The sequence below is a fragment of the endosymbiont GvMRE of Glomus versiforme genome (assembly GCF_003546845.1).
Genome location: NZ_NWVA01000007.1, coordinates 2,141 through 52,176, shown reverse-complemented (window position 1 = coordinate 52,176; position 50,036 = coordinate 2,141). Strand labels below are relative to the sequence as shown.

Sequence of the window (50,036 nt, the reverse complement as noted above, 5' to 3'; positions counted from 1 at the left end):
TTTTCTAAGTTCTTTAATCCTTGGTTGAGTTGGGTAATTCTGATTTCCTTTTGTTCTGAGATTTGGTTTAAGTTAGTTTCTCTTTCTTGACTTTGAGTGAGTTGTTGGTTGAGGTTGGTTATTTCTTTATTACGGCTTTCTTTCTCTTTCTCTAACTGTTGCTGTAATTCTCCTTTATCTTTTCAGTGTTGGTTGTTGGCTTGCTGTTCTTTTTCAAAAAGTTTTTGGTAGTGGGTAATTTGCTCAGTCAAGTTCTGAACTTTTTTCATTTCTTCTTTGATACGGGAGAATTGATGTTTATTTTCAGCTTGGGTTTGGGTGAGTTGCTCTTGGAGTTCTTTTTCTTGGTTGGTTCATTCTTGTTTTTCATTAGTTCACTTTTCTTGGAGTTCTTTTAGGAGTTCTTGGGCTTGCTTTTGGTTGGTGATTTTCTTTTGGGCTAGGGTGATTAGGGCTTGTTTTTCTTGTTCTAACTGTTCTTTTCTGTTTTGGGCTAAGAGGGTGAGAGCTTGGATGGTTTTTTTGAGTTCCTTATTCTCTTTATCCAAATTCTCCACAATGATTACATCAGTGCTATTTTGGAGAGTGGTGATATCGTTTTGTAAGATATTCCGTTCCTGTTGTCATTTTTGGTTTAGACTAGCCAAGTGATTTTTGTGTTGCTGTCGTAATAATTGTTCTCGGTAATTCATATTATTCTCCTTCTCCTTTCAATTCTATTCCTTTAATTTGGTTGAGGTTTTCTAGGTCAAAAAGTTTTAAAAAGTCGTTTAGTTCTTTGTCTTTATCAATTTGTTTATCTACTCAGCCACCCATTTTGGTGAGAAAGTCCTCGGTGTTTTTAAAAGGTTGACCTCCGAACTTTCATTTTTTAAGAATTTTATTTAAGTCGGTTTGGGTTTGTTGGTTTTTGGTTTGTTCCCGACTTTTGCTGATTTCTCCTCTCAATATTAACATACATATACCTCCTATGCTCTGGCTAGGGCTCAACTGTTGGTGAAAGGTATCATGCCTCCAATCACGGTCATATGATAGCCAAATTTACTGTTGCCTGAACCAAAGACTTGTTCGTGAGTAATTCCATCTTCATTAATTATCCGGTAAACTACACTTTTTTCGTCATGGAGCGTAGCCAAGGCATTATTGGTGAGTTTCTTTACAATTACTTCTTTGAAAAGTTTGTAGGGGTTAAGGTTAGAGTCACGAGCCACATCAGCNTTTTCTTGTTCTAACTGTTCTTTTCTTTGGATGGCGAGGAGAGTGAGGGCTTTAATTTGTCGGTCTTTTTCTTTGTTTTCTTTAGATAAGTTTTCCACTATGACCACATCTACGGAGTTTTGGAGAGTGGTGAGGTCATTTTCAAGAATGTTCCTTTCTTGGGTTCATTGATTAGTTTTTTTGGCAATGTCATTGCTTCACATTTGTCGTAATAATCGGGCTTGGTAATTCATCTTATTCTCCTTCTCCTTTCAATTCTATTCCTTTAATTTGGTTGAGGTTTTCTAGGTCAAAAAGTTTTAAAAAGTCGTTTAGTTCTTTGTCTTTATCAATTTGTTTATCTACTCAGCCACCCATTTTGGTGAGAAAGTCCTCGGTGTTTTTAAAAGGTTGACCTCCGAACTTTCATTTTTTAAGAATTTTATTTAAGTCGGTTTGGGTTTGTTGGTTTTTGGTTTGTTCCCGACTTTTGCTGATTTCTCCTCTCAATATTAACATACATATACCTCCTATGCTCTGGCTAGGGCTCAACTGTTGGTGAAAGGTATCATGCCTCCAATCACGGTCATATGATAGCCAAATTTACTGTTGCCTGAACCAAAGACTTGTTCGTGAGTAATTCCATCTTCATTAATTATCCGGTAAACTACACTTTTTTCGTCATGGAGCGTAGCCAAGGCATTATTGGTGAGTTTCTTTACAATTACTTCTTTGAAAAGTTTGTAGGGGTTAAGGTTAGAGTCACGAGCCACATCAGCTAGAAAGTAGATTTCTAAGTCATCAAGGAAATCCGGGTCAATAGTTAAAACTAAATTCTTTCGGCTTTCACTATTAGTAACTACTTTGTTTCAGTCGTGGCTATTTGGTTTTTGATATCCTCTATTATACTTGTCCGAAGGTTCCACCATCCCGTTGGCTGCTGCTTTGATTTTCCTTAAAATGGCTATGGCTTTATCTAGGCTGTCAATTTTGGCTTCCTCGGCAGTGACGGTTTCCCAAGCAGCATTATTGTAATTGTCTTTGGTGCAGATTACTTTAGTTAAAACTCGATTCAAGTCTAACTTGGGCTTAGTAGTCATGCTGTCCGTTAATTGGTCGACCAGAGCTGCCATTTCAGTCGGAGATTGTAAGGCTCGTTTCATGACCTTTTTGTTATAAATGGTGTAGTAAAAGTGGTCGTGAATGATTTTTAATCGACAAGAGAAGACTTCTGGCAAGTTTTCAGCATCACTACTTTTAAGAGTTTTCTTTCATTTTACTCCTTCTAAGGGCTGGTCTCCAATAAATTCCTCTTCGGCTCCGTGGAATTCCGTAGTTCCTTTGTTAAATACGGAGTAGGTGTTATCAGCATAGATTAACTTCAAAGGTTTTTCTTGGACTACTCGTTCTTGAAGGTTTTCCAAGAGGGGATTGAAGTCCACCATTATTTAAGACCTCCTTGGATTTTGGCTGTTTGGAGCCTTTGGAAATGTTCTAAAAACTCATTTTTGTTTTTAGTTTCTTTTTGGTTGAGTTCAATTTTTCTTTGCCGTAAGTTTTCTCTTTTTAAGGCTTCTTTTTCTTCTTCTAGGGTTCTATTTTTCCTTTCCGTTTCGGCTAGGGATTGTTCTATTTTTATATAAGAACCTTGTCATTTTTTGGCTTCGGCTAAGGCATCTTGGATATCTTGTTTTAAACCTAGCACTAATTTTTCGTGTTCTTCACTATTGGCTAGTGGATTTTGTTGATTATTTTCGTTCATATTTCCTTTTTAGAGGAGTAGGGTTTTTTCTCGTGAGATACGGGAAAACACCGTCGAGAGAGGGACGAGAGAGGGAGGTGTGGGTGACGGGGGGATATATGTCTCAGGGGAGGTTTTTTGATAGGTCAGTAAATTTTTTGTGTAAGTTTTTTAGATTTTTTGACTGGATTTTTTATGGAGAGTTTTTGCTGATAGGTTAGTAAAATAATTATATAGATTTAGTGAACAAAAATCATTGGGGTGCTACAATGATTTAGAAAAAAAACTTCTGTTAATTTTTAATTGTATAGGCTAAAAAGTATTGATAATGAAAGAGAAAATAGAATGCGATATATTTGTAAAAATTAAGGATGTTGATGGAAAGATAATTAATTTAGAAAAAAAAAAATGTTCCCTTTGAAGTTTATTTCAAGAAAGGACAAACTGGTGATGCCAAATCTGAACCAAAATTAGTAGAATTTGAAAAGGACGGCAAAAAATATAAAATTATCGTAGAATTAAAGAATGTCGGAAAGCGTTGGTTTGATTATTATGTAGTATATGATGAACATAGACCAGCGGATGGTGAAAATTTTATTCTGTGAAGGGCTGATAAAGGCGACATAACTGGTAAAAGTGCATGGAATATTGTAAGCACAACAAAAAGAAGTTTTGGTTGAATAGTAGTTTCGGTTATTATTACCTTACTTTTCATTGGCGGAATTATTGGCTTTGTTCTTTGAAAAAGGAAAAAAAATAATATTAATAATCAAAAATCTTCTTCGCAAATTATCTAAATTTACTTTCAAAATCATCTTTTTTCAAACGCTTATTGAAGTTTTAATTAACAACACTTTCTCATGATGCTTAATTGAAGGATATCACGGAGCAAAGGCATTTACCTGTGGATTATCTTCTAAAACTTTGGTTAAAATGTTAGGATTATCATCAATCACTACATTACAGTCAGGTACATTCTCTTTAATTCATTCGCTTTTAGTTTTACCAGTTTTTTCACTATCAAAACCAATCAAATTTAAGGAACAGTTAGCAAATTTGCCAAAAGTTTCAGAAAATATTTTTTTCTTTCGTGGATCACCATTTTTAAAAATTTTTTCGTCATAGGCCGAGAGAAAAATAATTTCTATTTTGGCTTCTTTCACTAGCATCAATAATTCTTTTGCAATAGTGAGAAAAGGGCTGTGTTCATAAAAATCAGGTTCATTTTTTATTTTATCAATTTTATCTTTAATATTTCTTGCACCAAGAGCAAAACTATTTTCTTCCATTACACAACTCTTTATCATACTTTTTTCTGAATAAACAGAATGACTGCCATAATCAGAATAATAAATAGGAGGATTAAGTCAAAAGTTTTTAAATCACTCTTCAAATTTGGTTCCATTTGGCATTCATCAGGGAGCAGAATAATAGGCTCCTTCTCATTCAGATAATTCGTAATATGCTTTTGGTTCCAAAGGCTGAATAACTTCGTCCCAATCGCAAACAATTTTTATTTTTTTGGGAGTATTTTTGAAATGGAAATATAAGCAATTAATATTAACACTTTTTATTACTTCTTCTCTTCGTTCTTTTAAGCATTCCGTACAAACAAACCTTCCTTGCTCGTAATTAGCCAAGAAAGGATATTGAAGGATACCCTGACACATAATACATTTTCTCATAATTTTTTTGTTATTTTGGTTCACAAGTCTGTAAGTTTTCAACAAACAAATATGTTGCGTCTGCTTTCGTGTTTTTTCAGAAAAGTTTCTCATTAAAAAGTCCAACAGTTTTTTCTACTAATTTGCAGAAACTTATTGAATTTAAACCTGTTTTTCTTATTTATATTTTTTAGCATGTTTTTTTAAAGATTAATAATATCCTTTTAATCTTAATTTTTTTGTTTCTTGCCAAAACTGACATTATTGTTTCATAGAGTAATATAGTCAACTTATTCAGCGGTCGCTAAAAAATAAACATAGGCAAAATAGAAATTTAGCCATGGTAATTAAATACTTCTATGGTTATGAAAGAAAAAAATGCCATTATCCATTTATGATGAATTTAAGTTATTTTTGACACATATTATTAGTGCGTGGCGGTAAAGAAAAAGAAGTAATTGCTAAAATTAAAAATGAATTAGAAAAAACTAATTGCCAAGAAAAGGTTGCCGATTTGCGATTTATTCCCCAATCTACAAAAGAAAAAAGCCTGCTTCCTGGATATATTTTTTGCCATTGTGTTTTGGATGAAGAATTAATTCAATTAATTTATAGCATTCCTGGTGTGCAAATCTTACCTGACCCTTTATCCCCTCAAAAAGCCGCTGAGTTTTTAACTTTACTCCAAAAAGCCGAAAAAGGAGAAATAGGTCAAGGAGAAGAAAAAGAAGCCGGCAATTTTAAATACGGAGATTTAATAAAAGTTGTCCGAGGAGTTTATGAAGGCTGTCGGGGAGAAATTATCGATATTGAAACAAAAAAAAATTTAATTACAATTAACGTTAATTTTCTTGGTCGTTTGAGTCCAGTTAAAGTTTTGATAACTGATTGCCTAAAAGTAAAAAATAAATAATTAAAAAATGAAAGAAAAAGATTTGGATAAACAAGAAAGTCTTTATCGCTATGCAGAAATTGAAAAAATTAACTCAATTTGTGCAACTATTCAACAAAAAATCTTCGCCGCCCAAACCAAAGAAGAATTACAAAAAATTAAAAAAGAATACTTAGGTAAAGGGGGCATAATTTCCCAAATTTTTAGCCAAACAATTAATTTAAGTGACCAAAAAGAGAAAAAAGAAAAGATTAAACTTATTAATGAATGGAGAAGCAAATTATTAACTATTACGGAAAAAAAAGAGCAAGGATTAAACGAAAAAGAGTTAAATCATCAACTACTAAATGAAAAAATTGATATTACCTTAGAAGGAAAAAAATTGCCTTTTGCTTGTCTTCATCCTCTAACTCAACTTATTCAAAGAATTTATGACATTTTTTTACGCCTTGGCTACCAAATTGTAGAAAGTCCAGAAGTTGAGACCGAGGAAAATAATTTTACTAAACTAAATATGCCCTTTGGTCATCCTGCTCGTGATATGCAAGATACTTTTTATTTGTCTGATGGTTTACTTTTACGCACTCATACTACTAATGTCCAAAGCCGAATACTCTCTGAAAATCCTAACACAGAATTAAGAATTATTAGTGCCGGTAAAGTTTACCGACGAGACGATGACGATGCTACTCATACACACCAATTTACTCAAGTAGATTGCTTTGTTACTGGAAAAGATATTTCTTTTAGTAATTTAAAAGGAACTTTGGAATTGTTAATGAAAGAATTATTTGGTGAACAGCAAGTTATTCGCTTCCGCCCTTCTTATTTTCCTTTTACTGAACCGAGTGTAGAAGTTGATGCTGCCTGTCTCCAATGTCAACAAAAAGGTTGTGAAATATGTAAAAGGAGCGGCTGAGTAGAAATTGCCGGGGCTGGTTTAATTCACCCCCAAGTCTTAAAAAACTGTGGATTTGACACTAAAATCTATTCCGGTTTTGCTTTTGCTTTTGGTTTAGAGCGTTTACTAATGATTAAATACGGAATTGAAAATATTCGTAATTTTTATTTAAATGATATTCGATTTTTACAGCAGTTTGCTTGAAACTAATCATTATAAAATTTTAGTGTAAGTTAATTTATTTCTTTTACCGAAAGGGGTCTTCTTCTTTTTTTTTGCGATATCAACGAAAAAGAAAAATCAATAAAAAACCAACCACAGCAAAAATTATTAAGGCTTTTTGGGAAATTAAGTCTTGATTATCATTAGCGTTTTCACTTATGGAGATGTTTTCTTCTGGTTCCAAAGTAAGCAATTCAAGTTCAAGTTGTTTTTCATTAATTATGATAAATTTTTCTGTCTCTTTTCCTTGTTGAATTAAGCGAAAATTTTGTTCAGCCTTTTTTTGGATTTGGGCTTCTTGTTCAGTTAATTTTCTTATTTTAGTTATTTCTTGTAGTTCATTTTGTAATTGTTGAAGTCAATATTGTTTATCTTCTACATAAGTGGCTTTATTAAACATCTTTTGAAAACCTCTTACTTGAAACAAATTCATCATCGGTTCTAACATTTTTTGAAGAGTTTTCTCGAGTTCAATCTGTTCACTATTCAAGAAAGATTTACCTCTTTTTAATAAATATAAAACTTCTCTTAATTGTTGATTTTGAGCAAAATAATTTTGCGTTTTTTCTTCTTGTAGTTTTTGGTAACAACGAAGATACTTATTAATTTGGCGAGTAATTAATCAGTTTCTTTTCTTTTCTTTTCAAGACTTAATTTGTTTTTCTAATGCTTCTTTGTCCTTTACACGTTTGATTTGGTCTTTTTCCCTTTGGCCAAAATTGGGAAATCATTGCTGGTGGGAAAGACAATTAATTTCTTCAACCAAGAGAGTTAAGTCTTGTCCAAATTGAAAAATTTCACTAATACTTTCTGTTTTTTCTAGTTTTGTCTCTCAATTTTGGTATTGTTGATGAAGTTCTTGGGCTTTGATTTTAGTTTTTTTAAGAGTTTCATTGAGGTTTTTTTTAGTTTTTTCTCGGGCTTCGGTCAAGGAAGAAATTTTGTTTTTTCGTACTTGATTAATTTTATCAGTTATTTTTTCTAGATAGTTTTTTAATGTTGAAAATCTTTTTCAGTTTCTTTCGCTAATTTCTTGAACGTAATCTGAATAACCACCTAATTCATTAATATTTACTGCGGGAGATTTTTTTAGTTCTTGATCAATGAAGTCTTTAAAATAGTCTTGGGCTTGGACCAGAAATCTCTCTTCTTGAATTTTTAAAATATTTTCTACTAAATAGTCAGAATCTAGTGAACTTTTAATCTCTTTTTTGTGTTTTTCTGACAAAGGAGGATCTCAGGTTCTTTGAAAAACTTCAATTATTCCATCGGCTAAAATACGATTTTTTTTTTTATATTCTTGATATTGGGGATCTTTTCATTGTTCCAGGGAATAGTTCAAATCAATTGCTTCTCTGGCTTCGCTTTTTTTGATGAAGGCTTCATTTCACGGTTGGTATTCACTACCCTCTTTTAAATCCTCTGAAGAATAACCTAGATTATTTGGTAATCCGTCTTGTGAACTCTGTTCTTGAAGATATTTTTCCAAGTTAAAATAATTAATTGAGCCATCTTCTTGTAATCAAGAGTAATAACTTTCATCTCAATTATCAAAAAGGGCTTGTTGACCAACATTATATTTAGTGAGTAATTGTTGAAACTGGGAATCGTTTTCGTAAACGGAAACTAACTTTTCTTTTAGATACTCCCCAAGCGAACTTTGGTATTTTTCTACTTTTTCGGTTAATTCCCTAAATTCTTGGTCGATGTTGGTTAACTCTTCTTTGAACTGATCAATTTTGCCTTGATTTTGGTAATCTGGAATAACGGAAAAAATTCGTTTTTCCAGCAAAGAAACCCTGTTCTCCATTTGGTTCTGATTAGCAAATTCAGTTAGTTTACGAGAGAGAACATTTTTTTGGTCAATTAATTCTTGGCTTATTTGGTCATTAAGTTTGTTATAAAGTTGTTGAAGAAGAGAGAAATGTTTTTCTAAACTTTTTTGGCATCAATTTATCCTTTCTGCTTGTTCTTTTTGGTATTTTTTTAGGAATTTTTGGCTTTGCTTTTGAAGGGCAATTTGGGCTTGTTCGTGGGGAAAAGCATCAAAACCAGTTTGAATTTTGGTAAAACCAAGATAATTATCATCTATTCTTAGTATGCCATCTTCCTCATCACGTTGCAAAATATCTTTCAAGTTGGTTAAGTTAAATTTAATTGTGTCTCCGTAATTTATTTTTTCTCGAGTAATAATTCTAATTTTTTTGTAATCTGTCAAGCCAATTTTGGCTAAATCTCCTTGACATTTAATTAAATAATAATTACCTTTCTTTGTGGGATTTTTAGCAGAAATTTCTACTGAGCCAGGCTGAAAAGGGACACTTTTTTCTAAATATTGAAAATTATTTACAGAAAGAAAAAGAATTTTGGTTCCATCGGTTGCGGGAAGAAGGTCATATTTTTTAATTCCACTAATGGTAAAAAAATATTCATTTTTGTTTTCTTCAATTATTCTTTTATATTGGTTATCAGGATCAGAAAACCGAATTTTCGCAATTTTTTCTCCATTTCAAGCATGAGGAAAAGTTAATCCTATTTCTCAACTATTATTGACTTCTTCAATTTTGCTAACTGCAAAAAGAAAATCAACTTTGGCAGGGAAAATAATGAAATGAGAATAATTAATCACCAGTTCGTTATTATTTGGCTTAAATTCGACTTCATTATCTTGAATATTTTTGATAATAAATGATTTATTGTCTTTCTCATTTAAAAGTTTGTAATAGCCTTTAAGAATGATTTTATGAATTGTTTGAGAGTTATAAGAACACTCAGAAACTGCTAATTCTAATCCATGGTTAGTTAAGTCTCAAGTTAATAATTTAAATTTTATGGTCGTCATTTTGTTTTATTCTTTGAATTTGAGAGAAATCTCTCTCTCTCTCTCTCTCTCTCTTGTTATATGGCGGAGTGAGAGGGATTCGAACCCTCGTGCATATTAACATGCAGTTCGTTAGCAGTGAACTTCCTTTGGCCGCTCGGTCATCACTCCATAAATTAATTTTTGCTTGGTTTTTAAATAAATTATCCAAATATTTTAGCCTCTTGGGTGTATATTTCATCAATTCTTTCTCAATTAAGACAATAATGAATCAGAGCATTTAAATATTCTTTTTTGTAATTAACTCCATACTGTTCAGGATTATATTTTCTTAAATAAGCATGTTCTCACATATCAATAGCAATCAAAGGTCGCAAATTAGCCATTCAAGGACTATCTTGATTAGGAGTTTTAATAATTTTCATTTTGTTATTCTTATCCAAGACCAATCAAGTTCAATAACTTCCATAAACAATGCCATTGATGGTAGGGTCAAGGGCTTGTTTGATTAATTGTTCTTTTAAATCACTTTGCGGGTCTAAACTATCAAAACCACTATCGCGAAGTGCTTCTAAAAAATCCCTGCTAGTATTTGTTTTATCTTTTGCTAGATGCCAAAAAAAATAGTTATGATTAATTAAACCACCAGCCTGAAAACGAATGGCTTCCTTAATTTGCGGAATAAGAGATAATTTGTCAAGATTTTGCAAAAGACTTCTTAAATCAGGATAATTATTTTTTATGTATTCCTTTTTGTCTTTTTCCAGTTTAGCAAGAATTAAATTTAAATTAGTTTCGTATCCTTTATGATTTCCGTTGTAATGGTCGTTCATAATTACTTCCGGAATATGAGGCTCTAAATCTTTGAGTTCATAATCCAAATTTACTCTTTGGTAAATAGTTTCAGTTTTTAGTGCTTTTTTTTCCATAGTTATTATATTTTTACATTATATTTAGGATTTAAATACAAACTTAATAATGAAAGGAATTTGCTCTCTCACCTTTTTATTTTTTGCTTGGTGAAGAATTTTCTCTCATTCTTGGAAGATTTCTTCAAGCTGCCAGGCAGATTATTGAGATTGCTCCAACGCTTCCAATCACGATAGCCCAAGGTAATCATTTTTTCTCATCTTCTGGACTAGGATGAACCATTTGCTGATTGTTTTTTAGCATTTGCAAGTGTTCAATAGCACGGTCAACTTGTTGATTAAATTTATTAGCAGACTCATAAGAAAAGGAATTAGCAGATTTATGTTCTCGGAGGTAAATACTTAATTGCTCTTTTTCTTTGTCTCATTTTTGGGCATTGAAAGCTTGCTCTACTTTGGTAAGAATTTCTTGAACTTTGCTAACTGAATCAATTTGGGAACTTTCAAAAACAGGCTTTACTTGCTTATCTGGAAGTGTTCATTTATCACCATTACTATTTTTTTCCTGAGCTTCCTTAATTGCTTCAATTATCTCTTTAGGTCTTTCATTTTCCGGAGGGATTTTTCCTCCAGGCTTTTCAGACTCAGAACCATTGCTTTCATTTTCACCAGAACCAACATCTCCACCTCCTGAGTCTTCATTATTACCATCAGGGTAAATAGGACCAGGACCAGGAGGAGCAGAACCTTCTTTGGATTTTTCAGTGTCAATTAAGCCTTTTAAGTAATCGCGCTTGGCATTAATAGCAGTTTCACTATCTTGACTACGAATATTTCCTTCTCAATCACTTCCTAATACTGTATTTTGGTCTTTATCATTAACTTTGCTGTTAGAATTGGCTTTACTGTTTCAATGGCTTTTTACGGCTTCAATGGCTTCTCGACGAAGTCGATCCAGTTCATTTTCCCGTGGTGGTTGACGATCATCTTTCTTGCGACGGGCTTCTTTAACAGCATTTATTGCTTGGCTTTCAAGAGTATTTAATTCAGTTTGGGTCTGAGCTGTTTGGAGCCAACTTTCTCAATTATTTTGGTTTAGTTCAGTATTTAATTCACTATCACTAACCGGGGGTGATTTTTGCATTTCATCTTTTATTCTTTGGATAGCATTGGTATAGTCTGGTGTTGAATTATCCTTGTCGTTTCTATCAGTAAGATTATTTTCTCTTGTTTGGCGAGCATTTTCTAATTCGTTACTTTGTCTGCCAGGTGTTAATCCTGTTGGTAATTCTCCATCGTGTAAAGACAAATCACGAATTCTTTGCCAAATTGAGCCTGCTCCACGATTTGCTATTGTGGCACGGTCATAAGTATTAGCAATATCGGTAAGGATCTGATTAGCTTCATCGAGATGAGTTTTGTTAATCACTGTTGGGTCAAGATTATTAATTACTGATTGACTGTTGCTTTTATAGTCAACTGTTCCTCCGCTAAAACGTACTATTCCAGTATCATCACCAGCTTTCCATCCATTATTTCAAGCGTCTTGTGGTTCAGAAGTTTGAGGAAGTGGAAGTAAACCATTAGGAGTAGGATCCAAACCACTATCTAACCAGGCTTGTTTTTTAGCAACATTGTCAATTTCACCAGGTTCATTATTATCATTAAAGAATAAATTCCAATTTTGAGCAGTTTCCTTTGACATATTTATTACATTAAAGATATAATCACCTCCTCCAAATCGTGCTCGTCCACTGCGAGCAGCATCAGCATAGTCTTTGTTTTGAATATCATCATGGGTTAATGCCCCTCCAGGTGAATTGGCATCATCAGCAGCCGTTCAACCAATTTCGTAAGCTGCTCGGGCGTCTGTTGGATTAAAACCAAGCCTTCTTCACGCCTCAATTTCATTATCTCTATTTGTATTATCAGTTGGGTAGTTTCCTGGGCGATTGTCAGCAGTAGCACTTAATCGTCCAGCATTGTTACCTGGTCCTGCAGCCAAGAAAGCATCTCGGTAAGTAATACCTCTTTCGTCTTGCACTCGTTTCCGTTCAATTTGTAAAGCCGCTTTGTTGCGGGTAGCAGGAACCAGAGCATCGGTTAAAGCCTTGATCGCATCGTCAATTTCTTTTCCATCGGCTAACTGTGCGCTGGTAGTAGTCGGCTTGTTAATCCGAGCCTAAAGTTGGTGAGCGGCGTCTAACTGGTCTTGGTCGTGGTTCAACGGGTTTATGTTGTTAGTAGCGATGGCGTAAGAGGTGTAAGTGAAAGTTGGCGCACCAGCAGTGCGATTGTTAATTCGTCCGCCTTTATTGTCCGCATCGCCGTTGGCACCGTTATTGTTTCTTAAATCTCGTCAGTGGCGACTGTGAGCGGTATCGGCTTGGCTGTCGGGTCCGGTGCTGCGGGTAGGAGTTAGTTGACTGTCTTTTCAACCGGTTTTAAGGTTCGCATCCGTAATCGCTTTAGTGTCGTCGCCTTCCGGGTCAGCAAAGAAAGTGGTTCAACCTTCGGTATCTTCTCGTAGTTTACGAATTTCTTCTTGGCTTGTCGTGGATAGATAATCCCAAATAAACGTAATTTTATCGTCTATACTACTAAAATTTGGATTTTTTTTCTCGCCCTCTACTTTAATTTCTGCTAAAATATTGTCTTTTTCTGTTTCAGATAAATCTTTTAGTTTTGATTCTAATTTTAGTTTTATACTTTTGTCCCCATCAGTCATTATTGTTGCTAAAGCTTTCTGACGGTCTTCATTATCTTTGCTTCATTTTGATTCATACCACGTATCTAGTTCTTTTATTCGGTTAAAAAAATTTTTGCTTGCTACTGCTTCTTCCATTTTTGTCCGAATTGGCTCAATAATTTCAGCAATATTTTTTTTTATTCTTCAAACTTCATAAACATTAGCACCCTTGTCGCCTATTTTCCCCAGTCCATTATCTCCAATAGAACCTGCTGGTTTTCAATCATTAAGATAAGCCGAACCGGCTCTGTTTCCAGTTCAATCTGTTGCCTTTTCTCGCCGATAACTGTCAATTGTCTCATTTGTAATGTCAAAAGGAACTTCACTTTCGGCAATTTTGGCTTCTTTAAAATCTTCCCGAAAATCAAATCATTTTTGCACTTTTGCTAAATTTTCATTCAAATTATCCTTGGTGGAATTAGTGATTAAGTTTCTATTTGTCTCGTTTAATTCTTCTCCTCATTCTTTACCTTTAAAGTTCACATAAAGCATAAGACCTTTAAATAATTCTAATTGTTTATCCTCTAATTTGTCTTTTAGGGCTCTAAGACTAGGTTCATTATCGTCATTATAAAGACCATTAATTTTTAACTTTTCGGTCAATTCCTCCTCAGTAATATCATGCCGACGGGGAGGAGTAGTGGTTAAGTCTTCTTTTAAGAGGGTTTGAAGTCGGGTGATTTCAGCATCTTTTTCTTCGTTTTTGGCTAAACGGCTAACTATTTTTTTGTTACGGAGTTCAGAGATTAATTTCTCAACTTCTTCTCCTCTGGTGGCTAATTCATTAGTATAATTAACATAACTTAAATAATGTTCTCAGTCTTCTCTTTTTACTACTTTTCCAAGATTCGCAGGGATTTTTTTTCAATCAGTAGGAATTTCGGTCAAAATTGCTTCTTGGTAATCAAATAAAGCATTTAAGGTGGCTCTTCTTTTTCTTTCAATTTCAAGTACAGATGCGGTATATTCAGCCTCAAAAATATCAGTTTTATCTTTTCAATCAGGAGAGTCAAGAGTGCTTTCTATTGTCTTCTTTAATTCTTCTTTTTTAAGCAGGTAATGTTTAATTAAACTATTTTCGGAAAATTCATAGTCTTTTTTTTCTTCATAGTCAGTAAACTTTTCTTCTAATTCATTTTTAGCCCAGAGTAAAAGTTGGTATTTTAAAGTGCCAATTTCTCGACCCAATGGTTCTAATTCTTCTAGACTTTTAGCATTTTTAATTTTCTGAAAAAGTTCATTATATTTTTTTGCTTCTTCTTTTGTCAAGTTAAGATCTTCCTCTTTTTCGGCTGCTCCTAAGTCAGACAAGGCTATTCGGAGTACACTTTCTCCTTCATTATCTTTTCCTTTGTCAAATCGCTGAAAAGCCCTTTTTCGGTTAGAATTAGTTTCATTTTTTCAAGTTAAAATCCCTTCGATTTCTCTTCGTAAATTATTTTTTTCGTTCGAACTGAGTTCATTAACTCGGTTAGTTATTAAATCAACTTTTTCTTGAATTGAACGGGCTAAATTACGCTCAGCAATCAATTTTACTTCTTCAACAAAAGTCTCAGCGTCAATAATATATATGCCTTTGTCTTTGTCAATGGTGTTAAGGTCGCGAATAATGGCATTGCGTAAGAGACTTTTTTCATTTCGGCTTAATTCAGTTAATTCGTTTCCTTCATTATCTTTTCCGTTTACTCGGGGAGTATCATCGGTTCCTTCGGTTCCTATTACTTGGTTAATAAGTTGGGTGGTTAGTTCTGAGTTTATTTGCTGATAAGGAATCGCATCGCCTTTTATTAAGTCTCAATGATTTTGTAAATACTCTTTTCACTCTATTTTTCCGGAATCCGTGGTAAATTGAGAAAGTTCAATTTTTCAAGGAGTATCTTCTATTTTGACTAAGTTTTCTTCTGTATCTCTAATAAATAACTCTCGAATAACGTCGTTAATTTCTGCGTCAGTAATTTTAATTTCAATATCATCAATTAGGTCTGAACGAATGCGAGTAGCAGTTGCCACATCGGCTCCGACTAATTGTTGGGAATAATTTTGATTTTCTTCTTCTAGATTTGCCTCGACTATTTTCGTTATTTTCACTGAATTTTCTCGAACATTAGCAAGAGCATATTGAATTTGTTCGAGAGCAATTTTGCTCGTCCATTCGGCTTCTAACTCAATCACTTTTTCAACAGTGTCAGCACTGTCAATTTCTTTTTCACTATTGAGAGAAAACTCTTCATCTTTTCCTTCTGGTAAGTCAAATTCAATTACAAACTCATCTATTTTGTTTTTTGCTTCATTTTTAGCGTTTTCTAGGGCATTAGCAGCGGCTTTTTCAATTTCTTCTTTGCGGGCCTGGATTTTAGTTTTTTCGAGAGGATTAATGGTAAAAGCCTCATTAGGTTGGTCTAAGGGATTGGAGACCAAAGTGGCTTTTCGTGCCCGAATTTCTTTTGGTTCTCAACCGTTTTTGTAAACTATTTTTACCTCTTCATCAGTTAGACCAGTAGGAGCATTATCGGGATTTTTATCAGTGGGGCGAAGTTCAGCAAGCGAAGCCTCTAACCAATTAATTATTTCCGGAAAAGTAATTTTTTTTTTGTTTTCATTCTTCTCTGACATTTTGGTATTTATTCCTTAACTTTTCCTGTTCTTGGGTTCAAGATTGTTCTTGATTAGTATTTAAAATGTCTCTTTTCCAAATAAAATAACTTTCTATTTCACCATTAGGTTTTTTGAGTTCTTTAACTTTGTTGCGTCTTTTTAGTTCATTTAATAATTCTTGGTCGGGAATTGTTTTTAAAATATTTAGATTATTCATGTTTAACCTCCTTAATTCTCTTTACTTTATTTCATTACTTCTCTAATAAACTAGTCATGATTTTATAATTCCTTTCATAATTATGACAGTCAAAACATTTAAGAGATTTATTTGGTAAGTAATCGGCTTTAATTTGTTCTGTGGCTTGTTGTCAGAGTTCAGTTAGAGAGTAATGGTTAAGTTGACATTCTTTATTTGTCATCATTATTAAACTCCTTTCAAGGTTGTTTATTGGTGTTCTTTACTCTTTCACTTACCATTTTCAAGTATTCATTCATCAAATTCACTAAAAGAAAAAATAATAGTTCCGTCGCCTCTTTCAACTCCTTTAAACATTTTGCGATAGTAGGTTATTTCCTGCGGTTCTCAAAAATCGGTTAAGTCTCGGTCATAATTTACGCATTTATAAAATACTTCGACATTTTGATTATTAAACTTATCAGGATTAAAAGATATTCAGTGGCGTCTTTCCTCGTCCACTTGGTATCACTTTCCACCTTTATTAGTTGTTCCTTTAACAGTTAATTCTCTTTCGGGTTGGTTTCTTTCTTGAATATGTAAAGTTTCATTTTCTTTATCATAAATTCAAGTAATATCGCTAATATTAGTTCTTTTCATCATACTTCACTTTCAATTGTCCTTCCTTTTTTAGTGCGTTAATCGTTTCCTTATCTACCAACATTAACTTATAAGGGTATTTCGCAGAGTTTTCGTTAGGTTCGAACTTAATTCCTTTGCGTTTCATTACTTCTTCCAACATTTCTTTATCAGTGGCATTTTTTAGTAAAATATCATTCATATTATCCTTTCTCCTCCTGTTTTCGTTTAATTTTCTCGCTAATGTTTTCTACCACTTTTAATAAGGTGGTGGAGGTCTGATTATCATTTATCGCTTTGCCTAATATACTTTCTTCAATAAAACCAAAATATTTCTGTCCTTGATGTTTCACAATTAACCAAAATCCTCTTTTATCACTAGAATATCGCATTTTATAATTACGCATTAGATAATCAATAATGTTTTGTTGGGGTCTTTTTTCTCTTATTTCCATTATTTCGCCTCCTCCCAATTGATTAAATTAAAATATTGCCTGTATTTCTTGTAATAAAAAATATATTTCTTTCCATAAAAACGACCTGCCGCAATATCATTTCACACTTTTTCACTTTCTAATTTACTCTTAAAAACACTGATTATTTTAATTCCTTCGGGTCTTTCATTAATCAAATGTAAAATATAACAAACATCATCTTTTCTAACTCAATTTTCATAAGTTTTGCCTTTGTCATATAATCTCTTTTCAACCGCTCTTTCAATTTCTCCTCAAACATTATATAATTTGGGTTCGTATTTTTTGCGTTCTTTTACTTCTTGATTATTTATTGTTTCGCTTCTTATATCTTTTACAAATTCGTTCATATCTTTTCCTCACATTTCTTACACTTTTCTTTAAAAATTCTTTTAATTTTCTTGTCTTTTTTACATTTTCAACAGTCTTTATTAACCAAATAATAAATCACACAAAAATTAAGGATAAAGTTAAAGATAGACAAAATTAAAACTGTTAAAATTATTCCGTTCATAATGTCTCCTTTCTTTTTCTCTCATTTCTTTTGGTTTCTTTCCGTGATTGGTTAAATAATAGTCGGTATTTTTTATAGTTAATTCCTTTGAATTTGGTTGGTTTGGCAACTAGTCTTAATTTCTCTTCTTCAATTATTCTCTTTTCGCCTTTTATGTTGTAAAAAGTGATAACTTTCTTTGGCTTAGGTTTAAATCAGTTGGTTAGTTTAGTTCAAAGATTATTCATGTTTTACCTCCTTAGTTTCGGGCATTTCTGGTTCTTTGGGTTCCATTATGTCTTCCTCTTCCATTAATTCGGGACATTCCTTATGTTCGACAATCTTTAACCATAAACTAACACCGTAAATTGGCTTATTTCTCAATCAGTTTTTTTCTTCATCTTTGGTTATTTCATTGGCATAATCACTAACTCCAAGAATAAAGTTATTATCCTCTATATCTTTGTCAGTTATTCCTGTGCGACAATCAACACAATCAAAATCTTTTAGTATTTCCTTTTTTTGAAAAGTTAAATACTTTATATCTAGGTTAATTGTTCCCATGCTTTACCTCCTTTCGTGGGTTTTGCTTTTTTATTTTTGCCGTCTGATTTAAAGAAGTAATTACGTTATTTAATGAAAACATAACTCTCTAATCATAATTTAGCATTTGGTCTATAATCCAAAGAAGCTATGAAAACCGTAGAAATGGCAAGACCTGCCCAAAAACAAAATAAAATTGAAAACAGCTCAGTTGATGGCTTTAAAGACCAACAAACAATTCAAGGAATTCTAACCTCTCGTATAGAATCAAGAGTATTTAGAAAAAGAATTAACTAAACTTGAACCATGACAAATAAATGCTAAAAAGAAAATTGAGGAATTACTTGCTCTCGATAAGTGCCCCTATAAGACTATGGATGAGAAAAATGAACGAAGCAGAAATAAAACTTATTATTGTAGTTCAACCCCTGTTGTGCCCGGAGAAGTCATAAATCATGTTCCTATTAAAGACTTTTTGGGTTCTTCTAAAGGATATGTAGAATGTGAAAAGTGTGGTAAAAGTTTTCTTTGTAGTAAACAATGAATAGATAAATCCCTTACTTATATAATTGATGATTATTTTCCTATGGATGAACATGTTAGCCAATGTAAAGAAGAACCACGAAAAGGCTCATATACTCATTATCTTAAAACAGAGAGAGAGAGAGAGAGAGAGAGAGAGAGCATTAGTTATTTCCTCCTTTTGGTGGTTGAATAACCTGTGCTTGCATATCTATCTTGATTTCTTGGCTCTCTTGCTCATAGGCTTGCCTTAGCTCATTTAAGTCTAAGTCTTTTGTGGCAATTTTTTCTTTTATTCACTGAGGGTTAGCAAAGTTTACTAAGTCTTTACTTTTTATATCCCGTAATCAAGTAGCAAAGTTGGCTTCATTAGCAGTTAAACCTACTTCTATTCACTGTTTGGTTTGCTCTTGGGTGAAGTTTTGGTTTTGTCATTCTTTATTTTCTAAACTTTGCATTTCAATTGCTAATTCTTCAGAAGCAGAGTTTTCTAATTGATACTTATTTAAAAGGCTGACTTGGGAAGAAAGTTTTATTCCCTCATCAATTGATTCTTGTTGATTTTCAGATTGACTGCTTAATAGTTGTTCGGTTTCATTGACGTTTATCAGTGGTTTTCTTTCTTTTCACTGTTCTCAATATCAGACAGGAGTAGTTAAGCTATCTTTTAAATAGTCTATGGCGTTAGAAGTTCCTTGTTTAGTATATTCTCAACCTTGGCTAATCTTATTGCCTCAGTAACTTGCACTTACTAAGTTTCTAATTTGATTTTCTAAGTGAAAAAATTTATCTTGCATTAACTTCTTTTCAGCGTCATTTTTAATGTTGTTTATTTTTTCTTCAATAATAGGCATCAACTCAGTAATTTCTTTTAATAACTCTGATTCTGCATCAGTCAGCTGTTCTTTTTGAGAAAGTAAGTTTCTCTGCTCTTCAACTTGATTCTTGACTTGATGATAATTATTTAATTGAGTTTCTGGTTCTTCATTTTTTATCTTCTCTAACTTTTCTTTTATTTTGGCTAGTTTAGTTTCTAGAGATTCTTGTTTTTCTTTTTCTTCTTCAATTAAAGAGCCATTTTTTTGGTAAGCAACTACTATGTCTTCTAAATGTTTTATGGCTTCTACCATTAATTGTAGTTTGCTTTCTTTATTGTTTTTAGTTAAGTCTTGGGTTAATACTTGACGTTTGGTAATTAATTCACTGATGTCAATCTCTTCATTACCATCAGTATCGTATATCTTTAAAAATTCTTTGGCTTTTGTGTCTAAATCTTTCAAAGCTTTATTTACTTTTCCTAGTTCAGAACCAGTGCCAAGTTTTTTAATTATACCTAGTAATTCATGGTAGTTATCTAGAAGCATATCGGCATCGGTTAGGAATTCTTTTCATCTAATTTCTCTTGCCGTATAATAGTTGTCCTCAATATGAGCAGCAATAGCATCGACAAAAGGAGAAGTGGCAGCTAAGATTCCTCCTTCAGTTGGTCGCTCATTTAAGGCTAAAATACCACCGGTTACTGCGGTGGCTCGGGCAATTCATTTTACTCCACCAAGATAACGATATTTACTGTATTGAGTTGGTTCTTGAAGTTTGCTTAGTTCTGGTATATCATTTTCAACTTTTTTACCTCATTTGTTTAAGAATTGTTTGATATTTCCTCTGATTACAAATAGTCTTTCGAGAGGAATAATTGAAGCAGTAGTGTTGTTAGCTTTGTCTATTCTTCATTTATTAAGATTATATTTAGTGTGTTCTGATTCTTCATTTTCCTCAGAAAACTTGCTTAATTCCTTAGCAATTTCTACTGAACCATAATTATAATCAAGTTCACAATAGATTTCTTTACAACTTTCCGGTAAATATTCTAATCCTTCTTTAATGTTGGTTTTGCTGATATCTAGTCATTTTAGTTTAGTTAAGTCTTTCAAGAATTTTTAAACTTCCCTTTAGAGGACAATCACTAATATCTAATTTTTCTAAGTTAGTAAGAAGAAAAAGATAAATTAAGCTGTTGTTAGAAAGATTTTGATTATTTTGAACCGAGAGCCTTTTCAGTTTCAGTTTATCAAGAAGTGATAGAAAACTTAAATCTTTAAATTCATTGTTACCACATTTAAGTTCAATTAGATTGGGACAATTGCTTGAATCTAAATCAATGAGTTTATTATTGGAGCAATCTAATTTTCTTAGATTAATGAATCCTTCTAGTCTTAATTTTCCTTCTAGATTTTGATTGCTAATATTTAAGTATTCTATTTTTCCTCTTTCATCTTCAGGATAATTTTTATCTAATCATTCTCAAGCAGGACTATTAAACTCTTTACACTTTTTTAGATCTCCTTTAAAACGTTTTCAAAATTCTTCAATAACTTTTACTTTAGCATCTTCTCTATATACTGAACAATAAAATTTCTCAATACTATCAGGTAAATATCCTAAACCACTATCTATGTCAGTATCAGTAATATCTAATGTTTTTAATTTGCTCACATTTTTCAAAGGTTTCAAAGAACCAGTAAATTTATTTTCACTTAAACCTAATCCTTTTAAATTAGTAAATTTACTAAAAGGAGTTAAATCGATAATAATGTTATTATTGTCAATATAAAGCTCAGTTAATTTTTCTGCATTTAAATTATTTAAAAAGTTGAGATTAGTTAGTTTATTATTATCACAATTCAATTTCTCTAAATTACCAAATCCTTCTAAATTTAAAGAACCATGGATGTTTTTATGACTAATACCTAATACAGTTATTTGTTCTCGGGTTTTGCCGAAATTATTAAACTTATTTTTTTCACTTTGGATTTTGTCAAAATAATTAAGATTATATTCTCTACTTTTTCTAAGACAAGTTCCATTTTTAGGATACCAAAAATCTAAATAAACTTGAGCTTGATAATATTCTTTTTTTGCTGTCTCTAAATCAGCAACAGGTGGTTGATAATTATTTTTTTTTAGATAAAAGGCAAATTCATAATCATAAGGAGTTAAACCAATATTTATTCACTGTTTAGTTTCTTGGTAGGTGAAATTTTTTACTTCTCATTTGTTTTGATGATATTCAAAACCCTTATGAACGTCTTTCCAATCTAAATTATTCTGATGTTCTTTTCTTAATTTAACTAAGTCTAATTCTTGCTTGGAATTATATTTATTTCTTTTTAGGTAATTAGCCAAGTCATAATCAACGAGAGTTAAGCCTTTATTATATTCATTGTTGAGTTTGTTCAGGAACGAATTTATGCTGTTCTCATAATTCTTGCAAGTGAGGAGTAAAATCAGGATGAATATTTCTTCAAAATGGATTACTGTATTCTTCTCTTAATTTATCCATGCTATTATAGTTTACTTCTTGAACTTTTAGTTTTTTAGTATCTCTTGATCAGGCATAGAAGTCATAATCAGTAGTCTTAAAAAGATGATCCAAATATTTTTTTCATTCTTTGGCTTGTTCGTAAGTAAATCCTACTTCAATTCATTTTTGCTGTAATTCTAGGGTAAAATCCTCATTAATATCTTTCCAATTCTTATTAGTTTCCATTATACTTATTTTTATATAGATTTTTTTGGTATACCATAAAATATACTTATAGACTGAAAAGTATGAAAAAGTTTAAGAGTTCTCACACGCGTGCAAATATCTTGTTTAATTTAAATTTGGATAGTATAAACTAGTTCCAAATTAGATAATAAGGAGCATATGTGTGCGCGAGTGGCGCGGGCGAGGGTGAAATATTTTGTTTTTGGAAGAAATAGCGATTAGTTTCGTGACTTTAAAGTTTTAGCCTTCAATATTTCTCTCAAAGGGTAAAATTTTCCGTAGTTTCTCCACTACCTTATTCATTTCCTCAACTGTTAGATTTCTTATTTTATTATTACTTTACCATTAACATCTTTAATCAATTGCGGAACAAATAACTCAAAAGAGTAAAGAGGGTCCAGAACGCGAGAACACGGCAAGACAATAAGTCTTTTGCTAATTTGATTATAAGAATTATCCGAAATTATTAGCCCGAGTCGTGGTCTCTAACTTCCGTGCCAACTGTTTCTTCGTCAAATTTCACTCCTTTGAGGAAAAACTAATTTTTTACTCATTCTCGGCTAATTTTTTTGATACATCTTTTACTGATGTCTCTTCTAAAATTGTTAACTCTTTTTGGAGATTCTTATTTTTGGTCATCCTTTTATAAGCCGCAATTAATCGCTTTTTTAATTGCTCTTTTTTGTTGCTTTTCGGCTTGGTCTAGTTCTTTTAGTTCCTTTTCTACGGCTTGATTAACAAAAGAACTAATTTTCCCAGGTCCAATTCTTTTTTTTAGGTGTTGATAAGTATTTTCTTTAATAGCAATGCTTAATGTTCGGGTCATAATAATTGTTATATGTTAGTTTTTAAGAAACATTTACTACTAAATTTTTTAATTTTAAGAAATTTAAAATAATGGTAAAGTAAATTTGGACGAATTATTTAAATTGTCAACACCCAATTTACCATTATTTAGCATACCAGCAACAGAACCTTTAACCAAAATCAACCAACTAAAAAACCAATTAAACCAAATCCAAAGAAAAAGTAACGACTTAAAAGTAGAGAACAACAATTCACAGCAAGATTTATCAGAATTTAGCAATCAAACTCAAACTATTAACGATTTACGTCAACATTACTAACCGAGCAAGAAATCAACACTAATTTAACAGTCAAATTAAACCCCATAGTGAAAAACCTCACCGCCCTCCAAAATGCTTATCAACAAGCCCTAAAAGTTAAAGAACTAGACGAAAAGCAATTAAATCATCTTATCCAAGACATAAAAAAGGCCGTCCGGCAATTCCAGCAATGGCAAAAGACTAATTATTATCAACAGTTAGAGCAACAATTAACTACTGCCCGACAAGAACTAAATGAACAAAACCAAAAAATCCAATCCCTCCAAGCCGAAAACCAAAAATTACGCGAGGAAAATGAATGATTAAACGAATCCCCGACTTTTGAAGAAGAACCGCAAATAGAAGCTAAAGTGCTGCAACAAACTAATTTGCCTTCTGGGAATAAATAATTATGGATGTTTCCTCCTTCATCTTTTGTATTCACATGTAAATTGGCTTTTCCAACAAACTAGTTAATTTTTGCTGAAATTCTATTTTTTGGCTTTTATCCAAACGGTTATAAAGTTTAATTAGTTCTGCGTAATCATGCTTATTTTGGGCTTGGTTTTCCCAGTTTTTTCTGATTTCTAGTTTGGCCATTTTAATTTTTGCTCTTTATTAATTCATGAACCAAAAAGGAGGAGAAACTTAAGATGGGAATTAAAGATACTGTAAAAGAGTGAGTCCAGGAGCAGTGAGATAGTAAAGTCAAACAACCTATTGCCCGCAAAACTGAAGAGTTAGAAAATCAAGCCTCCCAAAAGTGAAATGAATACAGTGGCAAAGCTCAAGAACAAGCCAACAAGCCTTTTGATTATTATAAGAAGCAAGAACCATTTTATAGAGGGTTGTTCTGAATTGCTGTAGCTCTGCTACTAATACTTTGGATTATTAGTGGGAGTTAAAAATAACTATTATGCCAGCAATTAAAAAAGTTAGCCCTAGCCCTAAAAGATTTGTTTTCCCCCCTAAGGAAGAATTAGAAAGAGTTCGTAAAAGAATTGCTCGTCCTGGTTACCGGAGAGTAAATATTGGTTTACTGCCTAATGCAACTGAATCTGATAGAGTAAAATATCATCTTTGCTTAAATATTTCCCGTTATCAAGACGACAACAACCTCACTGAAAAAGAATTAGCCCAAAAACTAGGTATTAATAAAGCAAAAACAGAGTATATTTTGTTTCGCCATTTAGATAAATTAACTCTGGAAGAACTAATTGATTACCTTGAAGCATTACATGTCCCTTGTGAATTCCATGAAAAAAATAAATAATGAGCAAAAAAGAGATAATTGATATCCAACCACTTTTAACAACTAAACGATTATTAGAAAAGGCTTTACAAGAAGGAACTAGCAGTGAACTAGAAGAAATGGGTGGTGTTCAAGCTTTCGAGATGGCTTATGAATTAAGTTGAAAAACTTGTAAAAGAATACTCAAAACCAAAGGAGTAGAAGTACACAGTCCCAAAGAAACTTTTCGAAAAGCCGCCGCAGAAGGTCTAATTAGGGAATTTGAAGCCTGAGGAGAAAAATATTTAGAAACTAGAAACCTAACTGTTCACAGTTACGAAGCAGATATATTAACTGACATTTGAAAAACCTTACCTAACTTTTTGGAAGATTTAAATTACCTAATTGCCAAAGTGCAAGCCGAAATTAACCAAAAATAGTTTTATATGAACCTACAACTAGAAGAAAAACACTGAAAAATAGTTCACCAAATACTTAGCAAATACCCTTATAAGTTTTATGCTTATGGTTCACGAGTGAAAGGCAATGCTAGCAAGTTTTCTGACTTAGACCTTTGCTATCGAGAAGAAGTGCCTCTCTCTACCATTAGCCAAATAAGGGAAGAGTTTATTGAATCTAATTTACCTTTTGAAGTAGAATTAGTTAATTGAAAACACATGAGACCCCGTTTTCGTGAATTAATTAAAGAAGACTTGACTAGATTGGACTAAAAAACGAATAGCATTAATTTTTCCCAATATCCAATTTTCTGAATAACATCAGGAACAATTGTAGTTACATATCTAGTTTGATGCCTTATCTACAAGAAAGATAAAGAAAAAAAACTTATAATACAATCAATTTGAGGATTAATTATCGACTGGTTAGCCGACAAACTAGCCAATGGTGTTTTATTACTGAAAATAATAGCAACAGCATCGATCTGAATATTGACTCTTATTTTCATTTGAATCTTTAAAACTTCTCAATATTTTTGAGCCAAAGGTTTTTCTCGATACCAAAATGAAGAGTGATTAAGAGAAATACTAAAACTAGGAGCCAAAATAAAGTTTCACGGAGATTTTATAAAAGTTGAAAACACTAGGATTGAAGGTTTTAAAAGCAACTGAGAAATATGGCAAAAAAGGATTGCTTAGTTTTTTCTTACCTTTATTGATAAAAAACTCCTATTGTTATTAATTTGTCTTAAAAAATACAAATATATTGCTAAAAAATAATCCAGTCACGTCGTTCCACTCGCTCCTTGTTGGCTATTTCCGTTCACCAAATCACTTATCAGTTGCCATGCCACTTTCACCACTCAATTCAAAGAAAAAAATTATCACCTTATCATTCGTAAGTTCGTTCATTCGTTAAAAATAATCATATGCGTAATGTGAATATTTGCTTCCAAGATGGAACCTACAAAAAAATAGCAAGTTTGGTTGAACGGAGAAAAATTAGTCGCTTCGTGAATGAAGCAGTCGAAGAAAAATTACAAAAACAAAAAGAAGAATTGAGAAAAGAAATGATTGCTGGGTATCAAGAAAATGTAAAAAATAAAAAGTTACAAAAAGAATTAGAAATTTGAGACAGGATATCTGGAGATGGTCTAAGCGATGAATAAAAAACAAGCGGTCACAAATGACAAAGTCTCTTTAGTTACTAAACGAGGAGATATTTGACTAATAGAATTTCCCGAAGTTGAGGAAAACCGCAAACCTATCCGTCCTTGCCTAGTAGTTAGTAATGACATTCAAAATGAATTTGATAAATGAATAATGGTTGCTCCGTTAACTACTGAAAATATCGAAAATGTCAATCGATGAGAAGTTTACCTTGAAAAAACCCCTGATCTAAAAATAGATCATCCTAGTAAAATTCTTTTTAATTATCTTCGCACTGTTAACAAAGGAAGGTTAAAGAAATGCTTAGGAACTATCAGTTCCGAAGTTATGGCTAAAGCAAAGAAAGCCTGAGAATTGGCTTTTGATTGAGATATATAGATGTTTATGTTAGATAAAAGCAAAGAGGGAGTTAAAAATCATTATTATGATTCAATTTAAGACAAAAAACAATTTGACTTATCCAAGCCTTTAAATAAAACCTTGCCTGATAGTTGAAATAAGATTCAAGTCATAAACAATTGGGATGAAGTAATAGGGGCTTTTTCTAGAGTTGATAAAACATTCAATAGCAATTGAAGTTTTGCTAATTTCTTAAACAAACTATCCATAACTAAATTTTTCAATCTGGAAAGGTTTTGGCAATCCTGGCTCTGATTATTGTTAAAATATCGTAATAATTTTCTTGTACAAATTCTTTTAGTTTAGCATGGTAGTGTTCAGGAAAGTATCCTCACTTTTTCTCGATTTCTAGGTATTTTTTATTTAGCAAGTATACTTTTACTTCTCAATGAGGGCTGATGAAATGAATATGGAGTAATTTTCGGAATTTAGTTCCAATTGGCTGATATTCACGAGCGTAAAAATAAGAACGACAACCTTCTCACTTTCTCCGCTGGTCTTTGCTGGCAAAAATTTGGTTCATAGAAATTGCCTAGCAGGAACTCAATCCTTGGGAAATTATTCAGGTCGGTAATACTTCGTCAATTTCGGGAAAGAAAATAGCTTGTCCATCTCCTCATAACTCATATTTTTTCAGTTGTTCAGGTTTAATTTCCGGGCTTAATATTTCAAGTTTGGTAAGCAGAGATATCGGGAAAATTACTTCTCGACCGTCGTCTAATTGAGCAATTAATTTCTCCTTTTGGATTTCCAGACCGGTTATTTTACTTGTTTCCTTTGGAGTTTGATAGTTTTTAATTCGGTTCTTTAATTCTTGAATTAGTTCTTGGTCGCTAACTTGGCTTAAACTAGTCATAATAAGCATTTTTACTACCATTCAAGAATTTTTGTGATTTGCTTTTTACTTACTGTTATTTTACCTTTTGGATAATGCTCTCTTTATAAACCATGGCAAAAATGCTTGACTTTTAGGAATTTACCATTTCCTAAGTACGCAATAGGAAACTAAGGAACTTTTTTTTAATTCTTTATTTCTGAGAGGGATAATTAGGTTGTTGAATTATTTTGGCTTCAAAGGTTTCAAAACTAGGAATTTCTTTGTCTCAATCTTTTAAATCTTGATTGTCTTTTCTTAAATCCTCATTTTCTTTTTTTAGGTTATTGATAGTAGTTTGACAATTAGCATGTTCTTTTTTTAGGTTGTCTCTTTCTTTTTCAGCATTGGTTTTGTCTCTTTTAGCCTGATCTAATTGAGTGTTTATTACAAAGTGCAAAATTAATTTCCGTTTTTAATAAAATATCTCCTATGAAAGAAAAAAACAGAGTAGTAAAACTAAAATCCAAACCAATAGACAAAGATGGTTATCCTATAAAAAGAAGCGAGATCTGTTTCAAGTGTGGAAAAAAATTCTGCCTTACTTTCTCCTTTTCCCAACAAAATTATTCCCAAAAACATTTCTTATTTTATTGAAGTGAAAAAGAGGAAGACAAAGAAAAACACATTTGCTCACTATGTTTGCGGTTACTTTATACCAAGAAAAGACAAGAATTTTTAAAAATTGTTAACACAAAAAAACAAAGTCACTTTCGGTCTTACATTGCTCGAAATATTATATAGATAAAGCGTTTTGTTCATCCCAGGAGAGAAGTTTCTTATCTGTTTTTTGTATAAAAGATACATTAAAGCATCTAAAATATTATTATATGAACATTACTAAAAAATTAAAACTGGCTTGACAGCTAAAGAACCTAGATAAATTGAGTGAGGCTGACCTTATGATTTACAATTCTGAATGAAAAAAATGTTCTCCTGAGGAACAATATGATATTAAGCAAGCTGAGTTCTTTTTGAATATATATTTAGAACATGAGAGGGGAATGTAAAAGTGAATAAAGAGCAAATATGACTAAAGCAAGAGAGAGAGTAGTTTGATTTCGAGGACGAGACGATGACCCCAATAACCAACCTAACCCACAAGATAATCCAAATAATCAAAATTCTAATAGAGGAGACAATGTTTCTGATGAAAGACCTAAATGTAGTAGGTGCCGAGTAAACGATATTGAACACAGAGGATTAGTGATAACCATCGGAGAAGAAAAAAGAACCATTTATGAAGGTTATCTCTGTGATCCTTGTGCCAAAGAATTACTAAAATGCCAAGAATGTAAAACTAATGAAATGGCTAGTGAAGCAACCAAAGTAGATAGCACTTAAACTTTTAGTTTGCCAAGAATGTGCTAGAAAAATTAAAGAGGAAAAAGAAAAAGAAAGGAAACCCAATTACTGTAAAATATGTGATAAGAAATATGAAAGGCAACAAGCCAACGAAGCATTTTATTATGTAATGAACAATAATAATCATGAGGATATGCTTGATGGAATACTTTGTTCAGGATGTTGAGATAAGAACGAAGAACAATATCGTAAAATAACAGGTGAGTTTCCAATAGAAAAAGACCCTAACAAGCCCAAAGCAGTTCGAAAAGAACATAAAAGGCAAGGAGTTTTAGCTTTTATTGTCTATAACTGAAATAAGGAAGAATGAGTATTTGCTCATGCTAATGAAGATTTAGGTTCACCTGATAATCAACGACCTGGTCAAGAACAACCAAGACAAGAAAAAACTTCTAGCCAAGAACACAACGAATACACTTGCAAAAGATGTGGCACTTCTTGTTGAAATAGTAAAATAGGAAAATACACCATAAAAAGAATATGATACTCTGACCTTAATTTTCATGAAGAAATCCATTATTTTAGTGAAAACTGTTCTTGTGCTGAGGAATTTAAAAGAAGTCGTCAACAAACTTGTCGTCAATGCCAAAAAAGAGAGTGACCTGACATGAGAAAAGGTTGGGCTTTGGATTATGGTTTGAGAACTATTTTTTGTTCCTCAATCTGTCATTATAAGCATCATAAAGCCTTGTGAGAAGCAGAACAACACAAAAAAGGCAAATCTGCTGCCGAGGATATTCCTAACACCACTATTAAAGCGTGAACTAAAGACACTAAGTTGTATCCTATGGAATTAGCCTTAACTAGTGAAGGTAAAAAAGACTTTGACTGAACCAAAGAAGCTTCCAAGAAAGAAGTGTTAACTTTAAAAGAATTTAGTAAATCATTAAAAAAGGAGGTTGCTAAGTCTACTGCTGACCCTAAACTATCCAAAGAAGAAAAAGAAATGGCAAGTTATTTCTTAGAACTTGCTGAGAATAGTGAGAAAAAAGCCACTGAAACTTATGAAAGTAAGTATGGTAAGTTAGATACCAGTCAAGAACAAGAGCCTAAAAAAAACTATTGACCTTTGATTGTTGGAAGTGGAATAATTTTAGCAGGAATTATTGGCTTAATAGTTTGATTAATTACTCGAAAGAAAAATGAGCAAAGTCAAACCTACTCCTCAACAAATAACTAAACTATTAGAAAGATTTACCCCAAAAGAATTAGCTGATATCTTTGAAGTCAATGAAAAAACTATCAGAAATTGAAAAAGAGAAAATAATGAACCTAAGAAAAAAAGGGGTCGCAAGTCCAAAATCCGTGGAACTTTTCTTATCGACCTTATTTTCTCTCTTTGGATAGAAAACAAAACTGCTACTCAACAAGAAATGGCAAATTATATCTCTAAAAAGATGGGGCAAAAAGTAAGTCGTTATACGATATTGCGAACCCTAAAAAAATATGAGATTACTCGCAAGAAATTAACTAATCACTACTCAGAACAAGCAAAACATATTAGGAGAATTAGTAAGTTTAAAAAGATAATTGCTCGTTTAACTCATCCTCGGATTCTTGCCCTTGATGAATGTAGTTTCCATTTGAATGAAACTCCTCGTTATGGTTATTCTCACAAGAGTTCTCGTGCTAGTTATAAAAAGCCAGGTAGGCAGGGCGATAACAATACTCTAATTCTTTGTATTCAGAATGTAGCAAATAAAGGAGTAATTCATTATGAGCTAATTGAAAAAGGGATGAAAACAAAAAACTTTCATAATTTTCTTACCAATCTCCAGCTTCTTAATAATAAAAAACATTATCTTTTGCTAGATAATCTTTCAGTTCATCGTGCCAAGAAATCATGTCTAGATTTGAAGCTTACTACTATTGAAGAATTATTAAAAAGCAAAAACATTAAGCCACTCTATTTACCATCTTATACACCTGAATTTAATCCAGCAGAGTTGTGTTTTAATTTCATTCGTCAGCAAGTTGAAAAGAATAAACCTAGAACTTATGAAGAATTAAAGTTAGTTATTGATAAAATTATAGTTGACCTCAATCAGAAAGATATGGCTAAGTATTTTGAACATTGTGCTAATTATGATTTTAGAGAAAGTTCAAGCAAAGCATCTGGAAAGATTATTGACAGATTGTTGTGAGGTGAGGATTAAAAAAAAGCGGAAAATAATTTCGCACTTTGTAATAAAGTATTTTTTTCTCTTTCAGATTGATTGAGTTGGGTTTGTAAATTTTCATAAGAAGGACGATTACGGTGTTCTTTTCTAATTCCTTTATCTACATACTGTTTATTTGCTTGAATTAGGTCTTCAGGTTGGGTGTAGCCAAGGGCATCTCAACGGGATTTTTCTGTTTGAATAATATTTTTTACTCATGCTACATCGTTGGAACTATTATCACCTGTGCTTAACCCAAAATAAGCATAATTTGCTTTACTTACAAATTTAAACCTAAAAGGTATTTCTATTTGTCGGTTTAGAAAGTAAATAAAGAAATAAAATACATCAAGATTTGTTTCTCTGTTTCTTCCACTTGGATGATTTGAATAGGGAATACGGAAAACAAGTAAAAGATTAACTCCGTTGCTTTCATCATTGTAGCGAATTTTTTCTTTGGTAAAAAAGGAAATTTCATTTTTTTGTGTAATATCTAGCCTCTCCGGTTAAGTTTCTTGAAAACGAACCTAATTATTTTAAAGTTGTGCTTCTTAACTCTTAATTGGTTAATCTTTTCCACAAATTCTTCTTGGTTGGTAAGATTTTTTTTCATTATTTAAAAATTTTATCAACAACATTACAAAATTATTTTTTTCTGGAACAAAATCACTAAAATTCGCCACGTTTCTTTCAAGCACTCTCGTGAACGTGTGTTTATTCTATTTAACCCATATCCTACAAAAAATAATTCTTCTTGGTAATTTTAGAGGTAAAGCCCTTTTCAAATCCTTGGAAAAAAAATTAGAGAANATTTTTTCTTTGGTAAAAAAGGAAATTTCATTTTTTTGTGTAATATCTAGCCTCTCCGGTTAAGTTTCTTGAAAACGAACCTAATTATTTTAAAGTTGTGCTTCTTAACTCTTAATTGGTTAATCTTTTCCACAAATTCTTCTTGGTTGGTAAGATTTTTTTTCATTATTTAAAAATTTTATCAACAACATTACAAAATTATTTTTTTCTGGAACAAAATCACTAAAATTCGCCACGTTTCTTTCAAGCACTCTCGTGAACGTGTGTTTATTCTATTTAACCCATATCCTACAAAAAATAATTCTTCTTGGTAATTTTAGAGGTAAAGCCCTTTTCAAATCCTTGGAAAAAAAATTAGAGAAGAAGAAAAAAGACTGCTTGAAAAAGGTTGAAATTTATCAGAAAGCGGGAGGAAAAGACTAGAAGAAATAAGGCGACAATTGAAAGAATTGAAAGAATTGAAAGAATTGAAAGAATTGAAAGAATTGAAAGAATTGAAAGAATTGAAAGAATTGAAAGAATTGAAAGAATTGAAAGAATTGAAAGAATTGAAAGAATTGAAAGAATTGAAAGAATTGAAAAACCGAGTTAATAAAGAAATTGGTGAAAGAGCCGACCAAATAATCAAAGAAAACAATAAAACTTCTTATATATCATATTTAGACTTATATGAAGAGAGAGAGAGAGAGAGAGAGAGAGAGAGAGAGACAAAAGTCAAGACTCCCGCCGGAGATTGGTCGAGGAACAAATGAAAATACTATGGGAAACATAACAACAAAATTTTTAAGTCTCTGGGAAGCACTACAAATTAAAGAAATTGAAAAAAAAGGATTGATTTCTCACGAGGATACTGTTAAACTTGAAGAACTTTACAAAGATTTAACAAACAAAGCCCAAGTAGTAAATAAAATTTTACAAGAAAATCCTGCCAAATTAGAAGAACTATGAGCCTGATTATCAAATTTTACTTCTTCTGAAAGCCCTCTTTTTGCTTACAAGCAAGCCGTTTTTGAGTTTTTAAGTCTTTACCATGAAAAAATAAAAGGTAAAGAATGAACTGCTTACAAAGTCAACATGATTAATAACATGCTGTCGGAAATTTTTCTTTTTAATGAAACTTCTGCTAAATTAGATGAAATAAATAAAAAACTGAATGCTGATTATGATTTAGCCAGTTTGAAAAAAGAGGATTATTTATTGTTAACTCAAATTAATAAAGAAAGCAATAATGAAGAATTAAGAGTTATAAACCAGGAAGTTTGCGAATTATCCAAAAAAATCTGTCAAGAGTGTTTGAGTTTGGAAGAAGAAGAGACCAAAATAGCCGGTTTACGAAATTGTTTAGAAAATATTGAAAATCAGGAGCAAAATGATTATTTACCCAAAATCCAAGAATTAGCCATAAATACTTATCTTGCTCTAATTAAACAAACTCTCCAAGAATTAGATAATTTATTAATTGAAAAAGGTTTAAACTATGAAGAAATTGGCAGAGATTACCGACAAGAAATTAAAGAACAAACCTTTAATAATTTAGAGAATTGGAAGCAATTATTACTAGAATTTATTATTAATAAAAGTAGTAGTAGTAGTAGTAAAAATTAACAGAAGTTTTTTTCCTTAAACCAAGCAAATCAAGCAGCATCAACCTGACTTACTTAGCTTTCACAAACCTATATAATAATTATTACTGACCTATCAGCAAAAACTTTTCAAAAAACTCTCAGCCAAAAATCACCTAAAAACTCACCACTTATTTTACTGACCTATCAAAAAAAAGCCTACGAGACCATATATCCCCCCGTCACCCACACGTCCCCCGTCGTCACCCACACGACGAGTTTTTCCCGTATTTCACCAGAAAAAACAGCCAATCACTAAAAAGGGACATATGAACGAAAACAACCAACCAATCACCCCCATCAAAAACAGTGAAGACCTCGAAAAATTAATCCTCGATTTAAAAACGGAAATCCAAACTAAAAACCAAGAAATAGAAACCTGAAAAAACGGAAAAATTAAAACCGAGCAATCTCTCTTTGAAAAAGAACGAGAGAATACTCGTCTCCAACAAGACATAGATGCTCTAAAAAGAGAAAACCATCGTCAACGAAGAATTGATTTAGACCAAAAAGAAACCAAAAATAAAAATGAGTTTCTCACTGAATTCACCAAATTACAGCAAGCCAAAATCCAAGGAGGTCTTAAATAATGGTGGACTTCAATCCCCTCTTGGAAAACCTTCAAGAACGAGTAGTCCAAGAAAAACCTTTGAAGTTAATCTATGCTGATAACACCTACTCCGTATTTAACAAAGGAACTACGGAATTCCACGGAGCCGAAGAGGAATTTATTGGAGACCAGCCCTTAGAAGGAGTAAAATGAAAGAAAACTCTTAAAAGTAGTGATGCTGAAAACTTGCCAGAAGTCTTCTCTTGTCGATTAAAAATCATTCACGACCACTTTTACTACACCATTTATAACAAAAAGGTCATGAAACGAGCCTTACAATCTCCGACTGAAATGGCAGCTCTGGTCGACCAATTAACGGACAGCATGACTACTAAGCCCAAGTTAGACTTGAATCGAGTTTTAACTAAAGTAATCTGCACCAAAGACAATTACAATAATGCTGCTTGGGAAACCGTCACTGCCGAGGAAGCCAAAATTGACAGCCTAGATAAAGCCATAGCCATTTTAAGGAAAATCAAAGCAGCAGCCAACGGGATGGTGGAACCTTCGGACAAGTATAATAGAGGATATCAAAAACCAAATAGCCACGACTGAAACAAAGTAGTTACTAATAGTGAAAGCCGAAAGAATTTAGTTTTAACTATTGACCCGGATTTCCTTGATGACTTAGAAATCTACTTTCTAGCTGATGTGGCTCGTGACTCTAACCTTAACCCCTACAAACTTTTCAAAGAAGTAATTGTAAAGAAACTCACCAATAATGCCTTGGCTACGCTCCATGACGAAAAAAGTGTAGTTTACCGGATAATTAATGAAGATGGAATTACTCACGAACAAGTCTTTGGTTCAGGCAACAGTAAATTTGGCTATCATATGACCGTGATTGGAGGCATGATACCTTTCACCAACAGTTGAGCCCTAGCCAGAGCATAGGAGGTATATGTATGTTAATATTGAGAGGAGAAATCAGCAAAAGTCGGGAACAAACCAAAAACCAACAAACCCAAACCGACTTAAATAAAATTCTTAAAAAATGAAAGTTCGGAGGTCAACCTTTTAAAAACACCGAGGACTTTCTCACCAAAATGGGTGGCTGAGTAGATAAACAAATTGATAAAGACAAAGAACTAAACGACTTTTTAAAACTTTTTGACCTAGAAAACCTCAACCAAATTAAAGGAATAGAATTGAAAGGAGAAGGAGAATAATATGAATTACCGAGAACAATTATTACGACAGCAACACAAAAATCACTTGGCTAGTCTAAACCAAAAATGACAACAGGAACGGAATATCTTACAAAACGATATCACCACTCTCCAAAATAGCACTGATGTAATCATTGTGGAGAATTTGGATAAAGAGAATAAGGAACTCAAAAAAACCATCCAAGCTCTCACCCTCTTAGCCCAAAACAGAAAAGAACAGTTAGAACAAGAAAAACAAGCCCTAATCACCCTAGCCCAAAAGAAAATCACCAACCAAAAGCAAGCCCAAGAACTCCTAAAAGAACTCCAAGAAAAGTGAACTAATGAAAAACAAGAATGAACCAACCAAGAAAAAGAACTCCAAGAGCAACTCACCCAAACCCAAGCTGAAAATAAACATCAATTCTCCCGTATCAAAGAAGAAATGAAAAAAGTTCAGAACTTGACTGAGCAAATTACCCACTACCAAAAACTTTTTGAAAAAGAACAGCAAGCCAACAACCAACACTGAAAAGATAAAGGAGAATTACAGCAACAGTTAGAGAAAGAGAAAGAAAGCCGTAATAAAGAAATAACCAACCTCAACCAACAACTCACTCAAAGTCAAGAAAGAGAAACTAACTTAAACCAAATCTCAGAACAAAAGGAAATCAGAANAGAGAGAGAGAGAGAGAGCGAGAGAGAGAGAGAGAGAGAGAGAGAGAGAGAGAGAGAGAGAGAGAGAGCAAAAGGAGGAACTCACTAATATGGTAAATGCCCAAGAATGACTAAATGAAAAGTTTCCTACTAAAGAAAGTAAACTAAATCTCCAAGAACTTAGTTTTACAGCCAACCGAGAAAGAGCTTTTTATGACAGTAAGTGAACCACTAAAAAGCAAAACTTTTTCCTACCTGAAGCTGACTTAGAAGGTGCTTTAGAATTAAAAGATTTTGTTAATTTAGAAGCATTTCAATTTCACGGCAGTGAAAAACTAACCAGTCTAAAAATTGTTAATTGCCCAAAAATAAAAAGTCTAAATGTTTACCAAAACACTAGTCTCCAAAAAATTGAAGGGTTAGAAGCATTAACCCAACTGGTTCATTTTTGTGCTGATAATTCTCCTAAGGAAACTAATTATCAACAACAAATCCAGCAAAAAGAAGAGCAAATTCAGGCTAAACAAACTGAAATCAACCGTCTAAATGAAGCCAAAAACCAGGCTGTAACTAACCTAAATAACACTATTACCAACTTAAATCAGCAAATAGAGAATTTAAAAAGAACTAAGCAAGAAGACGAGAATAAACTTAACCAAGAATTTACTAATTTACGCATTCAAAAGAAAAGTAGTGAACAAACTCTTAACCAAACCATCACTGATTTACGACAAGAAATCACCCAATTAACTAATACCAGCCAAAAAGAAAAAAACGACCTAACCAAACAACTCACCAAAGCCAAGCAAACCAATCAAAGCTTACAAAACAAAAACCAAACTTTAACTGAAACTAATGTTGAACTAAAACAAAACAAAGAAAAAGCTAACCAGCTAGAACAAAACCTCACTAATCTTCAAACCACCCTGCAAGAAAAATCTACCTCTCTTACTAATACTCTCCAATCCCTCCAAGACTTACAGAAAGAAAACCAAACCTTCACCCAAACCAAAGAAACCCAAACCCAAAGAATTCTTGCCCTCGAAGCCGACAAACAAGACCTAATTAAGCAAATCACCCAAGCAAAACAAAAACACCAAAATCATCTCACCAAGGAAAAATCCCTACTCCAAAAAGAAATCAAATTAATTAAGGAGGCACTATATGAATAAACCCACCCAAAAAGACCTTTGAAAAGCCAATATGTTGGAGTTTCTCCATAATTGCCATATCGGAATTTCTCACTTAGAATGCTCCAATCCTAACTGTCCCTTAGTTCTCAACTGGGGAAATCTAGAAAGAAAAAACAGTAAAAAAGGCTACGGAGCCTTAGTAAAAGTAACTAAGGATAAATTCTTAACTGTCAGCATCCAATCTTATGAACTAAACGGCTTAGAAGAACCCATCAACTTAACCATCAAATACCGTGACGGCAAAGAAGCCTTAGTGAGAACCAAAGCCGAACAGGAAGAATTAACCAAAAACTTAACCCCCGAAGAAAAAAGCCAATTATCCTTCATTGACCCCTCCGAAGTAGTCTGCTTTTTCAATAATCCCACCCACCGACCCAACCTTGAAGGAGCCGAAGAAATCTACCTTGAAGACCTTTGGGATATTAAAGAGAAAATTAAGTGAGACCGAGATAAGTCTAAAAAGAAAGTCTTTCTCCATGTGGAAAATGACCCTTCCAAAGAAACTCAAGCCCAAGAAATAGATGCTGCTGAAAAGGATTATCTTTTCTATATTGCTGACCCTTCCACCACCAATGAAATCAAGAAAATGGAAATCTACTCCCCTACCAAAGGCACTGAAGAAAGAAAACAACTCCACGAGGATTATTTAAAAGACTTTTCAGAATTAAGGAGAGTATTCGGTATCCGTCATCTCACCTCCAAAAAAGAAGACCGACAAAACAATCCTGAAATAGAACTCAATGAAGCCCAATTCGTAGCTTTGGAGAGGGATAAGTGAAGAGAAAGAATGAAGAGTATTAAAGAAGCCAAAGACAAACAATTCTGTTCCGGAGAACACAAGCTAACTTACGGAGCCTGACAGGAAAGACAAGAAGCTGAAATAGAGCAAGTTAAGGAAATCCAAGAGAACCAAAAAGAACCTGACCCAGCCCAAGAACTAGAACAAAAACTAGCCCAGTTGGAAAAAGAAAAAGGAGGAGGTAAATAATGAATATCGGTTGTTGCCACATTGCCCTAGCTTTGGTGATAGCTCTCGTTTTTGTGGTGGCTATGCTTACTAATCGAACCCTCAAAGCCGAAGCCAGAGTAACCAAACTAGAAAAGAAAAACGGCAGGGAGCAACGGGAAATTAAAGAATTAAAATTAGNCCCAAACCAAAGAAACCCAAACCCAAAGAATTCTTGCCCTCGAAGCCGACAAACAAGACCTAATTAAGCAAATCACCCAAGCAAAACAAAAACACCAAAATCATCTCACCAAGGAAAAATCCCTACTCCAAAAAGAAATCAAATTAATTAAGGAGGCACTATATGAATAAACCCACCCAAAAAGACCTTTGAAAAGCCAATATGTTGGAGTTTCTCCATAATTGCCATATCGGAATTTCTCACTTAGAATGCTCCAATCCTAACTGTCCCTTAGTTCTCAACTGGGGAAATCTAGAAAGAAAAAACAGTAAAAAAGGCTACGGAGCCTTAGTAAAAGTAACTAAGGATAAATTCTTAACTGTCAGCATCCAATCTTATGAACTAAACGGCTTAGAAGAACCCATCAACTTAACCATCAAATACCGTGACGGCAAAGAAGCCTTAGTGAGAACCAAAGCCGAACAGGAAGAATTAACCAAAAACTTAACCCCCGAAGAAAAAAGCCAATTATCCTTCATTGACCCCTCCGAAGTAGTCTGCTTTTTCAATAATCCCACCCACCGACCCAACCTTGAAGGAGCCGAAGAAATCTACCTTGAAGACCTTTGGGATATTAAAGAGAAAATTAAGTGAGACCGAGATAAGTCTAAAAAGAAAGTCTTTCTCCATGTGGAAAATGACCCTTCCAAAGAAACTCAAGCCCAAGAAATAGATGCTGCTGAAAAGGATTATCTTTTCTATATTGCTGACCCTTCCACCACCAATGAAATCAAGAAAATGGAAATCTACTCCCCTACCAAAGGCACTGAAGAAAGAAAACAACTCCACGAGGATTATTTAAAAGACTTTTCAGAATTAAGGAGAGTATTCGGTATCCGTCATCTCACCTCCAAAAAAGAAGACCGACAAAACAATCCTGAAATAGAACTCAATGAAGCCCAATTCGTAGCTTTGGAGAGGGATAAGTGAAGAGAAAGAATGAAGAGTATTAAAGAAGCCAAAGACAAACAATTCTGTTCCGGAGAACACAAGCTAACTTACGGAGCCTGACAGGAAAGACAAGAAGCTGAAATAGAGCAAGTTAAGGAAATCCAAGAGAACCAAAAAGAACCTGACCCAGCCCAAGAACTAGAACAAAAACTAGCCCAGTTGGAAAAAGAAAAAGGAGGAGGTAAATAATGAATATCGGTTGTTGCCACATTGCCCTAGCTTTGGTGATAATTATTCTTCCTTTGGTAGCCATGTTAACTAATCGAACCTTCAAAGCCGAAGCTAGAGTAACCAAACTAGAAAAAAAGAACGGAGCCGAGCAAAAGCAGATAAATGAACTCAAACTAGAAGTTGAGAAAAAGAACGACCAAGAATTAAGAGAACTTACCGAACTAAAAGCCAGAATAAGGAAACTAGAAGGAGGTAAACATGAATAAATCCAAATTACAGCAAGAATTAACCAGCAAAATCAAACCAGGAATTAAACCCTCTGACCTTAAAAAACAGAAAAAGAACAGCCAATTCAACCAACAATTAGCAACTCCCCCAGACAGTCCCATATTGAAACCAGTAAAAACTAACAATTCACCTTCCCCTATTGTCCAAGACACTATCCCTCTGCCTCAGGGTAGGCCAAATGGCAGAGGTGTAAAAGACCAAATAAAAGACCTCCAATCAGCTCTCCAAAAACAGCATGAGGTAGTCATCACTCAGCAAAAGAAACTTACCCAATCAGAAGAGAGAATTAAGGATTTAGAGGAGAAGTTGGCACAATCCGTCCCTAAACCCTCCCAAGTAAAACCCCCAGAAAAACCACCACAACAAACTTTCTCCTGCTCCGACTGTAATCAAGCCAAACCCCACCAAGAATTAAGCCGACAATTTGCCCATCATTCTTTTTGCCGTTCCTGCTCTGTGAAAGCCCGAAAAGCAGCAGAAAGACAAATCCAAGAACAACCAATCCAATTCACCTGCCATACTTGTGAAAAAAACCACCACCAAGTCCCTACTAAAATGAAACTGGACCAGACCCTCCAAGAATACTTAATCTGTTCCACTTGTCGTCCCAATGTCAAAGAATTCAATGAAGCCGACTTAATCACTGATGAACTCTGGCAAAAGTATCCTTATTCCAGTGCTAGTGAAATCCTGGAAAAAGAATTTGGTATCAAAAGGAGGAGTGAATAATGACTGAACCAAGAACTGTCCCTCAACAATCCCTAGCAAGATTATTCCCTAACGGCTTTGGAGAATTCTGGCAAAAACTAGAATTCAAAAAAGATTTAGAACAAATCATCTATCAAGTTGTTCCAGCTACCCTTGCCACCGAAGAAATCCGTAAATCCTTAGCCAGTGGAGGTTATGGACTAGTAGCCATACCCATTATCAAGCATTATTTCGACCGATACCAATATTCTACTTATGAGCCTTATGATGATGTCTTTGTGGCTAAATTTAAGACTAATTGTATTACAGCCGTGGTGGAAATCCGTCGTAAAGAACACTTATGAACGGATACTTTTCGGGATATCAAGCAATACTTAAAGAAAATAACTTTAAAAACAGACACGAGAACTAGCCAGAATTATGATAAAACTCTCACTCAAGGAGGTAGAACTACCACCCAAGGCAATGAAAACCAAAACTGATCCGACCAAAAACAGAGCAATCAAAAGAATACTCCTACTTTTAGCAATGTAGATTTATCTTCGGGAACTTACGGAGGATTTTCAAGACAACAACAATTATCCACTCAGCAAACCGAGCAAGGACAAGGTAATCGAAACTCTAATCGAAAAAACACTACTGATAAAATCAACCATGTCAATAAAGAACATTACCGAGCCAGTAAGGATGCCAATGTTTCAATTACTAACCAAGACAGTTATGAATTAGCCCAAATTCTTAAAAGTAGACTATTAGGCAACTTTGAGTTTACCATTATTAAACTAAGTGATTATTACCCGTTATTTGACAAACTTTTCATTAAATTATTCGGCTGCACTGTGAAACCTATCATTGACCCTGAAACTGGACGGAGAAGATGAGTAAGTCAAGTTGAATATGAGGAAATTGAAACCCAAGAAACCGGAACCACAACTAAACCTCCCGAAGGAAATGAGTGAGATGAAACTATTCCATACTTAGAAAGATTAAAAATCCTCCACACCAAAACGGAAAAAGAATGAAAAAAACTCCCTGACACCTCTAATCGGAAGCCCAGAATAGCCCTCCGTCTTAAAGTCCTTGAAGGCTGTCTCAAAGCCTATGAACCCGAATACATAGAACTCCCCACTGTCGAAGTCTTCCGCACCAGAATTAGAGGAGAAGAGGAAGGCTACCAGAAAGTAATCGGCTATCAAAATATCATCCAAATAGTGGAAAAATACCTTCGTAGTTATCACTTTGCCAAAAGAAATAACACCCCACCTCCAGCCCAGTTAATGATTATGCTTTTAGGAGAACCAGGACTAGGAAAAACTTATATCAGCCAAGCCATAGCCCGAGCATTAGGCAGAGGATTACATATAATCGGAATGAACGGCAAATTAAATGCTTCTTTAATTACGGGAACTAACATTGAAAACCCTGGAGCCGAACCCGGAGAAGTATTGAAAGCCATCAGCCGTTATGAAGACCGAGCTTGTGTGATTGTTTTTGACGAGATTGAAAAAGCAGCCCGAGAATGTAAAGAAGCAGCAGGTATTCCCACGGATATTACTGGAAACAAAAACTACCGAGACACTTTTTTAGATTTCCCTACTCCGACTAATGAGTGTATTTTCATTAGCACCGTGAACCGTCCGGAAGATGTTCCTTCTTTTGTAGCTGATAGATTTGCTATCAGAGTGGAAGTCTTGCCTCTTGGTTATTTGGAAAGATTAGAGGTGGTGAGAGTGGTTTTACAGTCTGAATTAAAGAAACTCAACAATGCTTTCCAAAGAATTTACGGCAAGAATTGACAAGAGATTTATCACCTTTTCAACCAAGAAGAACTCTTAAAGAAAACTCTCACTTGAACTTTCTCTATCCGAGGAGCCAAGAATAATATTTTACTGAAACTAATCCCTACTCTGATTAGTGATTTCTTGGAGCCTGAAAGCCCTCTAACCGAGGACCCCATAAACTATGATTGAGACTTTTTACAAAGGGAAGGCAAAGATGAAAGTTGCCCATATGCCAAAGATATTAGGAATAATCACAAAGTTAATTGTATGTGTTTTGTAAAGAACTTAGACTTAGCCCCAGGTTGAACTGAGAATATGGGAGGAGAGTATTATGAGTAATTTAGAGCAAACTAATGAAATAACTGAAAAAGACATCAATACGAGAAAGGAATTATGAACTACCCTATTTCTCTGAATAGATTTCAGCAGAACCGAATGAAAAACCAAAGTTTACAATAAAGAAAGTCAGTTTTTACCTTTACCCAAAACTTTTGTTGATTGGCAAAAACATTACACAGAATTATTTATCCAAAAACACATGGAATTAGAACAGTTAATTAATACTTTTGCTGGTTATTTTCAACAGGAGATTTATCCTGTTTTAGAAGGCAATGAAGGAGATAAAACTTTGCTTTTTCGTTGTAAAAGACTTTTAGATAATAAAATGGTCGGTGAAGCAAGCAGTTTATTTATGGATTTGCTTATTTTTGAAGTAGAATACAGACAGCAACAGGAATTTAAAGAATATTTACCAAGATTGAACAATATTCAATTCCTAGACCAAAGAATAAATAACCTCTGACAAGCAGATTTAGAGAAAATGGAGAATGGTAAACTTAATTATTCTGTCTGCCAAAGATTTTGATTTAAATGAGGAGAAAAGATTGAGAATCAAGAATTAGTTGAAGAAGTTAATGATTACTTGAAATTATGGCAACAAGGGAAAGGAACCGAAAGTGAATGAAAAAATACTTTAAATGGATTCACCGAAAGAATAGAACAGTTTTTTGACCAGTCTGGGCAACAAAATTATTTCTTTCAGTTAGGATTTATTAAGCAGCAAGACCAAAATGGAATTGTTATTGCTACCCAAAACAGAAAAGGTTGAGACTTAACTAATCCTTATTTAATGTTATTTTGATTTCACCAAAAAGGGAATAGTCCTTTGAGTTATAGAGCTTATTTTGTGAGTGATTTTGAGATGGTTAATCCTAGGAATTTATATGTTGGTATTAATTTAGTAGAAGACTGGTGTTGGAAGAATTATCTAAAATCAATGAATAGTCCAGGCACTTTTATTGGAGACATTCACCCGATTTATAAAGAAAAACCACTTCCTCTGATGCCGTTGGGAGGTATTGCTGCTGTTCTACCTGCTTCACCCAAAGGACTTGGTCGTTGACAAGGAGAATTAAAGTTGGCTTATGACCCAGGAGGCTTTCTAAAGAGAAAATTTGCCGAGGGAGTAAACTTTTTTGAAGATATGGATAAAGATTTTTCTGACCCTGATTTAGGAATTCAAGGAATAACTAACTTAATTACTTATAATATTGGCAATAGTGAAGGCTATATTGGAGAAGAAATAAGAGATGAAGACATTACTGAAACTGACCGAAATAAAGGTTCTAACTATCACCAAAGAGGACATTACTTTATTTTCTATGAAGATGGCTCTACGGAACACTGAATGGCTTTATATCCAATGTTTCAAAATAGTGAATTAGCCGACGGACATACTCACGGAGCTTTTATTCTAGAATTCCCAAAACCAGTTAAATATTTTTGAGATATTTACACTTGTATTGGCTGTGGAGCCCAAGATACTCCTTTATTTGATGCTTTACATGCTAATTACCGAAATGGCAATAGTGATAGTTGAGATACTATTCACAAAGGTTTACCATTCGAGCCTTGATTTACTGAAATGGGAAGAGCTACCAGTCCCAATTATGACTTAACTGTGAATGGAACAGTAGGAAGATTAGGTAGTCAAGGTGATGTTTGAGAGGGTGAAAAGCAAGCAAAACCCGAAGAAAGAACATTTACTCGAGCTTATGGATTTGTTCCTAGTGGAGACACTATTCGGTGAAGACTAGGAGAAGTGAGCATTAGATATCAAAAAGTTCCTGGTCATGATGATTTTGGAGGTTTAGATTGAAATCCAAATCCAGCCCCAGGTAGTGGCAACATTGATATTCCTTTGGGAGAAATAGAAATACCGACACCTGAACCTGGAGATGGTGATACTGTTCCTGAAGATGATTTTACCCCTGACCCTTTCGACCCAGGTGGAGGTGAACCAGAGATACCACCAATCGAGCCTGATATTCCTCCGGACATAGATGTTCCTGATAATGACACAGGGCAAGATGTCGACCCAGGAGATGTTGAACCTCCTGAAATTGATCCACCAGAGATAGACCCGAATGAACCTGACCCAGGACAAGACCCAGATCCAAATGATATTGACCCTGGTGATGTTGACCCAGAAGGAGATGATGAAGATGGAGATTAAAAACTTAAATATTATGCTTTGTAATCAATGTGGTAATGAAATAACCGAAGGAAAAGAAATTAAAGTAGGACATTATTTGCTAAACAGAGGAGGGATTATCTGTAAAAATTGTTGAGAAATTAGACAAAAAATCCACCCATGGTATGTATTAGGTCTAATGTTTCCTCTTTTTTGACCTTTTGCTGGCTTAATTGTTCTTTATATTGCCAATAGAAAAGCTTTTTGGCTGGCTATGGGACTAATTTTAAGTTTAATATTTGCTGTAATAATGTGTATAGCAATAATGTTAATTTACAGACTAGGGAGGTTTAAATAATGAATAATAATAAACCCTCAATGTGTTTTCCTTTCTGTTCTGATTTGGGAAATAAAGAAATTTATTATTTGGATAGTTCTTGACAACCTACTTGGCAATTATACACAATTAATCACCCTAATTGATTTGAAAGAACTACCGATGCAACTGCTGATACCATAGCCAAAGTTTTATTTGAAGGAAATGACAAATTTGCCACTTTTTATGAAGATAAAGATGAGGAAGGAAAAGATATACCTGATGAAGACAAAATTAAATTTCCCAGAAATATTTTTAAAATAGAAAAATATAAAGATTTCTGAACAGGATTTAATAAAAAAGAAATAATCTTATTTTTAGCTCCCAAAGATTTTTATGATGGTAAGTCTATTTTTGGAGCAGGGACTAGAAAAAGTGATAACTTTTACGAAAAACCCTATCCTAATTGCCGTTTTTATCTATCCAAAGAAGACTATACCACCAATGACCCTACATCAATTAATCCTGACTTAATTAGGCAAGCTAACGACAATTTTACTAAATATTCACACTTATCGGCCCATTCAACTTTTCAATTTCTTTTCTGTCATAATGTTTTATTTCCAGCCAACTTAAAGTATTTAGATTTTAGACAAGATGAGAACGGAGAATGATATATTAATTATCATATAAAAGTCAAAGCTACTCCTGGTGGTGTATTTTACACTTTTTATAGCAAAACCATTTTCTGCCAATGAAAAGTTGAAGTTAAGCAAAAAGTTCCTAGTGCTCAAACTCTCAAAGCTTTCTTAAAAGCTACCGAAATAGTTGTCAAAGTAGTTTCAGCCTTTACAGGTATGGCAGCCATTGGTGCCACGGCAACCGGAGCAGCCGAAGGAACCGAAGTGGCAGTTAGTAAAGCAGGAGAAGTTGCCAATGCTTCCCAACAAGTTGAAATCTTAAAAGATGGACAAGAAACCAAATCTCAGGCTGGTCGATGAGGAAAAACTACTGATAGTATCCTACCTAATATGACAGGACAATCAGACCAAGTTAGTTATACCTTTACTTTATTTGACTTTTGGAGTAAATTGAGATACAAACCAATTTGAGGAAAAATAATCACTAGCAACAATTTAATTAACAATTTGAAACATAACAATAATGCTAATCCAATAACTTATCCTCTAAATATTACTTTTACTAAATTAGCAAAGATTTTATCTTAACCATGAAAAAAGAATAAAGAATTATTGTTGATATGTCATATTAAAAACTTTATTATAATGAGTAAGAAGTGAAACTGTAATTGTCAAGAATATTTAGAAAATCAATTAAAAAAGTTCGAAGACTGGCAAGTAAATGCTAAAAAGAAAATTGAGGAATTGCTTGCTTTCAAAGAATGTCCTTATAAGACTATGGATGAGAAAAATGAACAAAGCAAAAGCAAAACCTATTATTGTAGTTCTACCCCTATTGTGCCAGGAGAAATCTTAAATCATGTTCCTATTAAAGACTTTTTGCATTCCTCGGAAGGATATATAGAATGTAAAAAGTGTGGCAAAATGTTTCGTTGTAGTAAACAATGAATAGATAAATCTGCTACTTATATAATTGATGATTATTTTCCTATGAATGAACATATTAGCCAATGTAAAGAAGAACCACGAGAAGGCTCATATGCTCATTATCTTAAAACAGAGAGAGAGAGAGAGAGAGAGAGAGAGAGCAAACCAAATTATCTCCCCTACCTCCTAGGAGCAATAACCCTCCTAGGATTAATCAGCATCCTAATCTACTTCCTAACTAGAAAAAAACAACACTAAAAAATAATATTATGACAGAACCAAACCTAACAATTCCCCTCGAATTCTTCAAATCCAAAAACTCCCAAAAAGAAAAATGAACTGAAACTAGTCAAGAAATATGATTAGTAGAAAATGGAGAAAAAATCAAACTAATAGGCAAGAATGAAAACCTTTACAAAGAACTGATTGCTGAAAAAAGAAAATAAGCAATAGTTTTCCTAAACAAAAAAACACTCACTTAAAATCATCCTCACACAATAAAAACCAGCAAAAACATAAAGGGAAATATAAGGCAAGGGTCGACAAAACCCAACTAACTTTACCCATTCAATTCTCCTCTTTAGTGCTGTTTTTGCTTAGATACCTTATCGTGTCAAGTCTAATTACATCCCTTTTAAGTCTTGTAAAATACTAGACTTGGAGAGGTGTTTTTCTAACTGGAACACTAAGAACAGAACTCATCCTAAAAAACCTTTTTTTCTTAGGATAACATTTTAGAAAGTTTCAGAGTGTGTAAACTAATCATCCTTGACATGGAAAACCTAAGCATTTTTATAACACTTTTACCCTTTCACTATAAATTATGTGGATAGTTTTTTTACTGTGCTTTTTGTTATACTTTTCCTTAATAAAGGTTATTTCTTAGTTGAGGCTTGAACTCCTTTTATTTGTTCTAAAAATCAATCTCTCCCCCGATAATCTCGAAACCTCAACATTCCTTCTTTTAATAACTTCACTCACTTCTTAACTATTTCTTCCTTCTTCCGTAAACGACAGTTTTTTAATTTAGATTTAGCCACTTCCTCTCAATCAAAGCAAAAATTAATGAGAGTGCTATCAGTCTGCTTAGTGTTTTTGGTGAAATGTAGTAAAGCATATTTCTTATGAACTTTCCTGTCTCCCAGTTCACAGAAAAAGAAGTCTTGAACAGAGTAAACTATCCGATACTTTTTCATTTGGTCTTCATCAATCATGAAATCATCTCAATTTACTGTGCTAGGGTTTATTTTCTCTTCTAAGGCTCGGGAGTGAGCATCATATTCACCTTCAATTAAGTTCAAGTAAAGTAATCATTCTACTCCTTGTTCGTCTTTGGCTATTTCTAATACTCCACTGTTATCATTCTTGGTTTTCTTTTCCTCAGCAAGTTTTCTTAATTTGTGGATATTCTTAAACACATCCAAAAACCAAGCTGAGAATAAATAAGGATTGGCTAAAAAGGTGATTTTGGTGGTGAGGGGCAACTTCTTGCCGTCCTTGCCCTTCCGACCTTTTAGGCTGTCAATGAGGTCTTTGAACATCCACTGTTCAGTCCGACCTCCGACATATAAAAATTCTTGGTCAATAGGAATAGCTTCCTCAAAAACTATTTCTTGGTAAACTGTTCGGGCAATGGCTCCTCTGGCTCTTTGGTAAGAAAACAAATCATAAAAATCAATTCTTTTAGCTCCTTGGTAAAAGAGACCCCTTTCTTTGATTTCAAAGTGGTTTCGGTTAAGATTAGGGTTTTCTTCACAGAACTTAGCCACTAGGTCTTCAAAGAATGGTTTAGTAGACAATAAACTATCATGCCACCTTCTTCGAATTCAAGCAAAACGAAAATTAGTATCTTTGGTTATGGCTTCCAAGAATGACCAGCCTTTCGTGTCGGACTTTCCTCTCTTTCGGCTTGTGAAGTAGATGTGAAAAAGTGGAGAGAGTTTATAAATTTGTTTTCAATTGATTAGTTTATTCATAATTAATCCTCTCAACCTCTATTCCCATACTCCCCACATTTCACACAAGGAGCATCGGGACACTCTCTGTCACACTCATGTTCTCCTGGTTCCCCTATTTCAGGTCATTCTTTCTCTAATGACTTAGGCATACCTTTGCTAGGAAAAAGTCTCACACAGCCACAACTAGCTCGAATATCCTGTATGGCTTGTTCTAGTTTTTCAATCCTTTCTAATAATTCTTTCCTTTTCATATTATTCATCTTTTCCTCCTAATCAGTAAACTAACCAAGCATCTAGTTCATGAACACTAATTCTCTGGCTCTTTCAACTTCAACCTTTCCCTCTACCTTTGGCAAACTCTAAGCCATCTATTTTCCTAATTCCTTTCAATAACTTATCTTTGAGAGATTTTACTTGGTTCACTGGCACACTCTTCACCTTCTCTACTGGCAAAACTTCTAGGGTTCCCAGCAACTTTAATAAACTGGTCATGTCTTTGCCTTTGGTGTTAATAAAATTCGTGTGTTCATAAAGCAAAATATTAGGTTGGTATACTTTCACTAAAGAAACAATAAAATCATAGTGTTTTTGTCATTCCTTTCCTTGATAGTGATTAAATCTTTCCTGCTTGCCATTCCGAAAATAAATTCCTGTGGTTCCTGTCCCTGAGGGGTCAATACTTAATATTCTATTCATGGTTTAAAAATTTTTCCTTTACATATACGGCCAACAAGGCCAGCGGGGGAAGGATTTGCTGACGCTGAAGTCAGGATTTATCCTTACCCCGCTGGGTAAGTGATATCTCACAGACAACCAGCCAGTCAGCATCTCCGTCCCGCTAGTGCCTTGGGTGGGTTTATTTTTTTTTAATTTACCAAGTAAATTATTTTTTCTTGGATAGTTCATAATGCTTACTTTTTGCCTTGGGGATAGAAGTCTAAAACTTGTTTGTTGGTGATTCATTTTCGNCAATAAAAACCAGCAAAAACATAAAGGGAAATATAAGGCAAGGGTCGACAAAACCCAACTAACTTTACCCATTCAATTCTCCTCTTTAGTGCTGTTTTTGCTTAGATACCTTATCGTGTCAAGTCTAATTACATCCCTTTTAAGTCTTGTAAAATACTAGACTTGGAGAGGTGTTTTTCTAACTGGAACACTAAGAACAGAACTCATCCTAAAAAACCTTTTTTTCTTAGGATAACATTTTAGAAAGTTTCAGAGTGTGTAAACTAATCATCCTTGACATGGAAAACCTAAGCATTTTTATAACACTTTTACCCTTTCACTATAAATTATGTGGATAGTTTTTTTACTGTGCTTTTTGTTATACTTTTCCTTAATAAAGGTTATTTCTTAGTTGAGGCTTGAACTCCTTTTATTTGTTCTAAAAATCAATCTCTCCCCCGATAATCTCGAAACCTCAACATTCCTTCTTTTAATAACTTCACTCACTTCTTAACTATTTCTTCCTTCTTCCGTAAACGACAGTTTTTTAATTTAGATTTAGCCACTTCCTCTCAATCAAAGCAAAAATTAATGAGAGTGCTATCAGTCTGCTTAGTGTTTTTGGTGAAATGTAGTAAAGCATATTTCTTATGAACTTTCCTGTCTCCCAGTTCACAGAAAAAGAAGTCTTGAACAGAGTAAACTATCCGATACTTTTTCATTTGGTCTTCATCAATCATGAAATCATCTCAATTTACTGTGCTAGGGTTTATTTTCTCTTCTAAGGCTCGGGAGTGAGCATCATATTCACCTTCAATTAAGTTCAAGTAAAGTAATCATTC

At 33.5% G+C, this 50,036-nt stretch carries 65 protein-coding genes and 1 tRNA gene; 33 read left to right on the top strand and 33 right to left on the bottom strand.

The window, feature by feature from the left end:
- The 5 genes from GvMRE_RS10375 to GvMRE_RS10350 all read right to left on the bottom strand — a co-directional run.
- On the bottom strand, positions 1-692 hold a 692-nt coding region (locus tag GvMRE_RS10375), incomplete at its 3' end, for a coiled-coil domain-containing protein (RefSeq protein WP_147411127.1).
- A 1-nt stretch (position 693) separates the two neighbouring features.
- Positions 694-957: a hypothetical protein gene (locus GvMRE_RS10370; protein ID WP_147409193.1), complete on the bottom strand. Its 264-nt coding sequence runs from the start codon at positions 955-957 to the stop codon at positions 694-696.
- 495 nt (positions 958-1,452) lie between these two features.
- Positions 1,453-1,716 (bottom strand): hypothetical protein, encoded by a 264-nt coding sequence (locus GvMRE_RS10360; protein ID WP_147409193.1) that lies wholly within the window; start codon positions 1,714-1,716, stop codon positions 1,453-1,455.
- Between the two features lie 11 nt (positions 1,717-1,727).
- Positions 1,728-2,642, bottom strand: coding sequence for a phage major capsid protein (locus GvMRE_RS10355; protein ID WP_147409191.1), 915 nt, complete (start codon positions 2,640-2,642; stop codon positions 1,728-1,730).
- Entirely contained in the window at positions 2,642-2,959 is a 318-nt protein-coding gene (locus tag GvMRE_RS10350) for a hypothetical protein (RefSeq protein WP_147409388.1), read from the bottom strand. The genes GvMRE_RS10355 and GvMRE_RS10350 overlap by 1 nt, the downstream gene beginning before the upstream one ends.
- Before the next feature lie 307 nt (positions 2,960-3,266).
- Here GvMRE_RS10350 and GvMRE_RS13900 point away from each other — a divergent pair, with 307 nt between their 5' ends.
- Positions 3,267-3,443: a hypothetical protein gene (locus GvMRE_RS13900; RefSeq protein WP_172575370.1), complete on the top strand. Its 177-nt coding sequence runs from the start codon at positions 3,267-3,269 to the stop codon at positions 3,441-3,443.
- Positions 3,444-3,642: 199 nt separating this feature from the next.
- Here the strand turns inward: GvMRE_RS13900 and GvMRE_RS10345 are convergent, their stop codons facing one another.
- Positions 3,643-4,647 carry a hypothetical protein gene (locus tag GvMRE_RS10345; protein WP_147411123.1) on the bottom strand — a complete coding sequence of 335 codons (1,005 nt, stop codon included), beginning with the start codon at positions 4,645-4,647 and terminating at the stop codon, positions 3,643-3,645.
- Positions 4,648-4,942: 295 nt separating this feature from the next.
- Here GvMRE_RS10345 and nusG point away from each other — a divergent pair, with 295 nt between their 5' ends.
- Positions 4,943-5,515, top strand: a complete 573-nt coding sequence (nusG, locus tag GvMRE_RS10340) for a transcription termination/antitermination protein NusG (protein ID WP_147411121.1) — start codon at positions 4,943-4,945, stop codon at positions 5,513-5,515.
- 7 nt (positions 5,516-5,522) lie between these two features.
- On the top strand, positions 5,523-6,605 hold the full coding sequence (gene pheS, locus GvMRE_RS10335; protein WP_147411119.1) for a phenylalanine--tRNA ligase subunit alpha: 1,083 nt from the start codon (positions 5,523-5,525) through the stop codon (positions 6,603-6,605).
- Between the two features lie 37 nt (positions 6,606-6,642).
- On the opposite strand, the gene GvMRE_RS10330 is transcribed toward pheS, so the two are convergent.
- The 13 genes from GvMRE_RS10330 to GvMRE_RS10275 form a co-directional block, all read right to left on the bottom strand.
- Complete coding sequence (locus tag GvMRE_RS10330) at positions 6,643-9,459, bottom strand: hypothetical protein (RefSeq protein ID WP_147411118.1); 2,817 nt, start codon at positions 9,457-9,459, stop codon at positions 6,643-6,645.
- Positions 9,460-9,520: 61 nt separating this feature from the next.
- Positions 9,521-9,609: transfer RNA gene (locus tag GvMRE_RS10325), tRNA-Ser, on the bottom strand.
- 32 nt (positions 9,610-9,641) lie between these two features.
- Positions 9,642-10,367 carry a superoxide dismutase gene (locus tag GvMRE_RS10320; protein ID WP_147411116.1) on the bottom strand — a complete coding sequence of 242 codons (726 nt, stop codon included), beginning with the start codon at positions 10,365-10,367 and terminating at the stop codon, positions 9,642-9,644.
- Between the two features lie 76 nt (positions 10,368-10,443).
- Positions 10,444-12,351 carry a hypothetical protein gene (locus GvMRE_RS10315; RefSeq protein WP_147411114.1) on the bottom strand — a complete coding sequence of 636 codons (1,908 nt, stop codon included), beginning with the start codon at positions 12,349-12,351 and terminating at the stop codon, positions 10,444-10,446.
- Positions 12,352-12,489: 138 nt separating this feature from the next.
- The gene (locus GvMRE_RS10310; protein ID WP_147411112.1) at positions 12,490-15,669 is read right to left on the bottom strand and encodes a V-type ATP synthase subunit I domain-containing protein; all 3,180 of its coding nucleotides are present in this window, start codon (positions 15,667-15,669) and stop codon (positions 12,490-12,492) included.
- The gene (locus GvMRE_RS10305) at positions 15,617-15,868 is read right to left on the bottom strand and encodes a hypothetical protein (protein WP_147411110.1); all 252 of its coding nucleotides are present in this window, start codon (positions 15,866-15,868) and stop codon (positions 15,617-15,619) included. The genes GvMRE_RS10310 and GvMRE_RS10305 overlap by 53 nt, the downstream gene beginning before the upstream one ends.
- A 34-nt stretch (positions 15,869-15,902) precedes the next feature.
- Complete coding sequence (locus GvMRE_RS13895) at positions 15,903-16,073, bottom strand: hypothetical protein (RefSeq protein ID WP_172575369.1); 171 nt, start codon at positions 16,071-16,073, stop codon at positions 15,903-15,905.
- Positions 16,074-16,096: 23 nt separating this feature from the next.
- Positions 16,097-16,489 (bottom strand): hypothetical protein, encoded by a 393-nt coding sequence (locus GvMRE_RS10300; protein WP_147411108.1) that lies wholly within the window; start codon positions 16,487-16,489, stop codon positions 16,097-16,099.
- Positions 16,473-16,667, bottom strand: coding sequence for a hypothetical protein (locus tag GvMRE_RS10295; RefSeq protein ID WP_147411107.1), 195 nt, complete (start codon positions 16,665-16,667; stop codon positions 16,473-16,475). Before GvMRE_RS10295 ends, GvMRE_RS10300 begins: the two co-directional genes overlap by 17 nt.
- 1 nt (position 16,668) lies before the next feature.
- A complete protein-coding gene (locus tag GvMRE_RS10290) occupies positions 16,669-16,920 on the bottom strand; it encodes a hypothetical protein (RefSeq protein ID WP_147411105.1) in 252 nt (83 codons plus the stop codon).
- Entirely contained in the window at positions 16,920-17,288 is a 369-nt protein-coding gene (locus tag GvMRE_RS10285) for a hypothetical protein (RefSeq protein WP_147411103.1), read from the bottom strand. Before GvMRE_RS10285 ends, GvMRE_RS10290 begins: the two co-directional genes overlap by 1 nt.
- A 151-nt stretch (positions 17,289-17,439) precedes the next feature.
- The gene (locus GvMRE_RS10280) at positions 17,440-17,679 is read right to left on the bottom strand and encodes a hypothetical protein (RefSeq protein ID WP_147411101.1); all 240 of its coding nucleotides are present in this window, start codon (positions 17,677-17,679) and stop codon (positions 17,440-17,442) included.
- Positions 17,672-17,995 carry a hypothetical protein gene (locus GvMRE_RS10275; RefSeq protein WP_147411099.1) on the bottom strand — a complete coding sequence of 108 codons (324 nt, stop codon included), beginning with the start codon at positions 17,993-17,995 and terminating at the stop codon, positions 17,672-17,674. Before GvMRE_RS10275 ends, GvMRE_RS10280 begins: the two co-directional genes overlap by 8 nt.
- A gap of 129 nt (positions 17,996-18,124) precedes the next feature.
- Between GvMRE_RS10275 and GvMRE_RS13890 the strand changes: the two genes are divergently transcribed.
- Positions 18,125-18,271 (top strand): hypothetical protein, encoded by a 147-nt coding sequence (locus GvMRE_RS13890; protein WP_172575368.1) that lies wholly within the window; start codon positions 18,125-18,127, stop codon positions 18,269-18,271.
- Between the two features lie 76 nt (positions 18,272-18,347).
- Positions 18,348-18,692, top strand: a complete 345-nt coding sequence (locus tag GvMRE_RS10270) for a hypothetical protein (protein ID WP_147411097.1) — start codon at positions 18,348-18,350, stop codon at positions 18,690-18,692.
- On the opposite strand, the gene GvMRE_RS10265 is transcribed toward GvMRE_RS10270, so the two are convergent.
- From GvMRE_RS10265 to GvMRE_RS10250, 4 genes are all read right to left on the bottom strand, one after another.
- Entirely contained in the window at positions 18,661-20,427 is a 1,767-nt protein-coding gene (locus GvMRE_RS10265) for a hypothetical protein (RefSeq protein WP_147411095.1), read from the bottom strand. The two genes, GvMRE_RS10270 and GvMRE_RS10265, sit on opposite strands and share 32 nt — an antisense overlap.
- A complete protein-coding gene (locus GvMRE_RS10260) occupies positions 20,411-21,679 on the bottom strand; it encodes a leucine-rich repeat domain-containing protein (protein WP_172575367.1) in 1,269 nt (422 codons plus the stop codon). Before GvMRE_RS10260 ends, GvMRE_RS10265 begins: the two co-directional genes overlap by 17 nt.
- Before the next feature lie 28 nt (positions 21,680-21,707).
- Positions 21,708-22,043, bottom strand: coding sequence for a hypothetical protein (locus tag GvMRE_RS10255; protein WP_147411091.1), 336 nt, complete (start codon positions 22,041-22,043; stop codon positions 21,708-21,710).
- Between the two features lie 643 nt (positions 22,044-22,686).
- Positions 22,687-22,869: a hypothetical protein gene (locus GvMRE_RS10250; protein ID WP_147411089.1), complete on the bottom strand. Its 183-nt coding sequence runs from the start codon at positions 22,867-22,869 to the stop codon at positions 22,687-22,689.
- Positions 22,870-22,954: 85 nt separating this feature from the next.
- Here GvMRE_RS10250 and GvMRE_RS10245 point away from each other — a divergent pair, with 85 nt between their 5' ends.
- Positions 22,955-23,170, top strand: a complete 216-nt coding sequence (locus tag GvMRE_RS10245; RefSeq protein WP_147411087.1) for a hypothetical protein — start codon at positions 22,955-22,957, stop codon at positions 23,168-23,170.
- 47 nt (positions 23,171-23,217) lie between these two features.
- Entirely contained in the window at positions 23,218-23,559 is a 342-nt protein-coding gene (locus tag GvMRE_RS10240; protein ID WP_147411085.1) for an MreC domain-containing protein, read from the top strand.
- Here the strand turns inward: GvMRE_RS10240 and GvMRE_RS10235 are convergent.
- Positions 23,534-23,749 carry a hypothetical protein gene (locus GvMRE_RS10235; protein ID WP_147411083.1) on the bottom strand — a complete coding sequence of 72 codons (216 nt, stop codon included), beginning with the start codon at positions 23,747-23,749 and terminating at the stop codon, positions 23,534-23,536. The two genes, GvMRE_RS10240 and GvMRE_RS10235, sit on opposite strands and share 26 nt — an antisense overlap.
- 53 nt (positions 23,750-23,802) lie before the next feature.
- Here GvMRE_RS10235 and GvMRE_RS10230 point away from each other — a divergent pair, with 53 nt between their 5' ends.
- From GvMRE_RS10230 to GvMRE_RS10215, 4 genes are read left to right on the top strand one after another with little or no spacing between them, the layout of a single operon-like run.
- Positions 23,803-24,054 (top strand): hypothetical protein, encoded by a 252-nt coding sequence (locus tag GvMRE_RS10230; RefSeq protein ID WP_147411082.1) that lies wholly within the window; start codon positions 23,803-23,805, stop codon positions 24,052-24,054.
- 11 nt (positions 24,055-24,065) lie between these two features.
- Positions 24,066-24,422, top strand: a complete 357-nt coding sequence (locus GvMRE_RS10225) for a helix-turn-helix domain-containing protein (protein ID WP_147411080.1) — start codon at positions 24,066-24,068, stop codon at positions 24,420-24,422.
- Positions 24,422-24,820 carry an HI0074 family nucleotidyltransferase substrate-binding subunit gene (locus GvMRE_RS10220; protein ID WP_147411078.1) on the top strand — a complete coding sequence of 133 codons (399 nt, stop codon included), beginning with the start codon at positions 24,422-24,424 and terminating at the stop codon, positions 24,818-24,820. The genes GvMRE_RS10225 and GvMRE_RS10220 overlap by 1 nt, the downstream gene beginning before the upstream one ends.
- Before the next feature lie 6 nt (positions 24,821-24,826).
- Positions 24,827-25,111, top strand: coding sequence for a nucleotidyltransferase family protein (locus GvMRE_RS10215; protein ID WP_147411076.1), 285 nt, complete (start codon positions 24,827-24,829; stop codon positions 25,109-25,111).
- Between the two features lie 89 nt (positions 25,112-25,200).
- Here the strand turns inward: GvMRE_RS10215 and GvMRE_RS10210 are convergent, their stop codons facing one another.
- Positions 25,201-25,482, bottom strand: a complete 282-nt coding sequence (locus GvMRE_RS10210) for a hypothetical protein (protein WP_147411075.1) — start codon at positions 25,480-25,482, stop codon at positions 25,201-25,203.
- Between the two features lie 285 nt (positions 25,483-25,767).
- Here GvMRE_RS10210 and GvMRE_RS10205 point away from each other — a divergent pair, with 285 nt between their 5' ends.
- A complete protein-coding gene (locus tag GvMRE_RS10205; RefSeq protein WP_147411074.1) occupies positions 25,768-26,007 on the top strand; it encodes a hypothetical protein in 240 nt (79 codons plus the stop codon).
- The gene (locus tag GvMRE_RS10200) at positions 26,000-26,386 is read left to right on the top strand and encodes a type II toxin-antitoxin system PemK/MazF family toxin (RefSeq protein WP_147411073.1); all 387 of its coding nucleotides are present in this window, start codon (positions 26,000-26,002) and stop codon (positions 26,384-26,386) included. Before GvMRE_RS10205 ends, GvMRE_RS10200 begins: the two co-directional genes overlap by 8 nt.
- Before the next feature lie 232 nt (positions 26,387-26,618).
- Here GvMRE_RS10200 and GvMRE_RS10195 read toward each other — a convergent pair whose 3' ends face one another.
- The 3 genes from GvMRE_RS10195 to GvMRE_RS10185 form a co-directional block, all read right to left on the bottom strand.
- The gene (locus tag GvMRE_RS10195; RefSeq protein ID WP_147411072.1) at positions 26,619-26,930 is read right to left on the bottom strand and encodes a hypothetical protein; all 312 of its coding nucleotides are present in this window, start codon (positions 26,928-26,930) and stop codon (positions 26,619-26,621) included.
- A 9-nt stretch (positions 26,931-26,939) separates the two neighbouring features.
- Complete coding sequence (locus GvMRE_RS10190) at positions 26,940-27,284, bottom strand: DUF2442 domain-containing protein (RefSeq protein WP_147411071.1); 345 nt, start codon at positions 27,282-27,284, stop codon at positions 26,940-26,942.
- A gap of 151 nt (positions 27,285-27,435) precedes the next feature.
- On the bottom strand, positions 27,436-27,681 hold the full coding sequence (locus tag GvMRE_RS10185) for a hypothetical protein (protein ID WP_147411070.1): 246 nt from the start codon (positions 27,679-27,681) through the stop codon (positions 27,436-27,438).
- Between the two features lie 430 nt (positions 27,682-28,111).
- Here GvMRE_RS10185 and GvMRE_RS10180 point away from each other — a divergent pair, with 430 nt between their 5' ends.
- The 20 genes from GvMRE_RS10180 to GvMRE_RS13880 all read left to right on the top strand — a co-directional run bounded on the left by GvMRE_RS10180 (position 28,112) and on the right by GvMRE_RS13880 (position 46,734).
- On the top strand, positions 28,112-28,291 hold the full coding sequence (locus tag GvMRE_RS10180) for a hypothetical protein (protein WP_147409612.1): 180 nt from the start codon (positions 28,112-28,114) through the stop codon (positions 28,289-28,291).
- Between the two features lie 19 nt (positions 28,292-28,310).
- Positions 28,311-28,625: a hypothetical protein gene (locus GvMRE_RS10175; RefSeq protein ID WP_147409611.1), complete on the top strand. Its 315-nt coding sequence runs from the start codon at positions 28,311-28,313 to the stop codon at positions 28,623-28,625.
- A gap of 130 nt (positions 28,626-28,755) precedes the next feature.
- The gene (locus GvMRE_RS10170; RefSeq protein ID WP_147409610.1) at positions 28,756-29,826 is read left to right on the top strand and encodes a hypothetical protein; all 1,071 of its coding nucleotides are present in this window, start codon (positions 28,756-28,758) and stop codon (positions 29,824-29,826) included.
- The gene (locus GvMRE_RS10165) at positions 29,789-30,802 is read left to right on the top strand and encodes an IS630 family transposase (protein WP_147409609.1); all 1,014 of its coding nucleotides are present in this window, start codon (positions 29,789-29,791) and stop codon (positions 30,800-30,802) included. The genes GvMRE_RS10170 and GvMRE_RS10165 overlap by 38 nt, the downstream gene beginning before the upstream one ends.
- A gap of 1,253 nt (positions 30,803-32,055) precedes the next feature.
- Positions 32,056-32,427 (top strand): hypothetical protein, encoded by a 372-nt coding sequence (locus GvMRE_RS10160; protein ID WP_147411069.1) that lies wholly within the window; start codon positions 32,056-32,058, stop codon positions 32,425-32,427.
- A complete protein-coding gene (locus tag GvMRE_RS10155; protein ID WP_147411068.1) occupies positions 32,375-33,220 on the top strand; it encodes a hypothetical protein in 846 nt (281 codons plus the stop codon). The genes GvMRE_RS10160 and GvMRE_RS10155 overlap by 53 nt, the downstream gene beginning before the upstream one ends.
- Positions 33,221-33,506: 286 nt before the next feature.
- Positions 33,507-33,827, top strand: coding sequence for a hypothetical protein (locus GvMRE_RS10150; RefSeq protein WP_147409368.1), 321 nt, complete (start codon positions 33,507-33,509; stop codon positions 33,825-33,827).
- Positions 33,827-34,741: a phage major capsid protein gene (locus tag GvMRE_RS10145; RefSeq protein WP_147409191.1), complete on the top strand. Its 915-nt coding sequence runs from the start codon at positions 33,827-33,829 to the stop codon at positions 34,739-34,741. The genes GvMRE_RS10150 and GvMRE_RS10145 overlap by 1 nt, the downstream gene beginning before the upstream one ends.
- 11 nt (positions 34,742-34,752) lie before the next feature.
- A complete protein-coding gene (locus GvMRE_RS10140; protein ID WP_147409193.1) occupies positions 34,753-35,016 on the top strand; it encodes a hypothetical protein in 264 nt (87 codons plus the stop codon).
- Positions 35,017-35,762: 746 nt separating this feature from the next.
- Positions 35,763-36,824 (top strand): hypothetical protein, encoded by a 1,062-nt coding sequence (locus GvMRE_RS10130; RefSeq protein WP_147411067.1) that lies wholly within the window; start codon positions 35,763-35,765, stop codon positions 36,822-36,824.
- Positions 36,817-37,833, top strand: coding sequence for a hypothetical protein (locus tag GvMRE_RS10125; protein WP_147409385.1), 1,017 nt, complete (start codon positions 36,817-36,819; stop codon positions 37,831-37,833). The genes GvMRE_RS10130 and GvMRE_RS10125 overlap by 8 nt, the downstream gene beginning before the upstream one ends.
- 322 nt (positions 37,834-38,155) lie before the next feature.
- The gene (locus tag GvMRE_RS10115) at positions 38,156-39,172 is read left to right on the top strand and encodes a hypothetical protein (protein ID WP_147409385.1); all 1,017 of its coding nucleotides are present in this window, start codon (positions 38,156-38,158) and stop codon (positions 39,170-39,172) included.
- Positions 39,172-39,420: a hypothetical protein gene (locus GvMRE_RS10110; protein ID WP_147411065.1), complete on the top strand. Its 249-nt coding sequence runs from the start codon at positions 39,172-39,174 to the stop codon at positions 39,418-39,420. The genes GvMRE_RS10115 and GvMRE_RS10110 overlap by 1 nt, the downstream gene beginning before the upstream one ends.
- Positions 39,413-40,171 (top strand): hypothetical protein, encoded by a 759-nt coding sequence (locus GvMRE_RS10105; protein WP_147411064.1) that lies wholly within the window; start codon positions 39,413-39,415, stop codon positions 40,169-40,171. Before GvMRE_RS10110 ends, GvMRE_RS10105 begins: the two co-directional genes overlap by 8 nt.
- On the top strand, positions 40,171-42,270 hold the full coding sequence (locus GvMRE_RS10100; protein WP_147411063.1) for an AAA family ATPase: 2,100 nt from the start codon (positions 40,171-40,173) through the stop codon (positions 42,268-42,270). Before GvMRE_RS10105 ends, GvMRE_RS10100 begins: the two co-directional genes overlap by 1 nt.
- Positions 42,263-44,446 (top strand): hypothetical protein, encoded by a 2,184-nt coding sequence (locus GvMRE_RS10095; RefSeq protein WP_147411062.1) that lies wholly within the window; start codon positions 42,263-42,265, stop codon positions 44,444-44,446. Before GvMRE_RS10100 ends, GvMRE_RS10095 begins: the two co-directional genes overlap by 8 nt.
- 13 nt (positions 44,447-44,459) lie before the next feature.
- Positions 44,460-44,762: a hypothetical protein gene (locus GvMRE_RS10090; RefSeq protein ID WP_147411061.1), complete on the top strand. Its 303-nt coding sequence runs from the start codon at positions 44,460-44,462 to the stop codon at positions 44,760-44,762.
- Entirely contained in the window at positions 44,762-45,949 is a 1,188-nt protein-coding gene (locus GvMRE_RS10085; protein ID WP_147411060.1) for a hypothetical protein, read from the top strand. The genes GvMRE_RS10090 and GvMRE_RS10085 overlap by 1 nt, the downstream gene beginning before the upstream one ends.
- A 57-nt stretch (positions 45,950-46,006) precedes the next feature.
- Positions 46,007-46,546 carry a hypothetical protein gene (locus tag GvMRE_RS10080; RefSeq protein ID WP_147411059.1) on the top strand — a complete coding sequence of 180 codons (540 nt, stop codon included), beginning with the start codon at positions 46,007-46,009 and terminating at the stop codon, positions 46,544-46,546.
- Between the two features lie 11 nt (positions 46,547-46,557).
- Positions 46,558-46,734, top strand: a complete 177-nt coding sequence (locus GvMRE_RS13880; protein WP_172575364.1) for a hypothetical protein — start codon at positions 46,558-46,560, stop codon at positions 46,732-46,734.
- A gap of 429 nt (positions 46,735-47,163) precedes the next feature.
- Here the strand turns inward: GvMRE_RS13880 and GvMRE_RS10075 are convergent, their stop codons facing one another.
- The 5 genes from GvMRE_RS10075 to GvMRE_RS10055 all read right to left on the bottom strand — a co-directional run.
- Entirely contained in the window at positions 47,164-48,264 is a 1,101-nt protein-coding gene (locus GvMRE_RS10075) for a hypothetical protein (RefSeq protein ID WP_147411058.1), read from the bottom strand.
- 2 nt (positions 48,265-48,266) lie between these two features.
- Positions 48,267-48,497, bottom strand: a complete 231-nt coding sequence (locus tag GvMRE_RS10070) for a hypothetical protein (RefSeq protein ID WP_147411057.1) — start codon at positions 48,495-48,497, stop codon at positions 48,267-48,269.
- 1 nt (position 48,498) lies between these two features.
- Positions 48,499-48,942 (bottom strand): hypothetical protein, encoded by a 444-nt coding sequence (locus GvMRE_RS10065; RefSeq protein ID WP_147411056.1) that lies wholly within the window; start codon positions 48,940-48,942, stop codon positions 48,499-48,501.
- Between the two features lie 18 nt (positions 48,943-48,960).
- A complete protein-coding gene (locus tag GvMRE_RS10060) occupies positions 48,961-49,152 on the bottom strand; it encodes a hypothetical protein (protein WP_147409347.1) in 192 nt (63 codons plus the stop codon).
- A 443-nt stretch (positions 49,153-49,595) separates the two neighbouring features.
- On the bottom strand, positions 49,596-50,036 hold a 441-nt coding region (locus GvMRE_RS10055; protein ID WP_172575363.1), incomplete at its 5' end, for a hypothetical protein.